Origin of the sequence: Bacillus sp. EE-W1 (genome assembly GCF_009760835.1) — a bacterium.
Taxonomy (GTDB): Bacteria; Bacillota; Bacilli; order Bacillales; family Bacillaceae_G; genus Bacillus_A; species Bacillus_A wiedmannii.
On record NZ_WIPE01000073.1, the window covers coordinates 1 to 51044 of the forward strand.

Here is a 51044-nt window from a genome sequence, read left to right on the forward strand (position 1 = left end):
CAAGATGTGATTGAGCGGATTGAGAATAAGCAACAGTATTCTTACGATCCGAACGGGATTGAATAAAGTGAAACTTTAATCAGTGGGGGTTTTGTTCACCCCCACTGATTATCAGCCCTCACCAATCGGGCTTTTACGGGCAGTCGATCCCCCACCTAACTTCTTTGCTTCAGCTGAATTTTAAGGTGGGGGGTCTTACTGCCCGTTAATGCGGGATAAATCCTTCCATATAACTATTTTTACTGAGCGCTGTTAACAAACGCTCTTTTATTTGGGACATAATTGACAGTTATATAAAAAAACCGATTCTTCTAAGAATCGGTTTTTCTGCTTTAAAACAAAATATGCTTATTTTTAATCCAAGATAACAATTGTTGCAAAATCCAGTAGATTCCTTCCTTGTTGTACAAGTGTATTTCCATTAGAGTAGTCACTATGTATATTGGTAAAATGAAAATTTCACTTCACTACCTCAAATTTATTGTACTCGTAAAAAGATAATTGAAAACGATATTCTGGATGCTCTCTCACCCAATCGTAAGCTTCTTCTAAAATATCCATTTTGTTTTGTAAGTCATTAAGTTCACTACATTCGTCCCTTTTCTGTTTGCACAGAGGGCAGAATCCATTCACTATTTCGGCACTCTTCGCCCTAATAGTTTTACTTTCTAAGTCAACTACTAGACGAAGAAGAAGAGAATGCTCTTCTTTTGTAGTCACGGTCATTTCAGCAATCCCATCCTCATTCCAAAAGACTCCGTTTAATTCCATCTTTACGGCGACGTCTTTAATATCCAAGTCTATCACCATCACACCTCCCTTGTATAAAACTCATATTTTACTCTTCGATTTTAACCTTTAATACACCATGATTTAAAGATATATTAAGCGTTTTCCAATTTTTCTTCTTTGCTATGAAAGGAAGTGTAATTACTGCTAATAGCGTGGTAAATATTATCCCAAAAACTAAAACTGTTACAATGTTAAAGATTGCTTCCATTTAACTCTACCCTCTTTCATTTCTATGGGCTCTAATTTTATGAATGTATTTAAAAATTCTTACCACACCTTAATTTTCAAAGCAATTATAATGGCCCAATCACAACAAATCAATTCCTATTTAATATGAATACTTTATTCATCCATCAGTACAATGACGTTAAATTTATGTAGCTAGAAATAGAGGAGAATGTCATTTAACCTCTACATTCTCCTCCATCTCAGCCAAATACCTAATCTGCCTTTCCGCTTTTCTCACCGCCGTAGGAAAATGCTTTTTCAGAAGTGCTATTGTAGCTTCACTTATATAATATCTTTCCGTTATACTTTCCCACGTGTCACTATTTTCAAATGCACTCCAAACGAAAGGACGCTCTGTATTTTTTCTCATTTCTTTAAATACCCATTTTCGCATCTTTTTTTTCGCTTTTTCTGTTAGTTTTCCGTTCTCTACAAGTTCAAGCTCACCATGTCTTTTGTACCGTTTATGAATGTCTCTCTCGCTATATACTTTAAGAAGTATATTCACTGTATTCTCAGCATCCGCTAAAGCTCGGTGCTGCTTCCCTTCCCACGTTAAACCGAGCTGTTCTACTGCAAATTGTAAACTTGGTGTATGCTCAAATAACTCTTCATACGCTTGGAAAACAAACTTCTGCAAATCAAATTTGCTCTCTTTTTCCATACATGGGCATTCTACACCGTGTAACGTACAATCATGAGATAAAAAACGATAATCTTCTCTTCCCCATGAAACAAATACAGAGTCTTCTCCGATAAATTGAATAAATTTCTCTATAGTTTGCGGAAATTTCTCCACACCAATTAAATCTTCCTTTGTAATTCCCGTTAATTTTGTCGTATGACGAGTGAGTCGTGCACTCGGCTTTACTAACTCCGAAAATTCTCCAATTACCTTCATTGTACTTGCTTCTATTTTTACAGCTCCGATATCAACTATCTCTGACGGATCTTCTGATTTATACGGCCTGAAATTTCTCTCTATATCGAACACAATAAAATGTGTAGCGTTTTCCAATTTATTTACCTCTTTCTAAATTCCTTTTCACACACATACTCTATTTTCAGTATTTATTTATTCATACACTTTATGCATGAAATACTTCGTCTAATAAACGAAAATTTAATCTCATTATTATATGTACATAGGAGGTTATTCAATAAAAATGCAAAAAAAAGAAGGGCAAGCCCTTCTTTTTTCCGTAATTACTTCTTGTTAACGTTTGTAGCTTGAGGTCCACGGTTACCTTGTTCTACTTCGAAAGTAACTTCTTGACCTTCTTCTAAAGATTTGAAGCCGTCGCCTTGGATAGCTGAGAAATGAACGAATACGTCTTCTCCGCCTTCAACCTCGATGAAACCGAAACCTTTTTCTGCGTTAAACCATTTTACTTTACCGTTTTGCATTTAAAAAATCCTCCTACAATGTACCTATATGTACATATTCATTTTCAACCACTTTACAATAATACTTCAAACATTAAAAAACTGCAACCCCAGAGGAGATTTAACATTGCTATCCTCCTCGGAAGTTACAGCTCATTTAAATCTCTATATTATTAAAAGTAAAATGGTTTAAAGTAACTATATCATATCAATATAATAAAAGTAAAGTTTTTTTTGCTATATAATTTTTTTCTTCCACTGCATCGCTTTTGATTCACCTGATCCAGCTACAACATAACCCTCTTTTTGGTTAACGATGCGCCAGCCATGCCCTTTAACTGAGTCACATACTGTAACAAGTCCTTCTTCTAAAAGTACACGACAAACCGTACTAATCCCCGCCTTATTTTGCGTTGACGTTGTATATAGCACATGTTGATCTACACTCAAGGCTAAATAGCTACTTGCTTTCTGCTCACTTTGACATGTGTGCCAATATGTTTTTTCACTCTCAATACTTTCATCTATTTTACAAAAAGAAATATTCCCGCTAATCCCCTTGCACGATCCACTCGCTGCTACTATATAAGAATTGTGTACAGTCAACGCTGAGATCATCTGATTCATCACGATTTTAATCCTCTTTAATTTACGTGTCTCCAAATTAAAGAGCCAAACCCCACCATATTTAGCATGTATTTTCGTACCGATAAATAAGTAATGTTTATATAAAAATAACGATCGAATAGATGGTGCCCCGCCACCATACTCAAGAAATGGATGAATGGTTTCCCATGTCGAACCAAAATCATTAGAACGATACAACGTTTTATCTCCATGAGCAATGACTGTTCCTTGTACATTACTACACACATTCCAACTCGTTGCTTTTGTTGGAAAACGCTGAACCGTCCAGTTCTCTCCACCATTCATACTACGAATAAAAATCCCTTCGTCACCTACACCATACACTACATTATCTTCGCTATGTAAATCCCTAATTCGTTTTTGAAAACCTTTTAATATTTGTTTCCATTCTCCGTCTCGTTCAATAAATAAGCCATTATATGTAGTAGCTAACATAAGTTTTCCATCTCTTAACTTTGTAATAGCGGTCGCACTTAACATTGTCTCCACGTTGACACTCCCATTCTTAGAACTTCTCAGCAAATGCAATTGCAAAATTACTGCATTTTTCAACATCCTCTTCATCTTCTGGAGCTAGTTCGATTTTCAATCCTTCTTGTACAAGCTCTGCACCGCGTTCTACAAGTCTTTCTTCAAATATCGTTACCGCTTCACAAAATAGTTCATACGCCGTATCACCTGATCCGAATACCGCTACTTTCTTTCCTGATAAATCTATATTTTCTAAGTCCTCATGGAAATCTTCCGCCTCAAACGGTAATTCACCATCGCCCCACGTATAAGATCCTAAAATGATTCCATCATAGGCTAATAATTCTTCAGCATCCATGCCTTCCATTTCTTGCAATACTACTTCATGATCAAAAGCATCTAAACTAACTTTTATTAAATCAGCAATACTCTCTGTATTTCCTGACATACTTGCATAAGCTATTAAAATTTTTGCCACTTCGGCATCCCCCTCTCATAATAAATGATTCTCATTCTCATTATATTAATAATGATAATCAATTTCAATTGTATTTTTCATTTTTATTTATTCCATATAAAAAAGCACAGATGACTATACAATCACCTGTGCTTTTTTATTACTTTTTAAAAATACCAAACGGCTTTCCAACTGGTAATACAACTTTACCGAAGTGTGTATTTAACACTGCTGCTGCTGAACCATAGAAAGATAATAATGAAATACATAGTTCAGAATACGCTGCTAAATTATGCATTGCATGTGGCATAACACCTAAAGTACTTAATGAAAGACCAATAAATAAGAAATCAATAAGGACGAAAATCATAAATAATACTTTATGTGTTTCCATTGCACCAATTGTCATAAAGATTGTGAAAATCAAATATCCAATAAAGGCTACACCCAGCTGTTTTGAATCTGCAGCTTGTGCTAATTTTTCGCCAAATACTCCAAGTTGAATTAACCAAGTCATTCCAACACCTAACCAAAATAGGCCGTATGCACCGAATGCTGTTGTACCGAACGTATTGTTATGCTTTGCATCGTGAATGCACGCAAAGATTTGTGCAAATCCTCCTAAAAAGATTGCCCACGGTAATACAAGTGAAACGCCATCTGTTAAGCCTAACTTTTGAGATGATGCTACAAGTGTTACCATCGCTAATCCAAATAGACCAATTCCAGATGGATCTGCTGTTGTCATTTTCACATGATGTGTAGTTGTTTGATTGCTCATATAAACCTCCTGATTATAAACATACTCGAATACAATACTTAAATCAGAAGGCTATGTCAATGGTTTTTTTTGTATGTTGTCAGACCTTACTTTTTATAATGATTACATATACTTCCGACCACTTCATACGGTTTTATATTCACTTTCTCCAACTCGTGTATCGGCAACCATAATGGAATATAACTCCCTCTATCTTTCATTTCGAATTCTTCAGCTTTACCACTTCCGAAAACTCCACCTACAATATGGGCATTAAAATAATACTCCGTTCCCTTATACTCCACCTTTGCAATGAGATGCTCCACTTTTATATGTACCCCTAACTCTTCATAAGCCTCTCGCTTCGTTGCCTCTTCAGGTGTTTCTCCTTCTTCAATTCCTCCTCCCGGAAAAACATAATATATTTCTCCTTCTCGGATACGTTTTATAAGTACGATTTTCCCTTCCTGCACAATGATAGCCGCGCCGCGATTTCTTATCATTTTATTACCTCAATACGAATCGCAACTGTTCCCCACTTTTCTTCTTGTTCTTTCGTATATATTTTGTATGTACTTTCTAGCATTTCCTCTAAACTATCATTTTCACAATCCAATAATTTGTGATCAATTTGTTCGTACATCGCTTTAAAGCTTTCGTATCGTTTTATTTCCGTTACTTTGGCAGTCATCGTTTCCTCTGTCGTAAGGTGCGTAAATACAATATGATCGCCTTGTTTTATAAGTTGACGTTTTGCATCGTATAAACGTACTTCATATACTTTTTTTCCTAATTGAATTGATTGAAAAGGTTTATTATATAATCCCATTTCGTATATCATTCATTCCACTCCTTTTTTATGCATTACGCCTACTACTATTTTTGTGCATTACCAATTCATACAACACAGTTCGACTTATTCCAAGTTGCATATAATGTTCCATATCCATTACTTGCTTTAGAGAGGATGCTAAATTTGTTATGTTATTTTTAAATCAAAAACCTGAATATAATAAATATGATATTGGTGATTATACTTATAGTAAAGTAGGTCCAACCATTTTTTCTTGGAATGATGAAACAAAATTAAAAATAGGTAAGTTTTGTTCATTAGGAGAAGAAGTCGTTTTTATACTTGGCGGTGAACATCGCGCAGACTGGATAACGACATACCCATTTAATGCATTTTTTAATGAAGGAGCACATATTACTGGTCATCCTTCTTCAAAAGGTGACATCGTAGTCGGCAACGATGTATGGATTGGTTATCAATCCTGCATTTTATCTGGTGTTACAATTGGTAACGGAGCCATTATTGGGGCAAAGAGTGTTGTTACAAAAGACGTACCTCCATATGCAATTGCAGCTGGTAATCCTGCAAAATTTGTTCGATATCGTTTCCCGCAAGAAACGATTGACAAGCTAGAAAAACTCGCATGGTGGGATTGGGATATTTCTGTTATAAAAGGAGCCATTCCATTTCTACTTTCCAACAAAATCAACGAGTTTTTTACCTCACCGGAAAATGAATCTATGTGATTAATACAAAAAGAGCATCCTATTCTTTCAGGATGCTCTTTTTGTTTTTATTTCTTATGTTCGTGCAAATGATTACACGGAGAACATTGAAATGGAATTTTATCTAAGCAATTAAAGTTTGTTTCACAAATTTGTTCGATCGTTGGGACGAACGGTATGACCACAATATTACTTTCTATTATTTGTGTAACAGGCGGTAACACTGTACCTACTTGATGTTCGAAGCGAATACTCGCTTGATTTATATAATTTCCTGAACCACTTGGCGCGCTCTGAACTACTACTTGGAACGAGACTGTGCGTGCTTCACCTGGATTTAAACTTCCTATAAGAAATCCTGATATTGGGTTTACATTTGGCACTGGCGTATTATCAACCGTTACACTTCAAAGGACAAATTGAACACTACTATCTAACATATCTTGAAAACGAATATTTTGTATCGCTGTATCTCCCGTATTTGTAATAACTGTCGTAAACGTAATAACATCTCCTATTGTTGCTGTTTGATGGTCTGCCACTTTTACAACAGTCGTTGAGACATTTTGAGGAATAAACGGGATAACAACTGTATTGCTATCGCCTTCAACTACTACAGCCGGTTCATTTGGATTCACAATTGCAAGCCCACTCGCCGTAGCTGTATTTGTAACTAAGTTATTTATTTGCCCTCCTGTTATTACAACTTGGAAATTAATAATTGCTGCATCATTTGGCTGAAAATTACCTAACGGAATACCTGTATTCGGGTTGGCAAATGGAAAAGGTACATCATTTACCGTTACCGAGCCATTTATAAATAACGTATTCGGATCAATGATATCTGTTAAAACAATATTCGTCACAGGAACTGTACTATCATTTATAACAGCAATTCCGTAAGTGACAACATCTCCTACCATCGCTACTTCAAAATCCGCTCCTTTTGCAACAAATAAGATTGCCGTATTTACCGTCACTATAACTGTATTGCTCGTATCCATCACTGTAACTGGCGGTTCTCCTGGTACTAAAATATATTCTGCTAACGCCCCAGCAAGGTTCACTACTGTACCACCATCTGGAAAACTTGTAATCGTAGCTTCATATGTTACAAGTGCCGTCTCACCCACTGGGATGTCTGGTATCGTAAATCCAGCCTGTAGATTTAACCCTGGTTGCGGAACTCCATTTATCGTTACACTATTTGGAACAAACTCAGCTTCCTGAGATAACACGTCTATAAATTGAACATTCATCGCATCAGCCGTACCAGTATTTAATATACGAACAGTATACGTTACCGTTTCTCCCACTCCAACAATCGGATGATCTACTTCTTTCAGCATATCTAAACTACCTCGATTTACTGGTGTGACTGTCGTATTACTTGAGTTCGTAATTGTAAACGGTGGTTCTCCTGGAATCAATTCGAAATCACCAGTTACTCTCGCTGTATTCATAATGCTACTAGAAGGCGGAATTGCGATTACATTTACTTCAAATGTAATTAATATACTGTCCCCTACTGCAAGATCTGGTAATGAAAAGCCTACAAATGGATCTAAACCTACTTGCGAAATTCCATTTATTTGTACACTTCCAGGAATGAATTCTAAACTAGGTGACGGAACATCGATAAACTGAACATTCGTCGCTAATACCGTTCCCGTATTTGTAACTTGCACACTATAAGTTAACGTATCCCCTAATCGTGTTGCTTGCTTATTTACGGTTTTTATAACATTAAATCTCCCTCTATTTACCCTTGTTATTGTCGTATTACTCGGTTCAGTTACTACAACCGGCGGCTCTCCTGGTACTAAAGTAAAGCTTCCTGTTATATTTGCAACGTTCGTAATGGTTCCTGATGACGGGATGTTTGTAACTGTCGCTTGAAACGTCACGATAACTGTTTCTCCAACTGGTATATCTCCAACTCCAAAGCCAGTAATCGGATTTAAGTTTGGTTGCGGGGCTCCATTTATCGTTACACTACTTGGTACAAATGACGCTCCTGCTGAAATCGTATCAATAAACTGAACATCATTAGCTGTTACTGTTCCTGTATTCGTTATTTGAACTGTATACGTTAATACATCTCCAACGAGAGTAGCAGCCCTATTTACTTGTTTAATAACATTAAATCGTCCTCTATTTACAGTTGTAAGTGTTGTATTGCTCGGTTGGTTTACTACAACTGGTGGTTCTCCTGGTACTAATATAAAGCTTCCCGTAATATTTGCAGTATTAGCAATTGTTCCGTTTGATGGAACACTGACAACTGTTACTTGGAACGTAACTTCTACACTTTCACCTGGGCTTATATCTGGAAGCGGGAATCCATTATTAGGATTGAATCCAGGTTGTAGCACACCATCTATCGTTACACTATCTGGTATAAATGTGATCGAGGACGGTAATACATCACTATATTGAACATTTGTCGCTACCACTGTACCTGTATTTTGAACTATTGTTGTATATGTGATTGTATCACCTACTGCAACAACCGGCTGACTTACTGATTTTAAAACATTTAAACCGGGTTCATTAATTTCTGTTAATGTCGTATTACTTGTTGTTGTTTCTGTAATAGGCGGCTCTGTTTCACTTACAGCAAATGTAGCTGTAACGTCTACAAAGTTAACAATCGTTCCCCCCTCAGGTATGCTCGTAACCACTTCCTGATATGTGACAAGTACAAAATCATCTACAGGGATATCTGGAACTGTAAAGCCAATGAAAGGATCTAATCCTGGTGCCGGCACCCCATTTATGCTCACACTTCCCGGTACAAATGCTACACCGGCGGAAGTTGTATCTATAAATTTAACATTCGTTGCTGCCACTGTACCGAAATTAAAGATTAATACATCATACGTTAATATTTCTCCAACCGTCGCTACCTCTTTATCGACTAGTTTTAATGGAAATATAGACGCTATATTAATTGTCGTAACGACTAAATTCGTTAATATCGTTTCCGTAATTGGTGGTTCCTGCGGATTTGGTTGTGAAGTAAATGTAACATCTGCATCATTTAATATGACTTCATTATCTGGAATCTCCGTAATCGTCACTTGGAACGTCACAGCAATATTTGCACCTGCATTTAATAACGGACTAACTGGAAATCCTGTTTCTGGATTTAAGCCAAGTTGCTGCGCCCCACCTATCGTTACACTATTTGCTACAAATATCGTTCCTTCTGGTATGACATCTTGAAAGAACACATCTGTAACTGGTATAATTCCTACGTTTGAAATTAGCACAGTATACGTTAATACATCCCCAACCGCTCCAGCAGCAACATCAACTGTTTTTGTTGCTGTTACTTCACCAGGAGGAGGTAACGGTATCGTAACTACTGTCGTATTACTTGAATTGGTTGTTGTTACAGGGGGCTGTAAAGGATTTAATAAAAAAGTAGCTGTTGCAGATGCCGTGTTTAATACGGCTCCGCGCGTGGATGGCGCAACTACTGTTACTTGGAACGTTACAGTCAATGATGTTCCAGCAGCAATATTAGGAAGCGTAAAACCTATATTTGGATCAAATCCAGGTTGAGGCGTTCCATTTATCGTTACGCTATTTGCTACAAATGTTGTTTCTGGAGCAATTGAATCAATGAAGGAAACATTCGTTGCTGTTACTGTGCCGTTATTTCGAATGACTACAGAATACGTGTAAGTCTCTCCAAGTGCAGCTTGTTGTACAGATGAAGATTTTTGTATATTTAATCGAGCAGTGTTTACTTGCGTCACAACGAAATTACTATTCGTAACAGTCGTTATTGGAGGGTTTGCTGGATTTATAAGAAAACTTGCAGTAACGTTCGATTGGTTTCTTATATTTCCACCGCTCGGAACACTCGTCACTGTAACTTGAAACGTAATCGTAGATGTTTGCCCGACCGGAATATTTGGTACTGGGAAACCTACCATAGGATTCGCGCCTTGCTGAACAACTCCATTTATCGTCACACTATTTGCTACAAACGCAGTACCAGACGGAATTGGATCTTGAAAAATAATATTCGTTGCAGGAACAGTTCCTGTATTTTGAATAAGAATCGTATACGTTAACGTATCTCCTACTCCTGCTTGTGGTGTATTTACACTCTTCATTACATTAAGTGATCCTACATTCACTCGCGTCACAACAATGTTACTAATCGTTACAATTGTAACTGGTGGCTGGAGAGGACTTACTTGGAAATCAGCAGTTACATTCGCATTATTCGGAAGAACTCTATTTGGTGGTACACTCGTAATCGTCACTTGAAAAGTAACTGTTACCATCCCTCCTACCGGAATGTTAGCAAGTGGAAATCCAATTATTGGGCTTAAACCTGGTTGAGGCGTTCCATTTATCGTTACACTATTTGCTACAAACGTTGTTCCAGATGGAATCGGATCAACGAATGATACATTTGTCGCTGCTACTGTTCCACTATTTTGTATACGAATTGTATACGTTAGCGTATCTCCTACACCTGCTTCAGTAGCACTTACACTTTTTATTACATTTAGCCCTGAAGAATTCACCACTGTATTAACAGTATTACTTGGCACCGTTACAGTAATTGGTGGCTCTGTTGGATTTACAAGAAAATCTCCAGTTACATTCGCATTATTTACAACATTATTTCCTTGAGGAATTTCATCAATTAATACTTCAAACGTAACAATTACACTCGCGCCAGTAGGCAAATTATTTAATAAGAATCCAAGTTCTGGATCTGCCCCTTCTTGTAAAACACCATTAACAACTACACTGTTTTCAATAAATAATGTCCCTTGTGGAATTGAATCTTGAAAAAATACATTTGTAGCTGGTACACTACCTGCATTTATGATTTCAATTGTATATACTAAAACATCCCCTACCGTTGCAACATTCGTATTCACTGATTTCACAACTTCAAAGTTCCCTGATTGTACTGTTGTATTCACAATGTTACTCGGAACATTGATTGTTACTGGTGGTTCACTCGGGTTCACTTGAAAACTCGCTGTTACATTTGCTTGATTTAAAATATCTTCATTTTCTGGATCCTGTACAATTAATACGTCAAATGTGACTACAACTGTTTGAGCCGCAGGAATATTCGGAAGAGAGAATCCTGTATTCGGATTCAAACCACTTTGCGATACTCCATTAACGGTTACAGAATTTGCAACGAAAGAAACCGCTGAAGAGATAATGTCTTGGAAAAATACATTTGTTAACGGAACGTTTCCTGTATTTTGAACGGCAATTGTGTATGTTAAAGTATCCCCTACTGCCGCTTGCGTTGTATTCACTTCTTTTATTACATTTAAACCGCCTGTATTAACTTGTGTCACAACTGTATTCGTTTGTCTATTAATCGTCACTGGTGGTTGATTCGGAATAACGACGAAATTAGCAGATACATTTCCACGATTCGCAATCGTACCTCCTGATGGCGTAGATGTCACTCGGACTTGAAAACGCACTGTCCTACTTCCACCTGGAGAAATATTTGCTACCGCAAACCCAGTCGAAGGATTTGCTCCTGGTTGTGAAACCCCATCTACAGTTACACTATTTGCGATAAAAGTTGTTCCAATTGGAATTGGATCTTGAAAAATAACATTTGTCGCAAGTACATTTCCGGCATTCTCAATTGTAATAGTGTACGTAAGAACGTCATTCACTGTCGCAAAAGCTCTATCCACTGCTTTTCTCGTTCTTATATCAGCTACATTAATTGTAGTAAATACAGTGTTACTTGTCGCCTGTCCTGAAATTGGTTGTTGACCAGGTACTGGAGTAAAGTTAAATGTTACACTCGCACGATTTGGAATTGGATTTACAAGCGGATTAGATGTTACTCGAACTTGAAAACGCACTACCGTCGTTTGCGAAGCATTAATACTTCCTAGATTAATACTACTTGCTGGATTTGCTCCTGGACGTGCTACCCCATTTACCGTGACACTATTTGGAACAAATGTTGTGCCACCAGGGATACTATCAACAAAAACAACATTATTTGCAGTGACATTTCCATTATTCGTCACATTAACTGTGTATGTTAATACATCATTAAGGGTTGCTGTCTGTAAATCTACAGATTTTTGCATACTTATAGTTGCTTGATTCACTGTCGTTTGTACTGAATTTGAAGAAGACATACTTGTAATTGGTGGACTACCGACGAAAGGACGGAATTGATATGACACCATTGCGCGATTCGGAATAGGATTTGGGTTCGGAAACGATGTTATTCGCACTTGAAATGTAACAACTCTTTGCGCGTTAGTTGGGATTGTGCCTAAATTAATTCCATTAGCAGGGTTCGCATTCGGCTGTGTTACTCCACCTACCGTTACACTACCTGTAACAAACGTCGTTCCGTTCGGAATACTATCTTGTAATATAACATTTTCTGCACTTCCCGTACCTGTATTAGGAACTGTAATTGTGTAGGTAAGAATATCTCCAACTCCTGCAACTGTTCTATTGACCGATTTAACAGGATTAATAATTGGCCCCGTTGCATCAATTTGAACCCCAAAACCAGCTGCAGCATATCCATCTCCATTAGTAACGAATCGAACCGTTGCTGACGTTTGATTATTTACTAATGATGCAGAGGCATTTACATTTGTAATATCCCACCCTTGTCTTCGGACGGCTAAAGCTATCCCTAAAGGCTGATTCAAATCTCCAAACGTTCCAGTTGTATCTAACTCTCCAATATCGTTACAAATTTGTGACTGAAAAAAATTATTTGCGGGGTTTCTCGGGCCGGATAATGCAACTGTAGTATTTGCATTCGGTCCAAAACGAAGTTGATCTCCAACAATGTTAGAATCACCTTCTTGAGCAGTTACGAGCACCCGTCCTGTTACAGCTCCTGTGGCTGGAGTAGCAAATCCTGAAATAGTAGCATCCACTGGTGGTGATGAAGCATCGATAATTTCTTGACCTGCATAAACTGATAAATTCCGAAGTGGCAAACTAGCATTTTGATACACAACCTCAAGCGTCCATCCAGCCGAACGACTAATAGTTGGATCAGATGAAGTTCTTGCAGCTGGCACAGCCCCGGTTGTATATGTGCCTGCCCCACCCGCACTAACAAGATTCGTTACATTGGCAGAGCGCGCATAATAAAACTGATTCCCTACTGAACCTTGCTGCGCAGTAGCAGGATCTGGCGTAACAGAAAAAGTCCCAGCCGGTGTTGTAAATGTAATATTATCATTTAAAAACGGTAAAACATCTTCCGTATCAGTCCGGAAAGTACCAGCCCAAACTAATTCTGCATATAACACACTACTTCCCGCTGGAAGATTTAAAATTGCACTTGAAGAATTCAATTGCCATTCATCTGTTGTCCCTACCGGGAATCCTGGTACTTGTAGCGCTGTATTTACTGTCGTAAACACAGCAAGTGTACCAAAAATATTACCTGGTGCAGGTGATGTAGGGCTAAGCCCTAACGTATTCCCAGTGAACGTGACGGCACCAGGTACTGTTGTTGTAAAACGATTTATAAAAGGCACACAATCATCTCATTTCAATTATAGTAAAAAGTGCTCTATACTATAAAATGTAGACAAACTATGCAATGTACTTTGTCCAACAAAATTCCGCACATACGAGAGGAGCTTACTACACTATGCGCTATGTTATCGTAACAGGAACTTCACAAGGTTTAGGTGAGGCAATTGCCGCACAATTGTTAGAAGAAAACACGAGTATCATCTCTATTTCTAGAAGAGAAAATAAAGAGCTTACGAAACTTGCACAGCAATATAACAGCAATTGTGTTTTCCACTCCTTAGATCTTCAAGATGTACATAATTTAGAAACGAACTTTAACGAAATCATTTCATCCATTCAAGAAGACACTGTATCATCTATTCATTTAATTAATAACGCTGGTACACTCGCACCAATGAGACCAATAGAAAAAGCTGAAAGCGAACTACTCATTACGAATGTTCAAATTAATTTACTTGCACCGATGATCCTTACCTCCACTTTCATGAAACATACGAAAGACTGGAAAGTAGATAAACGTGTTATAAACATTTCATCTGGTGCAGGGAAAAATCCTTATTTCGGATGGGGCGCTTATTGCACGACGAAAGCTGGTGTAAATATGTTTACACAGTGCGTAGCAACCGAAGAAGCAGAAAAAGAATATCCAGTAAAAATCGTCTCTTTTGCACCTGGTGTTGTTGACACAAGTATGCAAGCACAAATTCGTGAAACAAATAAAGAAGATTTCATAAATTTAGACCGCTTCATCGCACTAAAAGAAGAAGGAAAACTATTGTCACCTGAATACGTTGCGAAAGCAATTCGTAACTTACTAGAAACTGAGAATTTCCCGCAAGGTGAAGTCATTCGAATTGATGAATAACAAAAAGGCATGCTCTAATAGCGTGCCTTTTCATTTTATTTCTCTAAAAATATAAGTATAGACTCCGCAATTTGTTCATAACCAATTTCTTGATAAATTTTATTAGACGTAGGATTCGCTAGATCAGTATATAACGTAGTCGTCTTATACCCTTCATCTAACATACGTTGACTAAGTGCACCGACACAACTAGATGCATATCCTTTTTTCCGTTCTTCTTTCGGCGTATATACGAAATTAACTGTTATATTGTTTGTAGTCGGTCTCGTTTTTGCAGCTACAGATACAAGCTTCCCATCTACTTCTAAACCAAATAGACGACGGTTCGTAATTAATGTATGAGCGGTTTGGGTCGCTTCTTCTTTCGTAGTAGGCAAATTCACATCTTCGCAAAATTGATATATCCACTGTTCTATTAATGGTAGCTCATCACTACTTACTTCTCGAAATACTCCATCTCCGTTCCACTTTTTCTTCACTTGTTTTAATTCATATATACCTTGCTCCATTGCAACAGTAGTTTTCTTATTTTCTAACACTGCAATCTCTTCCGCTAATCTCTGTACCATTTTCTTATTACCAATCAATCCAGGAACATTTGGATATACTTCTGCTAATCTTTTTGCAAGTTCCACAATTTCCTCTTCCATCATTTCAGACGTAGCAACAATGATTTGTTTCTTCTCTTCTGTTTGAAGAAATACAACTTTAATTTCTTCTCTTTGTTTTGCTACTCCCATAAATATCGGTTGTTGAACCATTTGTAATACACCTAATATGAGATTATTTTCCTGCTCATTCTTTTCTAAAAATGGTGTAACCTCTTTTTTAAAAGTAAGAATCTCTTCATATACATGTAATTGAATCATCGACAATCTCTTCTCTCTATTTATAGTTTCATTAAGTATTGGCGATTAATTCATTAAATTCCTCTTTTACGATTCAATAATATTCGAAACTAACGTATTTAAATCATTTTCCGCTTGTAAAATTCTCTGTTTTTCCTTTTCAAATACCTCTTCTTCTTTTTGAAATGACTCTTTTCGATTGTTAATCATGCGCTCCATTTCTTTTTTACTCGGTCCACCGTATACATTTCTTTTTTGTATAAAAGCTTCTGGTGATACAATTTCTTCCCACTCTTTTTCTAATAATTTTATTTTAAATTTTTCTTGTAAGTATATATTTACATCTTTTACATGTAATTCATGCAGCTCTTTTTTTTGCTCCAATGACATATTCGCAATAACACTCGCTGCATGATGCGCATGCCGAAATGGAATGCTATAGTTTTTTGTTAAAACATCTGCGAAATCAGTTATCGTAATTGCATGTTTATAAGAACGACTCTTCAACGTTTCTTCTTCTACTTTCATCGTTCGAATAACTGCATTCATAATACAAAAAACACGAATGGTCTTTTCAATCCCTTTATATAAATACGGCTGCAGGTCATCTTCCGTATCGACAATATCACCAAATGGAGTATTATGAATCATTTGAAATACTGTAAATGCTTCTCCTAAAGCACTACTCGTAATCGCACGGGCGTGTTCAATGGAAACTGGATTTCGCTTTTGCGGCATAATGCTACTTATTTGTACATATGGCTTTGCGACAGTAATACCATCATATTCTTTCGTCGCTAATAGTAAGAAATCATGGATCCATCTACTCGTATTCGTCATAATTACCATAAGTAACGAGCTAACTTCTAATAAATAATCCGCTCCAGCAACAGCATCATATGAGTTCTCAATTACATTTGTAAACCCAAGTAAATTGGCAACTCGCTCTCGTTTAATTGGGAAACTTGTTGTAGAAAGAGCGGCAGCTCCCATTGGAGATTGGTTTAAAAGTTTGTACGTTCGTTTCATTCGTTCTAAATCTCTTTGCATCGTATCATAAATCGCTAACGTATAATGACCAAATGTTGTGGGCTGTGCTGGTTGTGTATGTGTATAAGCTGGCATAATCGTTTCCTTATGATCATCGGCAAGTTGTAATATACTTTCTTGCAATAATAAATGATGTTCCATTAATCGTAATACATATCTTCTTAAACTCATGCGATACATCGTTACACCCATATCATTTCTACTTCTACCAATATGCATATTACTTACAAAATCGCTTTTCGCTTCTTGAGAAATTAAATGTTCCACTAAAAAAAAGAGATCTTCATGCCGCTCTGTATAGAGCAATTGCTCTTCTGGAATTCCCTCTACCTTTTTTAATGCGTGTAGTATAACTTTAGCTTCTTCCTTTTTCATTAAATTTTCTTCAGTCAGCATCGTGATATGCGCTTTATGCACTTGAAACATATCTTTCAATAAGTAATTTCGCTGAAAATGAAATACATGTTGTAATACGCAATCTACATATGTTTTTCCAGGGAAATCAGCGCCTTCACTCTTTATAAACTCTTCTTTACTTTGTTTCATCACCTTTTCCCCTCTCACCTAAGTATTACTACCCATCATACCCAGAGATAGGAAAAAAGTGCTTGTACATAAAGTGAAACTTTAATCAGTGGGGGTTTTCTTCATTCTCCCACTGATTATTAGTTGAACCAATCGGGCTTTTACGGGCAGTCGATCCCCCACCTAACTTCTTTGCTTCAGCTGAATTTTGAGGTGGGGGTCTTACTGCCCATTAAAGCGGGATAAAAATAAACTCGGTGCTCTCTGCACCGAGTTTACTTAATAAAAGTCGCATCATACTTATCACTTTGCAGCACTTGGAAATGTAAGTTCGCTAAATGTTTCCGTATTTCTGCACTGTCGTCCTCATTTAAATTATTTGCTAAAAACACTATTTCTGTACAATTCCCGCGTTTATCCATCGCATAAACTGCTTTTGTAACTGTCCATGGCGTATAGCCATTTTTTTGCCCTGCATGTCTAAATGTTTTACGATATTTTTTAGCACTCATATCTGTTTCAACGATATTCGCCCACACTTTTTCTTCGGCTTCTGTTAGGCCACCTTTATGATTTGCCTTTTGAAGCAGTACCATATAATCGTTTGCAGAAGCTGCTGGTAATCGATCTGACCAAATTTTATCGTAACGTTCCTCTAAATAAAGAGGAATTTCCTTCTGTAATAATGGCCCCTTCTTCTTTAAGCGTTCATGTATAATCATCGCATATTCACGATATTGCTCTTGAGACATCTCTTTTAACTTTTTCTCTATTTTATATTTCGGAACATGTAATTCTTTATGCAAATATCCAGGGATGTATAAAGATGAAACAATCGGAAATAGCGGCTGATGTGCTGGAAGCGATAAACTTTGTAAATTACGATTAATATTATCTAATCCTAACACTTCCATCAAATATTCAGCATTCGCATTCGAACTAAACTTAACCATTCCTTTTGCCACTTCTTCTAAAGAAACTGCCCCTTCTGTTATCTTTTCTGTCTTTTGCAAATACCTTTGCCATCTATCTTGTGCACCGCCATCTGTATTCGGCACATAATAACGATTTATATCATTAATGGAAACGAAACTAGACGGATCAATTTTCCCTTCCGTAACTTGTTTCGTATATTCAAGCGCCACAATTAACTTCATCGTACTAGCAACTGGCAATACAACATTTGGATTTACAGAATAAACAACTTTATCATTTCTCTTCACGAGAAGGGCACTATTTTTTTCATCTTTATGTTCTTCAATAAAGGATGCGATATACTGTGCATCATCATTATTTGAACTCCACACTTTTTTCACTAAAAAATTACCCGATATTAGCAAAACGAAAATACCCACAATCACTGCGCATACTATAGTTTTTTTCAAGTAAAATTCCTCTCCTATTGTATAACTCTTCTCTATCTATCTCTTTCAAACAAAATAATGGAGATGATTATTTTAGTAATCATCTCCATTATTTTAACTTGTATTCTCCTATTATGTCTACGTCATAATTTTCACGAAGTCTTCGAGAAATTTTTTATAATGTAATGACCAACCAATTCGCACCCAATTCTTTAAGGATTTTGCATCAGGTTGAGGACGAAAATCAGCAATACTTTCTCCTTTTGCAATCCCTACTGTATCTACATCGACACGGCGGTATACATAGTCCAAAATAGACGGATTTGCCGCAACCATCATTGTGACAACGTCATGCACTGGACTTCCTTTTATTTTCGGATTTAGCTTTCTATAAGCTTTATAATAATACGTAAAAATCGGTTCAATTAATTTATTAAAATTCGTTTTAGAATGTTTCGTAATGTAATTCACCATCTCTGGCGTAATAATTGCTTCAGATGTAACGTTAAGTGGCACTAATGTCACATTCTTGGCGTTTTGCATAACTAATTGTGACGCAATCGGATCACCATGAAAATTCGCCTCTGCAACTGGTGTAACATTTCCAGGCATTAAGAAAGAACCACCCATTATATAATATTCTTTCACATACTTCATCATCGGCTTTTCTAAAATAAATGCTGTCGCTAGTGTCGTTGACCTGCCTGCATCGACAATGATTAATTCTCCTTTATATTTTTCAAGAATATCAAAAAAAGCACAAAAAGGTTTTATATTTGGTGAAAAAGCTTTTGGAGGTTTAATTGGCCCTAAACCGTCTGCCCCATGAATTTCTGGATAATACGTTGTAACATCTCCGGATAAAGGAATTTTCGCACCATTAATAACAGGTATATCTTCCCGTCCTGCCATTTGTAGCAAATATGCTGCATTACTTGTCGCCTTTTCTTGTGTTACATTTCCATATCCGGTTACAACACCAACAATATCAATATCAGGATGCATAATTCCGTACATGATGGCTAAAGAGTCATCAATTCCTGGGTCTCCCAAAAATAATACTTTTTTCATCGACCTCAACTCCATCCCCTCAATTGTTATTAATTTATGAATAACCTTACATATACAGAATAAAAAAGAATAAATTCACACAAAAAAACGTAGTCCTCTATAAGGACTACGTTCTTCCTCTAACCTATACTGTTTTTCTTCACAGCACTCATACTTCCAATGATATAAGCTATAAACGCAAAACAAATTGGGAAGACAACTGTATGTATACCGAACGGATTTGGATAGAAAAGATGAATACACATATATGAGCCTACCCCAACTAAAATAGAGGCAAGCGCTCCTGTTGCATTTCCTTTTCTCCAATATAACCCTAATACGATTGGCCAAATGAATGCTGCTTCTAACCCACCGAAAGAAAATAAATTTAACCATATTAAAAAATCTGGTGGTTTAATTGCTGCTGCATAAACGAGCAGCCCTACGATACCAGTAATCCACAAACTTCCTTTTCTAATCGTACTGTCTGCTGCATCTTTATTTATGTAATTTACGTATATGTCTTTAATAATTGATGAACTTACAAGTAACAATAACGAGTTTACTGTAGACATAATTGCTGCCATTGGCGCAGCTAAGAAAACTCCAGCTAGCCAAGGTGGCAACACTTCCATCGCGAGTAGCGGCATGACTTTATCCGGTACCGTTATACCCGGAAGTACGACTCGCGCAAATACACCTGTTAAATGCATACCAATCATAATTGTACCTACAACAACCGTTCCAATTATTAACGCTTGGTGCATAGCTTTTGAATTTTTATAAGACATGGCACGCACGCTAATTTGCGGTAACCCAACAACACCAATTCCAATTAAAATCCAAAATGATGTCACATATGATTTCGTTAAACTACCATCCGCTCCGAATGGTGTAATTAAATTTGGATTGATTTGAATAAGCTCCTGCATAATCTTTTCAATTCCACCACCAGCAATGACAGTAGCAATTAAAATGATTGTCGTTCCAACTAACATAATGATTCCTAATAACGTATCTGATAAAGCAACTGCACGAAATCCACCAATTAATACGTACACAAGTACAGAAAAAGTAAATAAAAATAGTGCTGTTGTATAAGATAGACCCGTTAGTGATTCAATTAATCGGCCACCACCGACCCATTGAGCTACTGTTGCTGAAAATAAGAAGATAATAATACATAACGCAGAAAGTATAACAACTGCTTTATTATTGTATCTTCCCTTTAAATAATCGATAAGAGTAATGGCTTCCATCTTCCTAGCGATAATTGCAAACTTTTTACCGATAACCGTTAAAACGATATACCCTGTTACAACTTGAATCGCAGATAATAATACCCATCCGAGGCCCATATTGTACGCAATACCTGGACCACCAATAAAGCTACTAGCACTACCGTACGTAGCAATCATTGTCATCGCTAATAATAAACCGCCAAGTTCACGCCCACCAAGAAAATATTCTTGTAAAAATTTATTATTAGCAGTCGCTTGTACGCGTCTTGAAGCATATACACCAATTAAAAATACAACGATAAACGAAATTATCATTGGAATGATTACATACCAATTCATCTATTATTCCTCACTTTTTTCTTCCTCATCGAGTGAAATATCTTGAAATACAAAACGAACAACTAAACTAAGTAAAATAACCATAACGATAAATCCAACGATACAGCTATAAAAAAACCATGCTGGAAAACCGAATACATATGTATATTCACTTGGATTTTTACTACCAAGCCCATAAGCAAATCCGTACCATATTATAAAATTGATAATAGCAAGTCCAAGACCAATTAACGCTTCTCTATGGGCAATTCGAAAGCGTGGATCATCATGATAATTCTTCATTTTCTCCCTCCTCTCACGATGTATTATTGTACCATTGTTCTTCTAGTTTTTCCTACTAGAAAGCAAAAACAAGCAGGATTTTTTATAATCATATAGAAGCTTCTCTTACATTACATATTTTTTACAATTGTAACACAAATGAAATTTGAATTTTCAGTATTTGTTAATTATGATTAAAATTAGAGGCTTTCCATCTAGTTCCCACATCCTTGATTTCGGAATAAACGCCGTCTCGTACTGCGTTTACATTATATTTTCAAGGGGGTTATACAATGAGTCAACTAGCTGTAAATCTTCATGAAAAGGTAGAAAAGTTTCTTCAAGGTACAAAAAAGTTATATGTGAATGGATCTTTCATTGAAAGCGCTTCCGGAAAAACATTTAAAACACCTAACCCAGCAACCGGCGAAACACTTGCCGTCGTTTCTGAGGCTGGTCGAGAAGATATTCATAAAGCTGTCGTTGCAGCTCGTATGGCTTTCGACGAAGGTCCTTGGTCTCGCATGAGCACTGCTGAGCGAAGCCGTCTTATGTACAAGTTAGCTGATTTAATGGAAGAACATAAAGAAGAGCTTGCACAGCTCGAAACATTAGATAACGGAAAGCCAATCCGTGAAACAATGGCAGCAGACATACCACTTGCAATTGAACATATGCGCTATTATGCTGGCTGGGCTACGAAAATCGTTGGTCAAACAATTCCTGTTTCTGGTAATTACTTTAACTATACACGCCATGAGGCTGTTGGTGTCGTCGGTCAAATTATTCCTTGGAACTTCCCACTTCTTATGGCAATGTGGAAAATGGGAGCAGCGCTTGCTACAGGATGTACAATCGTTTTAAAACCTGCAGAGCAAACTCCACTATCCGCTCTATACTTAGCTGAATTAATTGAAGAAGCTGGATTCCCGAAAGGTGTTATTAATATCGTTCCTGGATTCGGTGAATCAGCTGGACAAGCTCTCGTTAATCATCCACTCGTTGATAAAATTGCATTTACTGGTTCTACTCCAGTCGGTAAACAAATTATGCGACAAGCATCTGAATCATTAAAACGCGTTACACTTGAGTTAGGCGGTAAATCACCAAATATCATCTTGCCAGATGCTGATTTATCTCGCGCGATTCCTGGTGCACTTTCTGGTGTTATGTTTAACCAAGGACAAGTATGCTCTGCTGGATCACGCTTATTTGTTCCGAAGAAAATGTATGATAATGTCATGGCTGATCTCGTCCTCTATTCTAAAAAACTAAATCAAGGTGTCGGTCTTAACCCTGAAACAACAATCGGTCCTCTCGTTTCCGAAGAACAACAAAAACGTGTAATGGGCTACATTGAAAAAGGGATTGAAGAAGGCGCTGAAGTACTTTGCGGAGGAGGCAATCCATTCGATCAAGGCTACTTCGTTTCTCCTACAGTATTCGCTGACGTAAATGACGAAATGACCATCGCAAAAGAAGAAATTTTCGGTCCAGTTATTTCTGCAATACCTTTTAACGATATTGATGAAGTAATTGAACGTGCAAATAAATCACAATTCGGCTTAGCGGCTGGTGTGTGGACAGAAAATGTTAAAACAGCACATTATGTTGCAAGTAAAGTACGTGCTGGTACAGTATGGGTAAACTGTTATAACGTCTTTGATGCAGCATCTCCATTCGGAGGATTTAAACAATCTGGTCTTGGTCGTGAAATGGGATCTTACGCATTAAATAACTATACAGAAGTGAAGAGTGTTTGGCTCAACTTAAATTAACGAAAAAAGAACCTGGCCTATCCGGTCAGGTTCTTTTCATTATGTATTCATTTAAACTTGCAATCCCCCGCTCACATTTAATACTTCTCCTGTAATATAGGATGCGTACTCTGATGCTAAAAAGGCCGCTGCGTTCGCAATATCTTCTGGCGTTCCAATTCTACCAACCGGAATCGCGCCAACCATCTTTTCTTTCACTTTATCTGGTATCGTTTTTGTCATATCTGTATCCATAAATCCTGGGCAAATCGCGTTACACGTAATGCCGAAACTTCCAACTTCTTTCGCTGCCGTTTTCGTTAAACCTACAACGCCTGCCTTCGTAGCCGCATAATTCGCTTGACCTATGTTTCCTTCTCTACTAATTGAAGATATATTAATAATGCGTCCATACCCTTGTTGTCTCATGTAAAGAAGCGCTGGCTGCATACAATAAAAAACACCTGTTAAATTTACTTGCAGTACTTGTTCCCATTCCGGTTTCTCCATTTTATGTAACATAGCATCTCGCGTAATTCCTGCATTATTTACTAAAATGTGCAGTGTACCAAATGTTTGGACAGCGTATTCAATTAAGGACTTCGCATCATTTTGATTACTCACATCACAACGATACTGCTTCACTTCATATCCTTCATCTGATAACTCACGTGTCGTTTTTTGTAGCTTCTCTTCATTTACATCGCTAATTAATACTTTAGCCCCTAGTTTTGCATAAACCCTTGCAATCTCTTTTCCAATTCCCTGTGCAGCTCCTGTTACTACAGCTGTTTTCCCATTTAAAAACTCCATCCCTATCCCCCATTTCTATTACTTATACTGTATATTTCGGCTCTTTGCTTCCCAATTCCTCTTTGTATAAAAAAGTCTATTTGTGTCAAACTAACTTTGCAACGTCGCATAAAACACAAGGAGATTGTGTCGAATGAACAAAAAAAATTTCAAGCAAAACAAAGCTGCTGATGGCATTGATGTTGAGTTCTCTCGTGAACTCGCTGACCACAATGACTTAGAAGCAAACGCACGTGCAAATGCCGCTGATGCACGTCAAAAACGCCAGTCAATAGAGAAATAAGGAACGCACAACCTTATTCTTTTCAACAGGGACCTACTACCCAATAAAATAAACCGAGAGATATCCTCTCGGTTTATTTTCTATATTTTTTTATATAATGTGCCAAAGTAAGTAGCGGATATATATATGCATAGCTATGATAACGAATATAAAACCCACCTGGTAAACCTGTTCCGGTAGGATAGTGTTCATTATCATCAGGATTCGCAAGCAAATATGAAATACCTTTTCGAATAGCTGGTGTTTCTTCATCATGGTAAGAAATGAGAGCATCTAACGCCCATGCTGTTTGGGATGGTGTACTAAATGGTAAAGTAACGAACCTTTTTTCCACGCTACTGTGGCACGATTCCCCCCACCCACCATCTTCATGCTGTATATGGTCCAGCCATAAAGCTGCTCTTTTCATTGATGGATTGCTAGATGGAATTCCGAGTGACCGTAAACCAGTCATAACAGCCCACGTACCATATATATAACAAATCCCCCATTTCCCATACCATGATCCATTTTCCTCTTGCACATTCATTAACCAATTTATCGCACTTTGTTTTTGTTTCTCAGGCAATTCATTTTGCGCGTATGTCCCGAAAAGCTCTAACACTCTTCCTGTAATATCTGGTGTGGAAGGATCTGTAATCATATCGCTTGCATTTTCGATTGGTAAATTTGCTAATAAATTGCTCGTCACACCTTTTTCAAACGCTCCCCAGCCACCATCATTATTTTGTAACCCTTTAACCCAATTGACCCCTTTCTTCCAAGCATTATCTACATTTTCGTTCCCTCTACTTCTTGCCAACGCTCTTAGCACAGCTGTTGTATCATCGACATCTGGAATTGTCGTATTCACATCCGAAAAACCCCAACCGCCTGGAGTCAGCGCCGGAGCATGTACGCTCCAATCAGCTTTTTTTGTATGCTGTTTTTTTAATACATACGCTGCTGCATGTTGAATCATCTTATTATCTTTCGAAGCGTGGGCCTCTTGTAACGTATAGCTGAGTAAAGCCGTATCCCATACAGTTGAAGGAGAATTTTGCAAATGATTCCCTCTTTCCATCTTCCATATATAAGATGTTATCCCTGCTATAGCTTTTTGAATCATTGATGATTGAAGAGAATGTCCTAACGCGAGTAAAGCATAAATCATATAAAATGAGGCAGTTGCGTAACTATATAACGTTCCATTTTCATCGATACGCTCTTTCATAAAACGTTCGACTTCCTCATATCCTTTATGGTGTAAAGAAAGTGGATACGATATGATTTGTTTTACATCACTTAATAACGTTTGAAACAACGGAGACCGCTCCTCCCGAAACCATTTCCCGCCCCCGCCTGCGATATGATTTAAATTTGGCAGTAACTTTTTTCCTACTCGAAATCTTTTATTTAAACACACCATCATCGGAATTAAATGGATACGTGCTGAGCTACTCAATTCAAATATACTTAGGGGTGAATCATTTTGCAGAAACATAATCGGTGTTGGCAAATGAAAGAGCGAAGGGTATTCATATTCTCCATGAATTGCTAATAAAAACTTCGTCATAAAATGAGCACGCGCCACGCCTCCACGTTCCTTAATAAACATTTCGGCTCGCCTCATATTCGCATCTTCTTTTGTATATTTTTTTGAAGCTAGTAAGGCAGCATAAGATTGAATTGTAGCAGATAAATTGCCACCCACTTCATCTTCATACAATTTCCATGTTCCTTCATTTGTTTGAAGTGATGCTAATCTTTTTACAAACGGTTCTATCTCTTTATCTCTACCTAATAATTTTAATAAAAAAATCATATGGCAATCTGTTAATGGTGCTCCTTCAAAGCAAAACTGCCACGTACCATCTTGCCGTTGCATCGTTTGAAGTGCAGTTGTTCTTCTCGCTATTTCTTCATGCACTTTTTCATATAATAACAAGTTACTCACCCACCCTTTCGAAATCCGTATAACGATATTCAAAAAGGTAGCTAAATATGTATGAAAACAAAGAAAAACAGAACATATAAAATGTTCTGCTCATAAGCAATATCCCACTCCGACAATAATCCCTACTAAAGCACCGACTACTACTTCATACGGTGTATGCCCGACAAGTTCATTTAACTTCTTATATTCTGTTTGTCTACCGTGAAAGAACTCATTCAATATTTTCGCTTGTTTACTAACTGCAAGTCTTACTCCTGAAGCATCATACATAACAATTATTGCAAAGATAGCAGCAATAGCAAATAAGGTACTTTCCACACCTTCTACAACGCCAACACCTGTCGCAAGTGCTGTAACAGTTGAAGCATGAGAACTCGGCATCCCACCTGAAGCGAAAAACTTTGCAAAATCAAATTCACCCGTTTTGAATAATTTAAAGACTACTTTCGTTAATTGTGCTAGAAACCATGAAATTACAGCGGCCATAAGCGGATCATTATGTAAAATTGTTTCCACGTTCTCAGCTCCCTACTGACTATAATGGAAATCTATATAGTATCAGTATAAAGAAAAATGCGTAGAAAATACTACGCATTATGATACTTTTGCTGATTTATTTTTTATAAATTTCGGTTGTTTCTGCACTAAAAACTTTGTTTTCGCTATTGAAAACACAAATAATGCAACCCATATACAGAAAAATGCCATCATATGAGTAGATGTGAAATGTTCACCAAATACGAATACACCTAAAATTAAACTAATCGTTGGTGCAATATATTGTAAAAATCCTACCATATAAAGCGGAATAAGTTGTGCTCCTTTTGCAAAATAAAAAAGTGGTAAAGCTGTAACAATGCCCGCTCCTATTAATAGTAACGTCGATGACATGGAAATAGATCCAAATGAACCGAATCCATGCGCTCCTGTCATAACGAGATAGATAATCGCAAACGGCGTCACTAACATCGTTTCCATCGTAAGACCAATTGTCGCATCATAGTTTAACAATTTTTTTGTTAATCCGTATAATCCAAATGAAAAGGCAAGTGATAAAGAAACCCACGGAATAGATCCGAAACGGACTGTTAAAATGATAACCCCTATTCCAGCTAAACCAACTGCAACATATTGCCAAAAGTTTAACTTTTCCTTTAAAACGACTGTACCAAGTAAAATACTAATAAGCGGATTAATATAATATCCAAGACTTGCTTCAATGACATGATTATGATTAACGGCCCATATGTAGACAAACCAGTTTCCGCTAATCAAGACTGAAGCTATTGTTAATGACATTAATAATTTAGGTCGTTTAAAAAGATTCACGAACTCCCCAATAAACTGACGAAACCTCTTCGTAACACCTAACACAAGTAACATAAAAACGAACGCCCAAACGATGCGGTGTGCTAATATTTCATCTGCTGGAACTTCCTCAACCCATTTCCAATAGATTGGTAGGATTCCCCACATCGTATAAGCACCAGCCGCATATATAATTCCTTTTTTTTGCTGTGCTGATTGACTCCCCATCTTCCCTTTTCTCCTCTTCTCATTTTTCTCCATTATACGGTCCCGCATGCTCACTTTACCAATAATCAATCTGCAATTCTTTCGACATTTCTCATACAGCAAAAAGTAAACATACTGTTATAACGACAAGTAACGGTATACCGAAAACAAATTTCTTTTTATGTGTTTTATGGTGAAACATATACATACCAATCCAAGCACCAACTGCGCCTCCAGCTACCGCTGATAAAAACAACGTACTTTCTGGCGTTCTCCACTGTTTCTTCTTCGCTTTTCGTTTATCAAGCCCCATAAGGCTAAAAGCTATAACGTTAATAATAATAAAATAAATCCATTTCATCGCTTTCTCTCCCTATGAAAAATTCGCTTAATGGTAACATGAAAAAACGATGGAAACAACTGAAGAACACTTTTTATTAATTAGTTACCTTTATATTTAAATAACCAACTAAAATCGCAGTTACAGCAATTAAATAGAAAGATATTATGAGCAGAATCTTATATTGCATTCCCTTCATCCACTACCATATCATCGAAAAAACTTCTCTCAATCTCTTTTTCATCGAAATGAAGAACTACAATTAGTCCTACATATAAAGAAACGAAATTTAGAAACCATTCCCCATTATCATCTTTCTTAGCTAAACATTTAAATATCTCTTGAAATTGCATACGTTCATCTGCAACAACAACCGGGCGCACACCAAAATATTTCAATACGAAATGTAGGTTCAGCTGCACGGATAATGATAAAATATATTTTAATATCTCCTTATACTCCGCACTATCTTTTTGACTATACAACTTCACAAGCTTTTGATGTAAAGTAGAAATCGATAATTCTTCGTTAGTCACTTTAGTTGCTTCTATCGTTTCAATCATCTTTTTCATATTCATTACATTCACCCCTTCTGCAAAAAAACAAAAGCCAAAGCGTATTTATTTTATAATCAGCAATAATTGAGTATTTCTCATCTCTCGTTCTTCTTCACTAACCAAATCATACTTTTTTAAAAGATGAAAGATATCATTTAATATTTCCTGTGAATGATTCCCTCGCGAAAATACCTTTAACTCTTTAAAAATCACTTCCGGTAAAAAACTCTTTTGACTTTCAAGTTTACTCATTACATCTTCCATAGAATGATCGATATTACACGCCATACTAAACTTCCCCCTCTATCCTCTATAAATAATATCCTCCGCTAACGATGTAAACACTTCTCCTACAAGAGACTCTTCATCATATACAGATGAACCGTTATTTTCTTCTCGTCTTGCAAAAGGTATTTGTGCAATCACTTCTGTTTGCAATTGTTCTGCAAGCATTTCGCCGCCTCCTTTTCCGAAGAGATAATTTTTCGATCCATCTTATTCTTCATAATAAGCCATATTTTCTACAATTCCTAAAATCTCGTGTTTCGTATGTTTTGCCATAACACCTACTCTAGATGCTACGAATGAAGCTACGTTGTGTGGTGTTGTAACGATAATTTCTTGCGCCTGCGGGATCATTGCTGCAACATCAATAGCTACATCTCCTGTGCCAGGTGGTAAATCAAGAAGTAAATAATCTAATTCTCCCCAGTGCGTATTCGCAAGGAAATTTTGAATCCATTTATTTAACATCGGTCCGCGCCACATAACCGGGTTATTTCCTTCTGCAAAAAATCCCATCGACATAATTTTAACACCGTGACTTACAACCGGAATTGCCGTTTGATCAATCATCGTCGGTTTTTGATTCGTTTCCATCATAGCCGGAATGCTAAAACCATATATATCTGCATCTAATATCCCCACTTTTTTTCCCATACGAGCTAAAGCAGTTGCAAGGTTAATTGTCACTGTTGATTTTCCAACTCCACCTTTACCGCTCGTTACAGTAATAAATCGTACCCCTGAATCAAGGCGAAGCATGCTCGGCATTCCAGTTTCTGTTCTACTATTTTTCTTTAACTTCTCTGTTAGCGCAGCTCGTTCTTCTTGTGTCATAGAACCAAATGTCAAATCTACTTTAGATGCACCAATTGCCTGAAGAGACTCTTCCACATCTTGTTGAATTTTTGCCTTTAATGGACAACCTTGAATCGTTAGCACTACTTCAAGTTTAACCTCTGTTCCATTCATTTGTATATTTCTAACCATATTTAATTCTACAATACTTTTGTGTAACTCCGGATCCTCTACATGTTTTAATGCGTTCATTATTTGTTCTTGAGTAATCATAGAACTCATCCCTTCTCGTATTCGAATTTATATACAACATCTTCTTGGCGAAAAAGCTTATTATCCCCCACTAACGGGCGGGATTAATGCGACTATATCTCCAGCTTTTATCATCTCTTCATCCGTTACAAATTCTTCATTAACAGCCACCATCACTCTATCAAGCGATTGTAAGCAATAGCTTGCTTTGAGCCATTCTTTTAATTGCTGCACTGTCATTTCTTGTTTTTCTGAAATTATTAATTGATCCGATCCGATTTCCTCACGCAAATTTGCGAACAATAAAATTGTAATCATCTTCTCATTCTTCCTTCTTCGGTTTTCCTTCTGGATATGCCGTATTTTCAAGTTGATCTCCAATCCACATCGTCCCATCTTCCCAAAATTCTTTTTTCCAAATTGGGACGATTTGTTTTATACGTTCAATCGCGTATTCATTCGCTTCATACGCTACTTTACGATGCGGTGATGAAACTGCAATAACGACCGCAATATCCATGATTTCTAGCCGCCCTACACGGTGCTTAATTGCTACTTTTGCGTCCGGCCATTTTTCGTTAATTTCTTCACCAATTTTTGTAAGTTGTTTTACTGCCATCGGTTTATATGCTTCATACTCTAAATGTAACGTTCGTTTTCCTTTTGTTAATTCTCTCACCGTACCAATAAATGTTGTAATTGCACCTGCTTCTCTTCTTGCGACTTTATTCGTTACTTCTTCAACTACAATCGGTATATCTACAATCTCAAATAGCGCTTGTCCCATTAGAAACACCTCTCACTTTATAAAATGCCCAAGGCCATTCACTACCTTCGTTATCTTCCAGCAAAAGAACATCTACGAACATATCTTTTTTATAACCTCTCGTACCACCTGGAAGTACAATAAATATATTTGTCTCTGCTAGAGAAGAAACCGAGCTAGATTTATCAAACCCTGACGGATAAGCGATTAATTGCCCTTCGTTATATGTCAGTTTTGCTCGCACAAATCTGGTAAATGGATTTGGTTTTAGAAAATCTTCTCCTAATAACGCTTTTTCTCTTTTTACATGTGCTTTTTCACTAAACATATACGTCCGAATACAAGGTCTTACAAATAATTCAAATCCTACGTAACAAGCAGATGGATTTCCTGATAAACCAAATAATAACTTGCCATTTAATTGTGCTACAGTCGTAACACTACCTGGCCGCATTGCAACTTTATTGAAAAGAACCGATGCACCTAACTTTTCGTAAATAGCTGGTAAATAATCGTAATCCCCTACTGATACACCACCTGTTGTAATGAGCATATCCACTTGGCTTAACGCTTCTTTTACAGCTGTGAAGCATGTATGAAACTCATCGCTAAACTTCCCAAAATATTTTACTCTTCCGCCCGCTCTTCGAATTTGAGACAATATCATATACGTATTACTATTTCGGATTTTCCCTGGCTGTAATGAATCATTTACATCCAGTAATTCACTACCAGTCGCTAACAATCCAATTACAGGCTTTCTTGCCACTGGTACCTCACTATATCCAAACGTAGCAAGAAGAGCTGAAATACCTGGATGAATGTATGATCCTTTTTTTGCAAGAACCGTTCCTTTACGAGCATCTTCACCTTGAAAAGAAATATTGTCACCCGTTTTGAATGATCGCTTCACTTCCATATAATTGTTGCCAGCTTCCTCATATTGACGAGTCAGCTCTAACATAACAACCGCATCACACCCATTCGGAATTTGCGCTCCCGTCATAATTCGAACCGCTTGAAACGGCCCTACTTTCTCGTGAAATATTGATCCCGCACCAATTTCACCAATTACTTCAAACACAATTGGTGTTTCATAACTTGCTACATTCGTATCTTCTGCTCTAATAGCAAATCCGTCATACGGTGAACGATTGAATGAAGGTACGTCATGGTCAGCTATTAAATCCTCCGCTAATATACGTCCGTAAGCTAATTCAATAGGTAGTAACTCCTTTAATCCCTCATTAGCAAATCCCATTACTTTACGAACAGCTTCTTCAACCGTAATTGGCACTCTTCTTTCCATTATTGACAACCCTTTCTATTAACCGAATACGCGATAATATAATTGTTTCGCTTTCGAAATATCATTTGTACCATGAATGAAAACACGACCATCTCGAAAAATAACGACGCGGTAATCATCTAGTTGGCAAGATAGTAAATACGGATTCCGATCTACTTCCCCCAATTTTTTTAATACTTTTTCTATATCGTCAAAATCGTACTTCCTATTTTCTACCGGCCTAATTTGCACTGTATTTCTTCCGCATAAAACAGCCACCTTCGTTTGGTTTTCGTATGATAAATAAGGATAAGTTCGATTCAAACCGCACGAGGGGCAATCTTCTGTTTTGATTTTCCCTAGTCTTATAAAATGGTTTTGATTACTCCATATATCAAACATGAAAAATGTTTTTCTAATTGCTGAGAAATCTCCGACTAAAATTTTGAGTGCTTCCGCCACTTGATATGCTGCGACGATTTGAACAGTCGGGCTAATAATTCCAGCGGTATCACATGTCACACCTGTAACAGGAACGTTCTTCAGCACGCAATGTAAACACGGTGTCTCTTGCGGAATAACCGTATGACTCATACCGTACGATCCAACGCAAGAACCATATACCCACGGGATATTATGTTTTTGTGATAAGTCATTTATTATAAATCGAATATCAAAATTATCTGTTGCATCAATTATTACATCTACATTTTTTAATAGGTCCTCCATATTTTCTGCAACTGCATCCATTACGAAAGCATGCATTTGTACTTCCGAATTAATTTGTTCTAGCCGGTCTTTAGCAGCAATTGCTTTCGGCATTTTCTTTCTCGCATCTTGTTCAGAGTACAATTGTTGCCTTTGTAAATTACTCCATTCAACGTAATCACGATCAATAATCGTCAATTTGCCAATACCTGCACGTACGAAACTTTCGGCACTTGCACTTCCTAATGCGCCTGCTCCTACAATTAACACATGTTTATTCCGAATTTTTTCTTGCCCTCTACTCCCAATTGGTTTGAACAACTGTTGTCGTGAATACCGCTCATCCATTACATATCCTTCCTCTCACGAACTCTATTTCATATTAGAATGTTGTTTTTGATAACAAGCAAAATAAGCAAATCCAACAAATCCAGCTCCCCCAATTACATTTCCGATAAAAACAGGAACAAAATTTCTAGCAAGATCCATCCACGTCAGATGACCTGCAAAAATAACTGCTGAAATAACAAACATATTTGCTACCACTTGCTGAAATCCAATCACTACAAATGCCATAATCGGAATCCAAATTCCGATTATTTTCCCGACAAAATCACTCGTCCCATAAGCGAGCCAAAGCGCAAGACAAACGAGCCAATTACAACCAATTGCTAAAATTAAAGTTCTCCCAAATGATTCATGTAATTTCCCTTCCGCTATCGCTACCGTTTTATTTAAATAATCTCCCTCTGTTAATCCGCCAAGATGACCGAAACAATACGCAACAAAAATAGCTCCCACGAAATTCATGAAAGTAATCCAAACCCAATTATTTAGTACACTTACCAATGTAATTTTCTTTGCATAAAGCGCCATAGAAAGTGACATCATATTTCCGGTAATTAATTCTCCTCCTGCTAATACGACGAGCATTAATCCAACAGGGAAAACCGCTCCTCCTAAAACATTGACTAAACTACCCCAGCGCTCAGGTAAATTACCTAAAACACGAATATTAAGCAAAAAACCTAACGAAATAAACGCTCCTCCTAAAAAACCGAGAATAAGCATTGCTGGCAACGTCTGACTTACTTTTTGAACACCGGCCTCAATTACAAGCTCAGCAATTTGTTCCGGTTTATGAAATGCCATTACTAATTCCTCCATTTTCTCCAAATAAAAAAGCAGCTTCAAAAAACCTCCTCAAAATAAAGGTTTTTGAATGCTGCTTAATTTCTCTGCACATCTTTTACAGAGATATCAATCATCACTTTTACTATAAAATAGAAAATCTACAAACGTTGCATACTTTCCATTTTGTATATACTTCCTCAAAGCGTCACTCTTATATATCAACCACCAATATGTGACATTTCAATTTTAGGCGATCTTTTTTTACTTGTATGACTTAAGCGTTCATCTGAATAACGATCTTCTCGGTTGTTCCATATATCACGTACGATATCTGTTATTTCCTCGTCACTGTATCCAGATCGAAGTAGTTCCCTCAAGTCATTTCCTTTAGAAGCGAACAAACAAGTATATAATTTTCCTTCTGCAGAAATACGTGCTCTCGTACATGATGAACAGAAGGAATCTGTTACTGATGAAATAATACCTATCTCTTCTTCATTTCCAATATAACGATAGCGAGTCGCAACTTCACCTGCATAATTTGCTTCTATCCGTTCTAATGGCATAACTTGATGAATGGCATCTACTATCTCTTGTTTCGAGACGACCTCTCTTAATTCCCAACCGTTATAATTTCCAACGTCCATATACTCAATAAAACGAAGAATATGCTTATTTTCCTTAAAGTATTGCGCCATCTGCAAAATATCTTGTTCATTTTTCCCTTTTTGAACGACCATGTTAATTTTAATTTTCATACCAACTTCAGCTGCAGCCTGTATGCCTTCCAGGACCCTTTGCACTTTGCTTCTATTACCATTCAAATAGAAAAACCGATCTTCTTCTAAGGAATCTAAACTAACTGTCACACGTGATAAACCCGCCTTATATAAATCAGGAGCAAACTTTTTCAGTAGTGATCCATTGGTTGTTAAACCGATATCCTCCACACCATCTATTTTATTAAGGCGCTCAATAAGCTGCGGAAGACCTCTTCGAAGTAACGGTTCTCCGCCCGTAATTCGTAACTTTCTTACACCTAAAGAAACAAAAATACGTGTTATCCTTTCAATCTCATCAAAAGATAAAATTTTATCATTAGACAAAAACGAATAATCAGGACCAAATATTTCTTCTGGCATACAATAACGACAGCGGAAATTACAGCGATCAGTAACAGAAATACGTAAATCCTTTAAAGGACGTTGTAGTTTGTCTAATGTGACAGATTTCATATTTATTGCCTCACTTTTACTTATTTTATATTTATAACACGCTCTGGATGCGTATATACATTTAATGATTGATTCCGAATAAACCCTATCGTAGTAATACCTAATTCTTCTGCTAGCTGCAAAGCCAATTCGGTTGGAGCTGATTTTGACAATATAATTTCACAACCGATTTTTGCAACTTTCAATAATATTTCCGAAGAAATACGACCACTAAATACAATGACTTTATCTTTTATAGAAATATTATTTTTTAAGCAATAACCGTAAATTTTATCTAATGCATTATGTCTACCGATATCCATTCGGCTTAAAATAATGCCATTCACATCACACAAAGATGCATTATGAACGCCACCTGTATGTTGAAACGTCTCCGCAGATTGCTGCATTTCTTTCATTAATCGAAAGCAGTCTTCTGCAGCAACCTGTACATGGACACCATTCATTTTTTTAGCGCTTAGTGCATCATTTGCAAAAACAAACCCTTGTCTACTCATACCACAGCATGAAGTAATATAACGTTTATTTTGCATTTGTTCGTAATACGGATTCACTTTTTTCGTTGTGACATGCACAAATCCTTCTTTCTCTTGTACCCATATGTCATCAATATCTTCATACTTCCGAATGATTCCTTCAGATGCTAAAAAGCCTATTACCATATCTTCTATATATTCTGGAGTACTAACCATTGTAACAAACTCCTGTCCGTTCATTTTAATCGTGACAGGAAACTCTGTTACAATACTGTCCTCTATATGTTTAAACGCCCCTTGTTCATAACGAAAGATTTCTCTTTCTACCTGTATCGGTTTCACGATCAGTATCCTTCTCTCACGTTATATTTTTATCAAAAACAAATACCGAAACTGCAATATCTTCTTCTACTTTCATATCTGAAAATAAATTCACTAATTTCGCTCCAACAAGTTCCTCCAAATGTTCACGGGAATTCGCAGCATACACTTCTTGAATCATTTTCGTTCTAGCCATATGAACCATTTCCGCACCGTCCATCGTACTTGAAATGAATTTTTCAGTAGGTGTTAAGTTTCCGTAAAGGGTCGCAATCGCCATATTTTCAGCAAAAACAGTATGAATTCGTTCTGGTCCTTTTCCGAAAAGTTCCTTTCGAAGTTTTCGTATCATATCATTAAATTCATGTACTTTTTTTGACATACAATTATACCTCCCAAAAATCCTCATTTTACTTTATTATATATTTTACCAAAATGACCCTTCCGCCCAAAATATTTCGTACAAACATTTGGGCGAAAAGATTCACTTCATGAAGATTATTCGTCTTTTAACCCTTTACCCATACCTTTTAAGAAATGAAGCCCAAACCCTATAGCACGGTTAATATCTGGGTCTTTCAATACTTTCATAAGGTCAAATACCCCTACTTTTTTATTACTCTCTAGATGTTCATTACCTTCTTCTAACCCTACTAATAAGCTACCTATTAGCTTTTTCGTAAGTTCTGGATCAAGTTCTGTTAAAGCACCCGCAGCACCCATCATATTATTAATTAAATTCGTAACAGGCTCACGAGTCACTTGGCCAAGTACAATCTTTGCGATCGGTTCTTTCGCCTTTAACATAGAATTTGCAGCTTCTAGCATTCCGATGTCATTTAATTCCCCAACAATATTAAACATTTGATTTAAAGCCTCTTCATTATTAGCTAGAAGCTCTTTTAAATCATCTAATTTTTGCTGTTTTATTTCTTCCTCAGTTAATTCTTGTTTTTGAATCACTTTTATAGGTGCAGCCATATTTTTCTCCTCCTACTTATCCGTTAAATGCACATACCCTGGACGTGCCCACTTACGATTTACCTCAATACCAGCTTGAGGATGACGTTTTTTGTTACGCGGGTTCGCTTTTGGCATCGGATTTGCGCCATCAACTTCTAGCACTTCCATACGCACTTTCGTCTGTTTATAAGCAGGTGTGTTCGTACGTACGTCCACAGCAGGACCTGTTAAGAAATTAATTGCTGTTTCATTATCTGTAGAGTTCATCGGTAAATATAACTCATTTTCTTTTACACGGTCTGTTACAAGTGCACGTAATTTTAATGCTCCAAAAGGAGAAACAAGACGAACTAATGAACCTGTTTTCACTCCACGTTCTTTTGCAAGTGCTGGAGAAACTTCTACAAACACACCAGGTACTTTCGTTTGAATACCTGTTGATTTATTTGTCATATTCCCTTCATGGAAATGCTCAAGCATACGACCGTTATTAATGTGAAGATCGAACTCCGCTGGGAATTCAGCTGGACGTACCCAGTCAGCAATCGCAAAACGAGCTCTTTTATCTGGGAAGTTAAATCCATCTTGGAACAGAAGTGGTGTATTCGTTCCATCAAAACTTCCCCAATGGAAACTATTCCACCCTTCAAGTACTTCATAGTTTGCTTGTGAGAATAGTGGTGATAAACTTGCCATTTCAGCAAAAATTTCACTTGGATGGCTATAATTCCAGTTTGCACCTAATTTATTCGCAATCTCCTGCACAATCCACCAATCTGGCTTCGCATCTCCAAGCGTAGGAAGAACTTGATACAATCTTTGTACACGACGCTCTGTATTTGTGAAAGTACCTTCTTTCTCAAGAGACGGTGCTGCCGGTAATACAACATCTGCATATTGAGCAGTTTTAGATAAGAAAACGTCTTGTACAACGAAGAAATCAAGGCTTGATAACACTTCATGTACGTGGTTCGCATTAGAGTCTACAAGAGCCATATCCTCTCCGACAAGATACATAGCTTTCATTTTCCCTTCATCAATTGCGTGAAGCATTTCAATATTATTAAGACCTGGTTCACTATTAATTTTCACTCCGTAAGCCATTTCAAATTTCGCACGTTCCATATCGTTAGTAACGTGCTGATATCCAGGAAGCCATCCTGGTAAAGTACCCATATCACAAGCACCTTGTACGTTATTATGACCTCGAAGTGGATATGCACCAGCACCTGGACGACGATAATTACCTGTTGCAAGCAGTAAGTTTGAAATCGCAGCGGAAGTATCCGATCCACCTGTATTTTGCGTTACTCCCATCCCCCAAAGGATACATGTACCATCTGCATCACGAATCATTTCAGCCATTTGAATAAGTATTTCTTTTGAAATACCAGTCATTTCTTCTGCATATTCAAGTGTATATTCTGTAAGACTCTCTTTAAAATCTTCAAAGAAGTTTACATTCTCATCAATAAATCGTTGATCGTGCCAGCCTTGGTCAATCATATATTTCGTAACAGCCATTAACCATACTTGATCTGTTCCTTGTTTTGGACTAATAAAAACGTCTGAACGCTCTGCCATTTCTGTTTTACGAAGATCAGCCACAATTAATTTTTGTCCGTGTAATTTATGCGCACGTTTAATACGTGTAGCTAAAACAGGATGACCTTCTGTCGGATTACAACCTACAATAATAACAAGACCGGATTTTGCGATATCTTTAATCGTTCCAGCATCTCCGCCCATACCAATTGTACGGAATAATCCGTCTGTCGCTGGCGATTGACAATAACGTGAGCAGTTATCAATATTATTCGTTTCAAATACTTGTCGAGCTAATTTCTGAATTACATAATTGTCTTCATTCGTAATTTTAGATGAAGAAATAAAGCCGACAGCATCTTTACCGTATTCTTCTTTAATAGATCCTAATTTACTTGCAACTACATTTAGTGCTTCTTCCCATGTAGATTCAACAAACATTCCATTTTTACGAATTAAAGGTTTCGTAATTCTTTCTTTAGAATTTACGAAATCCCAACCGAATTTTCCTTTTACACAAGTAGAAATTGCGTTAACTGGCGCATCAGAAGAAGGTTGTACTTTAAGGATTTTACGCCCTTTCGTCCACACTTCAAATGAACAACCTACACCACAAAATGTACATACTGTTTTCGTTTTCTTCGTACGAGTATCACGCATAGCCGCTTCCACTTCTGATACCGCAAAAATGCCGCTATATCCAGGCTCAACTTCTTTAATTAAATCTACCATCGGTTCAAGAATATCTGGTTTTAATCCCGTCATAAATCCAGCTTCACCAAGCATCGTTTTCTCCATTAAAGCATTACAAGGACAAATGGTTACACATTGACCACAGCTCACGCATGAAGAATCATTAATATTTACTCCTTCATCCCAAATAACTCGTGGACGTTCCGCTTCCCAGTCTATTGATAACGTTTCATTTACTTGTAAGTTTTGACAAACCTCAACACATTGACCGCATGCAATACATTGGTTAGGATCGTAGCGATAAAACGGATGCGTCATATCAACTTCACTTGCATCTACTTTTGGTTCATAAGGATATTTTTGATGTTCAATCTCCATTAATTCTGCTGTATTATGCAGTTTACAGTTCCCATTGTTGTTGTCACATACTGTACAGTATAATAAATGATTTTCTAGTAACCTATCCATTGCCTCTGTTTGTGCTTCTTTGGCATGAGCAGAATTACGTTCAATGTTCATACCTTCTGTCACTACTGCCGAACAAGAGTGCACTAACTTTCCGTTAACCTCTACAATACAAGTGTCACATGTTTGAATAGGATCTACTTCTGGCACGTAACAAATTTGCGGATGTTCAATCCCGTTCTCATTAATAACACCCAATATCGTTGAACCAGGCTCCGCTGTATACTTTTTTCCGTCAATTGTAATATGAACCATGTTGTTATTCATGGTCTTTCCCCCTTTTTGAGAATAAAAAAAACTCCACCACGAAAATATACGCACCACATTTCGGCACGTTATTATCATGGTGGAGTAGTTTATTAGCACATCTTGCTAAAATACCAATCCATTTATTCATAAATAAAACGATAGATTCATAACAGGTCATATCACGATTCCATCTTTAACACTATAATTATAGCGTTAAAGATGGAAATATACAATATAAAATTTAAACTACGCATATGTCAGCACGGAACTATCCATAATAACCCATATAAAACATAACAAGGAGTAAGCGAACAAATGGGGTCTTTTAATAAATGGATACGTGGTGAAAAATCTTTCTCTGCACAAGAACAAGCTGATCACCTTTTAAATAAATCTATCTCTTCCTCTCTTTCCCTTAATCTAAAGCACTTGTCCAAACTTTTTAGCGGTATTCCAGAATTAATTACACGTACTTTTCCGTTAAAAAACGGAAAAGAAGCTGCAATTATATATATGGAAGGACTTGCAGACAAAACCGTTATTAACATTGATATTCTTCGCCCTCTCCTATTTAAAGAGTGGAATGAAGTTGATTGTTGGGAATCCTCAGTTACAGTCGGGAATATAAAGAAAGTTCAGCAGTGGTCCGACATTGAACATTCCCTTTTACATGGTAAAAGCATTTTATTTATAAATGGACAACTTACAGCATTAGAACTAGATACGCAATCGGCGCCAAAAAGAAGTATTGAAGAACCTACAACAGAAACTGCTATAAAAAGCTCCCACGAAGGATTTAATGAAGTAGCGAGCGACAGTCTTGCACTTATTCGTCGATATATTCCAAATCGCGAATTGAAAGTGAAGGAATTCACTGTTGGTGAACGAGCTACTTCAAAGGTTTTTTTGCTGTACTTAGCAGACGTTGCAAACGAAGACGTTGTACAAGAAATGGCATGCCGTATCGAATCAATCAAAGTGGATGCCATTATTACTACTGGAGAATTAGAAGGGTTTGTTGAAGATAATTCCTATACTCTCTTTCCGCAATTATCAATAACCGAACGCCCTGATACAACGGCCCATCACATTTTGGATGGACGAATTGCTGTTGTTGTAGACCGCTCACCCGGCGTATTAATTGGACCTATGACCTTTTCATCTTTTTTTCAGACGATAGATGATTACAGCTTCCGGCCAATGATTCCATCTTTCATACGACTACTTCGTTTTACCGGACTATTTATTGCAATATTTGCTCCAGCTCTTTATATTGCTATGATTTCCTTTCATTATGAAGTGATTCCACTTAAATTATTGTTAACAATTGGAGAATCTCGAGCTAAAATTCCTTTCCCCCCTATATTAGAAGCACTTTTGATGGAACTAGTACTTGAAATGCTCCGCGAAGCTGCGGTTCGGCTTCCTGGTCCCGTTGGACAAACGATTGGAGTCGTAGGAGGGATTGTCATTGGGCAAGCTGCTGTCCAAGCAGGAATAGTAAGTAATGTTATGGTTATCGTCGTATCTATTACTGCAGTCGCTTCTTTTATCATCCCTAACATGGAAATGTCAGCAGGAATTCGGCTTCTTCGCTTTCCAATGATGATAACCGCTTCTTTGTTTGGGGTCATTGGAATTATGGTCGGGATGGCAGTTATCATCATCCATATTCTTTCTATGGAATCACTTGGTGTTCCTTATGGTAGTCCTTTTTCTCCGTCATTTGCTTCAGATTTAAAAGACATTCTTGTACGTTTACCATGGAAACTAATGAAGAAACGACCACTATCCCTTAACTTAAAACAAGAGAATCGACAACGCGATATAGAAGAAACGGAGGAAGATAAGTGACAAAGCGTGCAAAGAGGGAGATTAGTTTATTTCAATACATTTTAACGATTAGTGGTGTTCAAGTAGGGTTCGGTGTACTTACACTGCCACGTGAAGTTGCGCAAGGGGCGAATACAGATGGCTGGATGTCTATTATAATAGGATGCGCTATCACTACTTTAGTCAGTCTATGTATTGTAAAAATTATGGAAAAACATCCCGGGTATACTTTACTTGATGTGCTAACTCGTTATCTTGGGAAGTGGCTAGGAAGAGTAGGAATAATTTTTTGGATTTTATATGCTGTTCTTGCAGCTGTATCCTTAATTTTTTCCCTCTTATACGTTATTCACATTTGGATTTTACCTAGATCTCCAATGTTTTTAATCATGATGTTATTATCTATCCCAATGGTTATGCTCGCATGTAAAGGTGTTCTTATTATTAGCCGCTATGCTGTTTTTACTGTCTTATTTACACTCTGGATGCCATTGCTATTATTTATCCCACTTAAAGACGGGCATTGGGTTTATCTTCTTCCTCTCCTTAAAGAGGGATGGCTACCAGTTTTCAACACAGTAAAATCAACTATTATTGCCTTTCTCGGATTTGAGTTTGCATTTGTCCTTTATCCTTATCTCAGTAATAAATCATCTGCAAAAAAAGGAATCGTTATTGCAAATATGATTACTTTATTCGTTTACCTGCAAGTTACGTTCGTTTCTTTCGTTTATTTTAGCCCAGATGGTATAACTAAGTTTTTATGGCCCACTCTTTCTCTTGTTACACCATTTCACTTTTCATTTCTGGAACGGTTTGAAATTATCTTTTTGTCATTTTATCTCTTCATTATTTTTGATTCTTGCATTCCTTATATTTTTACTGCCTCAGATGGAATCAATCAGTTACTTAACAAAAAAGGGAGTTCATTACCTATTTGGTTTTTATTATTCGGGTGTGTTTTCGTTTTATTTTTTTATATCCCATCCTCGTATCAAATAAGTGCATTGCGGGAATTTTGGGGAACTGCAAGTTATTTTATCGTTTTTCTATTCCCAGTCGTATTTCTCTTATACATGACACTTTATCAGCATTGGAAAAGGAGAAAAATTTAAATGAGACGCTTTATTTTCACTATATTTTGCTTTCTCATAACCTTTTTAACAGGATGTGGAGGAGATCGGCTCGACTTAGAAAAACAATCCATTTCATTAATTTACGGGTTTGATGCAAAAGCAAAAGGAAAATTAATTGTATACCACGTAAACCCTATTTTTAATGAAGATGTGGAGAAAAAATACGAAACTCATGAAGCGACAGTACATACCCCTCGAGAAGCAAAAGCAACATTTAATAGTTCAAGTAGCGGTTTAGTATCTACAGAAAAGTTACAACTCATTTTATTTAGTACGAAATTTTTAAAACAAGAAGGAGCTATGCCTTACCTTGATGTTTGGTATCGCGACCCTAAAAATACTGGAAATATGCGCATGGTTGCAGTAGACGGTCCAATCTCTTCAGTTATATATAATAATTTTAAAGATAAGCCTGCACTTCCTGAATATTTAACAGATTTAATTAATACGAACAAACTATACAATCGAACCGCGTTTACGACATTCCATGAATTCCATAGGCAAACTTTTAATAAAGGTATAACACCTGCTATCTCAGAAATAAAAAAAGGTAAAAAAGATATTCTCGTTACCGGCTCTGCATTATTAACTTCTCGCGGAATCTATAAAATGTCTTTAAATCGATATGAAAGTGCCCTTCTTCTTCTATTACAAAAGAAAGCGAATATACCCGTTTCACTTACACTGAAAATCCCTTCTAATTCAGTTGAAAGTAATAGTCATCTAAAAGATACAGACGGCGACGACTTCGCAACAATAAATGTTCTTAGCATGAATCGTGACATTCACACAGGCTATAACGATAACCACTTCAAATTTAATATTGCAATGAATTTTAAAGTTTCCGTATCTGAACTTACATTCAACATGGATATAGACAAAGGTAGAAAGAAATTAACTTCACTTATTACAAAACAACTAAACAAAGATTTAAACGATTTAATCCACAAAATTCAAAAACAGCAACTTGATCCATTCGGGTTTGGTGATTATGCGAGAGCATTTCAATATAAAGAATGGAAAACGGTTGAAGACGATTGGCCGAGTGCCTTTTCAAAGTCTAATGTGAAAGTAGCACCTACTATTAAAATTTTAGAGAACGGGATTATTAAATAAAAAAAACACGCTACTTGCTCTTATAAGTGCAAAGAGTAAGTAGCGTGTTATCATTTTTATTTTGAAGCTTCCTATACAGTTACGCTTCTGTTTCTGGTTCTTCGTTTTCCGCCTGTTCCAATCTTTGCTGCTCCGCAAGTTCGGCTGAAATCATTCCATAATAAATTTCTGGATACAATCCAAATATTTGATATACACTTCCTAAAAACGGCATCGGAATCCCTCTTTTCTAAAGTTGTATTGCCACTTTTAAGGATTCCCTTTTCATTCATTATACATTCGTTTTTGGCGTTTCTTCTTCATCATGAACGCTTAATAAATTTTGCCACTTTTTATAAGGAGCACTATTTGGATCTACATAACCTTTCGCGTACGAACGATCCCACAATTGTTTAATAAACATTTCTTTCTCTTTCTTTGCAACCATATCGGCACCTGTACCGTAATAGTTTTGGAAATATAACTCAATTTCGTCAAGGAATAATCTTAATAATTCATCAGAAGTTTCTTCTAACGTTGGATCATATTTTGCTTCACGGTCATACATTAAAATCATATCTAAAATATTATGGACATGCTCTTTACGAAGCCATCTAATATCTTGAGCACCTAATACGAACGGATGTGTATATAAATGTCCGCCCTGTATCATAGCTTTTTCTTGTTCTTCTTCAAATCTGGACAAGATGTTTTCATAAATAAACGGATTATGAAGCAATGCTCTGTGTAATTTATAACTTTCACTTGAAATATTTTTTCCCATCGACTGAATTAAGAAGCTACGTCCAACACCGTTATATTGATACACGAACTGGCCATCAACAGCAACTAAACTAATCCAACGATACATATACGCGTATAGAAGAGCGCGATTACATTTATCGTAATCCAACTTCGTTTGTGTTGCATTTAAGTCTGGCATGAAAGCTGGCAAGTGCCAATATTTATCTAAATGCGGCGTTAAACTAGATTTTTTACTATTCAACTTGTTCACACGGCGATAGTAAGACTGAAAATAATCACCTTTATCATTCATAAATCCATTTGCAATATGTCCAGACGACAGCTTAGGAAAGTCTTGTAGTGATAAACCGTAATGCGCACGATAACAAATGACTTCAAATGGCGAAAAAGCTTCATGTACTGTATCTTTTTCTTTAAACATTTCTTGAATTAATTCCTCTTGCAATTCTTTCTTTAAAGATGGATGTATACCCCAATATTGTAATTCCCTATGATGGGAAACTTTCGGAACGAATGGACTTGCTAAATGGAACAAGTCTTCAATTTTTTCACGGACGTATTCATCACGATCACGCTTCTTATAATCTGCCTCTTTTCGTAACGCCTCAACGATATTCAGCTCTAATTTATCACGATAGCGTATTTGTAATTCATCGTAGCAATAACTTAGTATGTGCTCACGATAAAAATCTTCTACTTTTTTCGATTGAATCTCTTCTGTTTTTGCATCCCGGCAATATTCCCCGTATAAACTCATATAAATTTCCGCAGATATATCTTTCGGTAATACTCCCAAATTTAAATGTTGCTGCATATCTTGCCATATCTTTTCTTGCAACTTCTCTTCAGCTAATACGTATACATTCGTTGGGTTTGTTTTCCCTTCAAATTCCTTGCTTCGTTTTTGAATTTCAAACAATAAATTTTCACGCGTTTCGTGTAAATTATCAAAAAACCTTTCCCAATATTGAATCATTTTATTAACTGCTTGATAAAGCGATTGATAAACGAGTTCTAATAGCATTTCTTTGCGATACTCATTTAATTTGTGTACATACTGCGTTACAATATCTTCAAATTCTTTTTTAAACAAACGCTGCTGATTATTAATCATTTTTCCAAACCAGCCTTGTTGCTGCGCGATTTCTACTCGGCGAACAGCTGTTACCGTTCCATCAATATTACTCACATTAAATTTCTTATCGTAGTTTTGAATTAAATTACGCTTTTGTTCATTATTTTCATGTAGTCGATTCATTTTCTCGACTAACTGCTTTCGAATTTCATACAACATAAAACGAGCTGATACTGGATGAACAGGATCCGTTTTCTTTAAAAACCATGTATTTAATTGATAGGACTGCCCTTCAGAACCACTTGGTGCAAAACGGTCTGATTCAATCATGTCATACAATAGTGTCGTTACATGCTCATGTACGCGGCTCGGAATCGCATACGCATATAAACGAACCGCATGATCTACCCTTGCTACTTCACCTTTCATTTGCTCCATCATTTTCAGTTTAGCAGCCGAAATTTTACACTCGTGCTGCAGTCGGTTTAATTCCTCATCTTTTTGCACCGTACGCTGTACATAACTTTCTACAGCCTCTAAAAACAGTTTAGATTTCGCAACACCGACCTTACCGCCCTCTGCTCCTTCACGCGTTTCATTGTACATTTGTCTATAAAAAATATGAGCCTGTTCTGGACGGGTAGCAAGATGTTCTAAGTCTTCTAAATAACTTTTCCCACGCTCTGGCTTTTCACGTTGCATCCCGCGTTTGACGTCTTGGTCATATCTTTGCTTCTTCTCTTGAAACAGTTGATCTAAATGCAGCCAAGACTCATCTAAACCTTGCACAGCCCATTTTAAAGCACAATATTTTAACACGTGCTCATACGGATAAATAATCTTTGCCGTTCCTGCCCCGCAATATCGTCCTTTCCCACTTGATTCTGCTAATTGCTGAATTTGATTATCTTCCTGTGCAAAATGATTTGCAGACATCGGACTAAATAACTGTAAATAAATCGTATTTGCCATTTGCTCCATATAATCTGATAAATTGTGCAGATGGTGTCCATGTAGATTTTCGTAATCGTATAGGAAACAATAATTGTATGGTAAATGATGTTGTTTAATCGTATGATTCGTTCTTCCGTCTTCATCTACTTGATCAGGTCGATATTCTAATTCAATCGTCACACCGCCACGTTTTGATAATTCTCCAGTGGAACCGAGTGTAATGGCATGTAATTCTTTTAACGAGGCATAGCCGTTTGCTTGCACCGTTTCAAACTCTTTCGCACTAACCGTTCTCGTCTTAACTAAAACATCCGGCATTAAAAACGCACCACGTATTAAAATGTTGTGATGCTGCAGTTTTTTCCGAAGCATTTCACGTAAATATAATGCAATTTGTAGAAACATCCCTGAACCTGTTCCGCCCGCTAGTGATGTTACGATAATGACACGCACTCCATACTCCGTTTGATCGCTTGTAACCGGAAAAATCTTCTCGATTTCTTGCCAAAAGGATGTCAATTTATCTTCTTTCATCGCAGCAAGTAACGCTAAACGGGAAATGACGCGTAACTGTCCTGCCCCTTCTGTCAGTGGTTTATCAAGTATAGTCGGGTCCATCGGAAACCACTCTGGAATCGTTGGATCTCCTGCAATATACTCTCTTGGCGTTTTACTAGAACTCGTTTGCGTCTTAAACTTTCGAATATGATCAAATTTACTCAATGTATTCACATCTGTATCAAATACGTGCATTGCTACCTTTTTTCGGCGCTCCTCAGGTAGCCTTTCATATATTTGATGTGTCACAGTACTACCGATTCCACCTAAACCAATTAATATCGTTGGAACTTGTAACGTCATGTGAACCACCTTCCTATTCTTGCTTGTTTGAAAAGAGGGGAGAAAGATAAGACTCCCTCCTTTTCCCTATCTACTATTCACACTCATATTTGTAAATTTCTTTACCATACCCTCTATCAATTACTAAAAGTTCATTTGGATATAGCGTCTTATGTTCCATTCCAACCTCATCTTCTGTTATAAACATCCCATCAATAATCATTCCTACTACTTGTGACTCTTTCGCTACAAATATTGATTTCGATCCTTTCTTTGCTATAAACGTAACGGATTGCACAGTCTTTCTTTCTGCTCGGAATGGAATGCCAAAATAGTGTTTCCACCATTTATTTTTAAGTAATTCTGGCTCAGATTGATATAACCAATCTTTCGCTACCTCTTGATCCCATTCGTAATACAATAGTGCTTTTCGGTGAAATCTTGGACGAACAATCCATCCTAAAACGATTATTCCTACTACTAACAATAATAAAGTGATAGGAATAACAAACTTAAAAATAAGCGCATATTTTTCATAGAACGGTGCATTTTGAATATGAAGTGATATATTTTTCTTTACTTCTTGTAATTTTGAATCTTGCACTACGATGGTAGCTTCTACGGTGCCGGTATCTGTAAAATTGAATGTGTCGGAGTAATGAGGGCGAGGATAAATATAAATTTGATTATCCTGTTGTTTTATTTCATAGTTGATTGATTGTTTAGATGTGACACCAGTAGATTTTAATAGTTTCTTTACAGCTTCTTCTGTCATCGGCTTACCATCTAACTGTGGTTGTATAATAAACGGTTTACTATTCTCTAAATTCGTTACTTTTTCCTCATAATCTTTCGTAATAGTTTGCAATGATAATTTTGGTTTTTCAGTTACTTCAATTTTAAATTCCTTCGTCTGTCTGTAAAACCCCTTTATGTTCATATGAACTTTCCCGCGCACTAACCCTTTATCGATCTTCGTTTCGTAGTAAAATACATGTTTTTTATCGTCCCACTTCATCGGGTACTGTTTTCCGTCTATTTCTACTTCTGACTGAAAATATGAAGACTGAATTGGTAATTCCGTAGGCTTCGCTTCAATAACAGCAGTAACACCTTCGTACATTTTCTCCACATTTTTTTGACTACTATCGTCTTTGTCATAAGTAGAAACAGTATAGTTAAGCGCCGGTTCAACTAGTACTTGTAATCCTTCTTTCTCAATATCTCGATCCACTTCTATCGTATACGTTCCTGGTTTAATAACTTCGTGATTTTCCGTACTTATATGAACTATATTTCCGAATAATTTCGCTTCTCCTGGTGCATGTATGGAATAAGAAGATTGTAATTGTAATGGTTTAGAAATTTGTGTGACCTGATAATTAGACAAAGAAGGCGATTGCCGTACAAGCGTCATACGCTTTAACGGGAATGGTGTTGTAATCTCTACTTTCTTTCCTACTACTTTCGTTTTTACAATCGATTCAACCGAGGAGAACGGATCACGATTTGCAACTAATGCTGCCACTTGATTGACGCTTTTTACAATACCATCCTCTCCACTAGATGGCATCGTAACGCCATTTATCTCTTTCTTCCATATTTCTTTAAACGTATTTAGTTGTGCCTTTTCTTGCTGCCCTAAATCCTCTTCCATCGTAATTAAAATTGGATGTAACGATATCTTTTTTGCATCCATTTCTTTCTTAAACTGTGCTAGCTTCTGTGTAATTTGTTCTTTTCCGCCAACCTTATCTTTCTCTAAATCATTAAATGCCCCGTCAGTTAAGACAATAAGCCAAAATTCACGTTTTCCATCTATATCTGCTTCCTTTTTTATAGATTGCATCGCCGTCTCTACTGCGCTAAACGGAGTATTTAAATCCGTTTTCCATGCTCCAATTCCCTCAATTTCTGTTTGTCTCTTATCCTTCGTTAACGAAATGTTTAATGGATCATTCGGCTTGCTCATTGGAACATAAGAGAATTTATCTTTTTCATCTAATAGCGCAACTAAACTTTGCAAAGCATAATTGGCATATTTCCAGCGATCGTTATTTCTCATGCTGCCCGAATCATCATATACAAGTGAAACGACCCTTTCCTTTGCCTCCTCTCCTTTTGCAAAAGTCCAAAAAGGATGTAACCATATAAATAGAAACAACATGAATGTGGCACAAATTCGAATTTTCATGATGAGGCTTCGCCACCTTTGTAGACAAATTCCTATGTTTAAATTTATGAGAGGATACAAGATATATGACTTGTATTTTAGGACAACTAGCGCAGCATAACTTTATTATGTAAACAGATATATATATTGAATATGATTCCTTCTAGCGTTTTCTATCCGATACTATAAGTAAAAAAGCCTGTTTAAGCTCTACACTTAAAACAGACTTTTCCTACTTTTCATATTGAAAACAAGCATCAAAAAGTTTGATTTTAAATTAACACATCACTTCAATTGTAAATCCGCCAGGTGCTTCAACGTCAACTACCCCCACTGAGATGAAGCGTTTCAGTGGGGGCTTGAGTTCGAACGCTAGGTCTTTTCGTCTATCGCTAGACAGTTTGACGCTCTAGCATTCATGCCACCTTCCGGTAACACCCCAAGTATATTTTTGGTTGGTACTGGCAACGAACGATTGTTTTCCCACTTGCACCACCCTTTCGAAAAAGAGCAGTTCTCCCTTGTGGAAGAAGCCACCACTCAGATGAACCCGGCGTTTGCTACAAGCCCCGACAAGTCGAGTACACATGGATGGTTGACGCACCCACTAAGCTATGCGCGAAGCAACAGCCTTACGTTTTTGCACTTCTAATAGAATCGGCGTTTTCACTTTGAGATTGTCATCCAATTCTACAACTCTTGATTTTTCCAATGTATTCAATGCACCATTAATATCAGCATGGATACATGTTCCTGCCTTACTTTGGTACAGACCACGAGTGATTCGTTTGCCACTAAAGTGATAATGCGTCCTCTCATCCTTAGACCAAACTGGAACCGGATCTTTATCTAGAAAACTAGCTTTTGAAGTATAACTTTCTTCTTGTTTGAAAAATCGTATACCTTCTTTTATACATTTATTCTCAATTGCTGCAATCAGTTTATGAAATGGGATTTGAACAATTTTTGATTATTCTTTTTTCCCATATCAGATTTTTGTTTCCAACCAACGTTATAGCCTACGACAACCGTATCTACGCCTAATGCTTTCACTTTTTTGAACAACAGGCCTATAGTTTGTGAAATGTAACCATTTATTTGTCGTTCTCGTTTATGCCAAAGTGCAGCCATTTGATTCGTTACAATACGTTTTGAAATTCCATTGTCAATATTTTTCTGTTGGAGGTTACATATCATTTTGTTAAAATATTGGTTTATAGATTTTAATTTTTTTCCATCAATTAAGAATGTATCACCTGTATTCGTTGCGCAACTTACTAATCTGTCTACGCCTAAATCGCAACTCAAAGCGTTACTAGTGGTCGTGGATTGTTTCTTCATTTGAGAAACGTGCATTTCATATGTATAATGCACCTCAAAGAACCGACCTTTTTGCTTCGGTACAATCTCAATATAGGAGATTTTTTTATTTCTTAAGTTCTTAGGCATACG

Annotated in this window: 42 protein-coding genes and 3 pseudogenes; 7 read left to right on the forward strand and 38 right to left on the reverse strand. The window is 36.9% G+C overall.

The window, feature by feature from the left end:
* Window positions 1-459 precede the first annotated feature (459 nt).
* The 9 genes from GFJ36_RS18465 to GFJ36_RS18500 form a co-directional block, all read right to left on the reverse strand.
* Window positions 460-807 carry a hypothetical protein gene (locus GFJ36_RS18465; protein ID WP_137014375.1) on the reverse strand — a complete coding sequence of 116 codons (348 nt, stop codon included), beginning with the start codon at window positions 805-807 and terminating at the stop codon, window positions 460-462.
* 31 nt (window positions 808-838) lie between these two features.
* Window positions 839-1000, reverse strand: a complete 162-nt coding sequence (locus tag GFJ36_RS29200; protein ID WP_088064148.1) for a hypothetical protein — start codon at window positions 998-1000, stop codon at window positions 839-841.
* Window positions 1001-1192: 192 nt separating this feature from the next.
* The gene (locus GFJ36_RS18470; protein WP_157349705.1) at window positions 1193-2038 is read right to left on the reverse strand and encodes an exonuclease; all 846 of its coding nucleotides are present in this window, start codon (window positions 2036-2038) and stop codon (window positions 1193-1195) included.
* 188 nt (window positions 2039-2226) lie between these two features.
* A complete protein-coding gene (gene cspB / locus GFJ36_RS18475) occupies window positions 2227-2427 on the reverse strand; it encodes a cold shock-like protein CspB (protein ID WP_001179147.1) in 201 nt (66 codons plus the stop codon).
* A 216-nt stretch (window positions 2428-2643) separates the two neighbouring features.
* Window positions 2644-3543 carry a WD40/YVTN/BNR-like repeat-containing protein gene (locus GFJ36_RS18480; protein ID WP_088064150.1) on the reverse strand — a complete coding sequence of 300 codons (900 nt, stop codon included), beginning with the start codon at window positions 3541-3543 and terminating at the stop codon, window positions 2644-2646.
* A gap of 16 nt (window positions 3544-3559) precedes the next feature.
* Complete coding sequence (locus tag GFJ36_RS18485; RefSeq protein ID WP_001062763.1) at window positions 3560-4003, reverse strand: flavodoxin; 444 nt, start codon at window positions 4001-4003, stop codon at window positions 3560-3562.
* A gap of 139 nt (window positions 4004-4142) precedes the next feature.
* Window positions 4143-4763: an acetate uptake transporter gene (locus tag GFJ36_RS18490; protein ID WP_000070936.1), complete on the reverse strand. Its 621-nt coding sequence runs from the start codon at window positions 4761-4763 to the stop codon at window positions 4143-4145.
* 86 nt (window positions 4764-4849) lie between these two features.
* Window positions 4850-5245 carry an NUDIX hydrolase gene (locus GFJ36_RS18495; RefSeq protein ID WP_088064151.1) on the reverse strand — a complete coding sequence of 132 codons (396 nt, stop codon included), beginning with the start codon at window positions 5243-5245 and terminating at the stop codon, window positions 4850-4852.
* On the reverse strand, window positions 5242-5583 hold the full coding sequence (locus GFJ36_RS18500) for an ASCH domain-containing protein (RefSeq protein WP_097889890.1): 342 nt from the start codon (window positions 5581-5583) through the stop codon (window positions 5242-5244). The genes GFJ36_RS18495 and GFJ36_RS18500 overlap by 4 nt, the downstream gene beginning before the upstream one ends.
* A gap of 140 nt (window positions 5584-5723) precedes the next feature.
* Between GFJ36_RS18500 and GFJ36_RS18505 the strand changes: the two genes are divergently transcribed.
* Window positions 5724-6281 carry a CatB-related O-acetyltransferase gene (locus GFJ36_RS18505; RefSeq protein WP_097889891.1) on the forward strand — a complete coding sequence of 186 codons (558 nt, stop codon included), beginning with the start codon at window positions 5724-5726 and terminating at the stop codon, window positions 6279-6281.
* Between the two features lie 47 nt (window positions 6282-6328).
* Here the strand turns inward: GFJ36_RS18505 and GFJ36_RS18510 are convergent.
* Window positions 6329-13801 (reverse strand): annotated as a pseudogene (locus tag GFJ36_RS18510) (DUF7507 domain-containing protein).
* A gap of 116 nt (window positions 13802-13917) precedes the next feature.
* Here GFJ36_RS18510 and GFJ36_RS18515 point away from each other — a divergent pair.
* A complete protein-coding gene (locus tag GFJ36_RS18515; RefSeq protein ID WP_088064154.1) occupies window positions 13918-14667 on the forward strand; it encodes a (S)-benzoin forming benzil reductase in 750 nt (249 codons plus the stop codon).
* 35 nt (window positions 14668-14702) lie between these two features.
* Here GFJ36_RS18515 and GFJ36_RS18520 read toward each other — a convergent pair whose 3' ends face one another.
* From GFJ36_RS18520 to GFJ36_RS18545, 6 genes are all read right to left on the reverse strand, one after another.
* Window positions 14703-15536 (reverse strand): GNAT family N-acetyltransferase, encoded by an 834-nt coding sequence (locus tag GFJ36_RS18520; RefSeq protein ID WP_046954603.1) that lies wholly within the window; start codon window positions 15534-15536, stop codon window positions 14703-14705.
* Window positions 15537-15602: 66 nt separating this feature from the next.
* Window positions 15603-17129 (reverse strand): argininosuccinate lyase, encoded by a 1527-nt coding sequence (gene argH, locus GFJ36_RS18525; protein WP_097889893.1) that lies wholly within the window; start codon window positions 17127-17129, stop codon window positions 15603-15605.
* 236 nt (window positions 17130-17365) lie between these two features.
* The gene (locus GFJ36_RS18530; protein WP_097889894.1) at window positions 17366-18475 is read right to left on the reverse strand and encodes a serine hydrolase; all 1110 of its coding nucleotides are present in this window, start codon (window positions 18473-18475) and stop codon (window positions 17366-17368) included.
* A gap of 117 nt (window positions 18476-18592) precedes the next feature.
* Window positions 18593-19525 (reverse strand): nucleoside hydrolase, encoded by a 933-nt coding sequence (locus GFJ36_RS18535; RefSeq protein ID WP_097889895.1) that lies wholly within the window; start codon window positions 19523-19525, stop codon window positions 18593-18595.
* A 119-nt stretch (window positions 19526-19644) separates the two neighbouring features.
* Complete coding sequence (gene panF / locus GFJ36_RS18540) at window positions 19645-21084, reverse strand: sodium/pantothenate symporter (protein ID WP_001104842.1); 1440 nt, start codon at window positions 21082-21084, stop codon at window positions 19645-19647.
* A 3-nt stretch (window positions 21085-21087) separates the two neighbouring features.
* Window positions 21088-21366: a YhdT family protein gene (locus GFJ36_RS18545; protein WP_000800722.1), complete on the reverse strand. Its 279-nt coding sequence runs from the start codon at window positions 21364-21366 to the stop codon at window positions 21088-21090.
* A 272-nt stretch (window positions 21367-21638) separates the two neighbouring features.
* Between GFJ36_RS18545 and dhaS the strand changes: the two genes are divergently transcribed.
* Entirely contained in the window at window positions 21639-23123 is a 1485-nt protein-coding gene (gene dhaS / locus GFJ36_RS18550) for an aldehyde dehydrogenase DhaS (protein WP_046954598.1), read from the forward strand.
* Window positions 23124-23174: 51 nt separating this feature from the next.
* On the opposite strand, the gene fabG is transcribed toward dhaS, so the two are convergent.
* Entirely contained in the window at window positions 23175-23915 is a 741-nt protein-coding gene (fabG, locus tag GFJ36_RS18555; RefSeq protein WP_000395032.1) for a 3-oxoacyl-ACP reductase FabG, read from the reverse strand.
* Between the two features lie 133 nt (window positions 23916-24048).
* Here fabG and GFJ36_RS18560 point away from each other — a divergent pair, with 133 nt between their 5' ends.
* Window positions 24049-24198 (forward strand): YfhD family protein, encoded by a 150-nt coding sequence (locus GFJ36_RS18560; RefSeq protein WP_060487356.1) that lies wholly within the window; start codon window positions 24049-24051, stop codon window positions 24196-24198.
* 73 nt (window positions 24199-24271) lie between these two features.
* Here GFJ36_RS18560 and GFJ36_RS18565 read toward each other — a convergent pair whose 3' ends face one another.
* The 17 genes and pseudogenes from GFJ36_RS18565 to fdhF all read right to left on the reverse strand — a co-directional run bounded on the left by GFJ36_RS18565 (window position 24272) and on the right by fdhF (window position 39739).
* On the reverse strand, window positions 24272-26125 hold the full coding sequence (locus GFJ36_RS18565; RefSeq protein ID WP_097889896.1) for a terpene cyclase/mutase family protein: 1854 nt from the start codon (window positions 26123-26125) through the stop codon (window positions 24272-24274).
* Window positions 26126-26224: 99 nt separating this feature from the next.
* On the reverse strand, window positions 26225-26650 hold the full coding sequence (locus GFJ36_RS18570) for a divergent PAP2 family protein (protein WP_000447816.1): 426 nt from the start codon (window positions 26648-26650) through the stop codon (window positions 26225-26227).
* A 78-nt stretch (window positions 26651-26728) separates the two neighbouring features.
* Window positions 26729-27670 (reverse strand): EamA family transporter RarD, encoded by a 942-nt coding sequence (rarD, locus tag GFJ36_RS18575; RefSeq protein ID WP_000535553.1) that lies wholly within the window; start codon window positions 27668-27670, stop codon window positions 26729-26731.
* 91 nt (window positions 27671-27761) lie between these two features.
* Window positions 27762-28010 (reverse strand): DUF1294 domain-containing protein, encoded by a 249-nt coding sequence (locus GFJ36_RS18580; protein WP_000871331.1) that lies wholly within the window; start codon window positions 28008-28010, stop codon window positions 27762-27764.
* Between the two features lie 158 nt (window positions 28011-28168).
* A complete protein-coding gene (locus tag GFJ36_RS18585; RefSeq protein ID WP_075311544.1) occupies window positions 28169-28567 on the reverse strand; it encodes a hypothetical protein in 399 nt (132 codons plus the stop codon).
* A gap of 42 nt (window positions 28568-28609) precedes the next feature.
* Window positions 28610-28834, reverse strand: a complete 225-nt coding sequence (locus GFJ36_RS18590; RefSeq protein ID WP_097889897.1) for a group-specific protein — start codon at window positions 28832-28834, stop codon at window positions 28610-28612.
* Window positions 28835-28849: 15 nt separating this feature from the next.
* Window positions 28850-29899, reverse strand: a pseudogene (locus GFJ36_RS18595) (P-loop NTPase).
* A gap of 60 nt (window positions 29900-29959) precedes the next feature.
* On the reverse strand, window positions 29960-30196 hold the full coding sequence (moaD, locus tag GFJ36_RS18600; protein WP_087982170.1) for a molybdopterin converting factor subunit 1: 237 nt from the start codon (window positions 30194-30196) through the stop codon (window positions 29960-29962).
* A gap of 4 nt (window positions 30197-30200) precedes the next feature.
* Window positions 30201-30665 (reverse strand): molybdopterin synthase catalytic subunit MoaE, encoded by a 465-nt coding sequence (gene moaE / locus GFJ36_RS18605; RefSeq protein ID WP_157349706.1) that lies wholly within the window; start codon window positions 30663-30665, stop codon window positions 30201-30203.
* Entirely contained in the window at window positions 30646-31953 is a 1308-nt protein-coding gene (gene moeA / locus GFJ36_RS18610) for a molybdopterin molybdotransferase MoeA (protein WP_088064164.1), read from the reverse strand. The genes moaE and moeA overlap by 20 nt, the downstream gene beginning before the upstream one ends.
* Before the next feature lie 18 nt (window positions 31954-31971).
* Window positions 31972-32988, reverse strand: coding sequence for a molybdopterin-synthase adenylyltransferase MoeB (locus GFJ36_RS18615; protein WP_097889898.1), 1017 nt, complete (start codon window positions 32986-32988; stop codon window positions 31972-31974).
* Window positions 32989-33012: 24 nt separating this feature from the next.
* Window positions 33013-33792, reverse strand: a complete 780-nt coding sequence (locus GFJ36_RS18620; protein ID WP_033656377.1) for a formate channel — start codon at window positions 33790-33792, stop codon at window positions 33013-33015.
* Between the two features lie 200 nt (window positions 33793-33992).
* On the reverse strand, window positions 33993-35009 hold the full coding sequence (gene moaA / locus GFJ36_RS18625; protein ID WP_206773118.1) for a GTP 3',8-cyclase MoaA: 1017 nt from the start codon (window positions 35007-35009) through the stop codon (window positions 33993-33995).
* Window positions 35010-35029: 20 nt separating this feature from the next.
* Window positions 35030-35827, reverse strand: a complete 798-nt coding sequence (fdhD, locus tag GFJ36_RS18630) for a formate dehydrogenase accessory sulfurtransferase FdhD (protein ID WP_075311558.1) — start codon at window positions 35825-35827, stop codon at window positions 35030-35032.
* 16 nt (window positions 35828-35843) lie between these two features.
* Complete coding sequence (locus tag GFJ36_RS18635) at window positions 35844-36188, reverse strand: Na-translocating system protein MpsC family protein (RefSeq protein ID WP_000039582.1); 345 nt, start codon at window positions 36186-36188, stop codon at window positions 35844-35846.
* 116 nt (window positions 36189-36304) lie between these two features.
* Window positions 36305-36787 (reverse strand): helical membrane plugin domain-containing protein, encoded by a 483-nt coding sequence (locus GFJ36_RS18640; protein ID WP_087981472.1) that lies wholly within the window; start codon window positions 36785-36787, stop codon window positions 36305-36307.
* 12 nt (window positions 36788-36799) lie between these two features.
* Entirely contained in the window at window positions 36800-39739 is a 2940-nt protein-coding gene (gene fdhF / locus GFJ36_RS18645) for a formate dehydrogenase subunit alpha (protein WP_157349707.1), read from the reverse strand.
* A gap of 297 nt (window positions 39740-40036) precedes the next feature.
* Here fdhF and GFJ36_RS18650 point away from each other — a divergent pair, with 297 nt between their 5' ends.
* Genes GFJ36_RS18650 through GFJ36_RS18660 form a run of 3 tightly spaced genes read left to right on the forward strand, consistent with a single transcriptional unit; the run spans window position 40037 to window position 43806 of the window.
* The gene (locus tag GFJ36_RS18650; protein WP_097889901.1) at window positions 40037-41575 is read left to right on the forward strand and encodes a spore germination protein; all 1539 of its coding nucleotides are present in this window, start codon (window positions 40037-40039) and stop codon (window positions 41573-41575) included.
* Complete coding sequence (locus tag GFJ36_RS18655; RefSeq protein WP_097889902.1) at window positions 41572-42669, forward strand: endospore germination permease; 1098 nt, start codon at window positions 41572-41574, stop codon at window positions 42667-42669. The genes GFJ36_RS18650 and GFJ36_RS18655 overlap by 4 nt, the downstream gene beginning before the upstream one ends.
* Window positions 42670-43806: a Ger(x)C family spore germination protein gene (locus GFJ36_RS18660; protein WP_097889903.1), complete on the forward strand. Its 1137-nt coding sequence runs from the start codon at window positions 42670-42672 to the stop codon at window positions 43804-43806.
* 79 nt (window positions 43807-43885) lie between these two features.
* On the opposite strand, the gene GFJ36_RS18665 is transcribed toward GFJ36_RS18660, so the two are convergent.
* The 4 genes and pseudogenes from GFJ36_RS18665 to GFJ36_RS29820 all read right to left on the reverse strand — a co-directional run.
* Window positions 43886-44020, reverse strand: coding sequence for a hypothetical protein (locus GFJ36_RS18665; protein ID WP_001116178.1), 135 nt, complete (start codon window positions 44018-44020; stop codon window positions 43886-43888).
* Between the two features lie 57 nt (window positions 44021-44077).
* Complete coding sequence (locus GFJ36_RS18670; protein WP_046957761.1) at window positions 44078-47440, reverse strand: tubulin-like doman-containing protein; 3363 nt, start codon at window positions 47438-47440, stop codon at window positions 44078-44080.
* Window positions 47441-47513: 73 nt separating this feature from the next.
* A complete protein-coding gene (locus tag GFJ36_RS18675; RefSeq protein WP_157349708.1) occupies window positions 47514-49613 on the reverse strand; it encodes a vWA domain-containing protein in 2100 nt (699 codons plus the stop codon).
* Between the two features lie 586 nt (window positions 49614-50199).
* Window positions 50200-51044 (reverse strand): annotated as a pseudogene (locus GFJ36_RS29820) (RNA-guided endonuclease TnpB family protein); the annotation flags it as partial.

Bases quoted from the DNA above. Each gene is read 5' to 3' on its own strand.
- GFJ36_RS18535 (WP_097889895.1), bottom strand. From the start codon at position 19,525: ATGAAAAAAGTATTATTTTTGGGAGACCCAGGAATTGATGACTCTTTA.
- dhaS (WP_046954598.1), top strand. From the start codon at position 21,639: ATGAGTCAACTAGCTGTAAATCTTCATGAAAAGGTAGAAAAGTTTCTT.
- GFJ36_RS18660 (WP_097889903.1), top strand. From the start codon at position 42,670: ATGAGACGCTTTATTTTCACTATATTTTGCTTTCTCATAACCTTTTTA.
- GFJ36_RS18585 (WP_075311544.1), bottom strand. From the start codon at position 28,567: ATGAATATGAAAAAGATGATTGAAACGATAGAAGCAACTAAAGTGACT.
- GFJ36_RS29200 (WP_088064148.1), bottom strand. From the start codon at position 1,000: ATGGAAGCAATCTTTAACATTGTAACAGTTTTAGTTTTTGGGATAATA.
- GFJ36_RS18505 (WP_097889891.1), top strand. From the start codon at position 5,724: ATGTTATTTTTAAATCAAAAACCTGAATATAATAAATATGATATTGGT.
- moeA (WP_088064164.1), bottom strand. From the start codon at position 31,953: ATGGAAAGAAGAGTGCCAATTACGGTTGAAGAAGCTGTTCGTAAAGTA.
- GFJ36_RS18640 (WP_087981472.1), bottom strand. From the start codon at position 36,787: ATGGCTGCACCTATAAAAGTGATTCAAAAACAAGAATTAACTGAGGAA.
- cspB (WP_001179147.1), bottom strand. From the start codon at position 2,427: ATGCAAAACGGTAAAGTAAAATGGTTTAACGCAGAAAAAGGTTTCGGT.
- rarD (WP_000535553.1), bottom strand. From the start codon at position 27,670: ATGGGGAGTCAATCAGCACAGCAAAAAAAAGGAATTATATATGCGGCT.
- moaE (WP_157349706.1), bottom strand. From the start codon at position 30,665: ATGGGACAAGCGCTATTTGAGATTGTAGATATACCGATTGTAGTTGAA.
- GFJ36_RS18515 (WP_088064154.1), top strand. From the start codon at position 13,918: ATGCGCTATGTTATCGTAACAGGAACTTCACAAGGTTTAGGTGAGGCA.
- moaD (WP_087982170.1), bottom strand. From the start codon at position 30,196: ATGATTACAATTTTATTGTTCGCAAATTTGCGTGAGGAAATCGGATCG.
- GFJ36_RS18665 (WP_001116178.1), bottom strand. From the start codon at position 44,020: ATGCCGTTTTTAGGAAGTGTATATCAAATATTTGGATTGTATCCAGAA.
- GFJ36_RS18675 (WP_157349708.1), bottom strand. From the start codon at position 49,613: ATGAAAATTCGAATTTGTGCCACATTCATGTTGTTTCTATTTATATGG.
- GFJ36_RS18500 (WP_097889890.1), bottom strand. From the start codon at position 5,583: ATGATATACGAAATGGGATTATATAATAAACCTTTTCAATCAATTCAA.
- panF (WP_001104842.1), bottom strand. From the start codon at position 21,084: ATGAATTGGTATGTAATCATTCCAATGATAATTTCGTTTATCGTTGTA.
- GFJ36_RS18650 (WP_097889901.1), top strand. From the start codon at position 40,037: ATGGGGTCTTTTAATAAATGGATACGTGGTGAAAAATCTTTCTCTGCA.
- GFJ36_RS18580 (WP_000871331.1), bottom strand. From the start codon at position 28,010: ATGAAATGGATTTATTTTATTATTATTAACGTTATAGCTTTTAGCCTT.
- GFJ36_RS18590 (WP_097889897.1), bottom strand. From the start codon at position 28,834: ATGGCGTGTAATATCGATCATTCTATGGAAGATGTAATGAGTAAACTT.
- GFJ36_RS18670 (WP_046957761.1), bottom strand. From the start codon at position 47,440: ATGACGTTACAAGTTCCAACGATATTAATTGGTTTAGGTGGAATCGGT.
- GFJ36_RS18635 (WP_000039582.1), bottom strand. From the start codon at position 36,188: ATGTCAAAAAAAGTACATGAATTTAATGATATGATACGAAAACTTCGA.
- fdhF (WP_157349707.1), bottom strand. From the start codon at position 39,739: ATGAATAACAACATGGTTCATATTACAATTGACGGAAAAAAGTATACA.
- fabG (WP_000395032.1), bottom strand. From the start codon at position 23,915: ATGGAGTTTTTAAATGGGAAAACAGCTGTAGTAACAGGAGCTGCACAG.
- GFJ36_RS18560 (WP_060487356.1), top strand. From the start codon at position 24,049: ATGAACAAAAAAAATTTCAAGCAAAACAAAGCTGCTGATGGCATTGAT.
- moaA (WP_206773118.1), bottom strand. From the start codon at position 35,009: ATGAAATCTGTCACATTAGACAAACTACAACGTCCTTTAAAGGATTTA.
- GFJ36_RS18545 (WP_000800722.1), bottom strand. From the start codon at position 21,366: ATGAAGAATTATCATGATGATCCACGCTTTCGAATTGCCCATAGAGAA.
- GFJ36_RS18620 (WP_033656377.1), bottom strand. From the start codon at position 33,792: ATGGCATTTCATAAACCGGAACAAATTGCTGAGCTTGTAATTGAGGCC.
- GFJ36_RS18520 (WP_046954603.1), bottom strand. From the start codon at position 15,536: ATGATTCAATTACATGTATATGAAGAGATTCTTACTTTTAAAAAAGAG.
- GFJ36_RS18495 (WP_088064151.1), bottom strand. From the start codon at position 5,245: ATGATAAGAAATCGCGGCGCGGCTATCATTGTGCAGGAAGGGAAAATC.
- GFJ36_RS18615 (WP_097889898.1), bottom strand. From the start codon at position 32,988: ATGGATGAGCGGTATTCACGACAACAGTTGTTCAAACCAATTGGGAGT.
- GFJ36_RS18490 (WP_000070936.1), bottom strand. From the start codon at position 4,763: ATGAGCAATCAAACAACTACACATCATGTGAAAATGACAACAGCAGAT.